This is a genomic window from Zoogloea ramigera, from assembly GCF_006539865.1.
Classification (GTDB): Bacteria; Pseudomonadota; Gammaproteobacteria; order Burkholderiales; family Rhodocyclaceae; genus Zoogloea; species Zoogloea ramigera.
In genome coordinates, this window is record NZ_BJNV01000025.1 from 1 (window position 1) to 56,807 (window position 56,807).

The 56,807-nt window shown below is 69.0% G+C and carries 47 protein-coding genes (1 of these 47 running past the window's edge); 27 read left to right on the forward strand and 20 right to left on the reverse strand.

The features are described 5' to 3' along the window. From ZRA01_RS08820 to ZRA01_RS08835, 4 genes are all read right to left on the reverse strand, one after another. Positions 1-838: spherulation-specific family 4 protein (locus ZRA01_RS08820; protein WP_141351350.1), on the reverse strand; the 838-nt coding region annotated here is incomplete at its 3' end. A gap of 107 nt (positions 839-945) precedes the next feature. Further along, the gene (locus tag ZRA01_RS08825) at positions 946-2,061 is read right to left on the reverse strand and encodes an alpha-hydroxy acid oxidase (protein ID WP_141351351.1); all 1,116 of its coding nucleotides are present in this window, start codon (positions 2,059-2,061) and stop codon (positions 946-948) included. Next, on the reverse strand, positions 2,058-2,741 hold the full coding sequence (locus tag ZRA01_RS08830; RefSeq protein ID WP_141351353.1) for a Fe2+-dependent dioxygenase: 684 nt from the start codon (positions 2,739-2,741) through the stop codon (positions 2,058-2,060). The genes ZRA01_RS08825 and ZRA01_RS08830 overlap by 4 nt, the downstream gene beginning before the upstream one ends. 128 nt (positions 2,742-2,869) lie before the next feature. Next, entirely contained in the window at positions 2,870-5,128 is a 2,259-nt protein-coding gene (locus ZRA01_RS08835; protein ID WP_218028687.1) for a TonB-dependent receptor, read from the reverse strand. A gap of 414 nt (positions 5,129-5,542) precedes the next feature. On the opposite strand from ZRA01_RS08835, the gene ZRA01_RS08840 reads away from it, so the two are divergent. The 7 genes from ZRA01_RS08840 (at position 5,543) to ZRA01_RS08875 (ending at position 14,383) form a co-directional block, all read left to right on the forward strand. Beyond that, positions 5,543-6,163 carry a hypothetical protein gene (locus ZRA01_RS08840; RefSeq protein ID WP_141351355.1) on the forward strand — a complete coding sequence of 207 codons (621 nt, stop codon included), beginning with the start codon at positions 5,543-5,545 and terminating at the stop codon, positions 6,161-6,163. Continuing rightward, positions 6,160-8,787 (forward strand): beta propeller repeat protein, encoded by a 2,628-nt coding sequence (locus tag ZRA01_RS08845; RefSeq protein ID WP_141351356.1) that lies wholly within the window; start codon positions 6,160-6,162, stop codon positions 8,785-8,787. Before ZRA01_RS08840 ends, ZRA01_RS08845 begins: the two co-directional genes overlap by 4 nt. 209 nt (positions 8,788-8,996) lie before the next feature. Continuing rightward, complete coding sequence (locus tag ZRA01_RS20525) at positions 8,997-11,012, forward strand: ABC transporter substrate-binding protein (protein WP_170182929.1); 2,016 nt, start codon at positions 8,997-8,999, stop codon at positions 11,010-11,012. Between the two features lie 178 nt (positions 11,013-11,190). Next, positions 11,191-11,709, forward strand: a complete 519-nt coding sequence (locus ZRA01_RS08860) for a hypothetical protein (RefSeq protein ID WP_141351358.1) — start codon at positions 11,191-11,193, stop codon at positions 11,707-11,709. Between the two features lie 274 nt (positions 11,710-11,983). Then, positions 11,984-13,144 carry an NnrS family protein gene (locus ZRA01_RS08865; RefSeq protein WP_141351360.1) on the forward strand — a complete coding sequence of 387 codons (1,161 nt, stop codon included), beginning with the start codon at positions 11,984-11,986 and terminating at the stop codon, positions 13,142-13,144. A 77-nt stretch (positions 13,145-13,221) separates the two neighbouring features. Then, positions 13,222-13,833: a hypothetical protein gene (locus tag ZRA01_RS08870; RefSeq protein ID WP_141351362.1), complete on the forward strand. Its 612-nt coding sequence runs from the start codon at positions 13,222-13,224 to the stop codon at positions 13,831-13,833. A 16-nt stretch (positions 13,834-13,849) separates the two neighbouring features. Beyond that, a complete protein-coding gene (locus tag ZRA01_RS08875; protein WP_141351364.1) occupies positions 13,850-14,383 on the forward strand; it encodes a DUF6306 domain-containing protein in 534 nt (177 codons plus the stop codon). A 258-nt stretch (positions 14,384-14,641) separates the two neighbouring features. Here ZRA01_RS08875 and ZRA01_RS08880 read toward each other — a convergent pair whose 3' ends face one another. Genes ZRA01_RS08880 through ZRA01_RS08895 form a run of 4 tightly spaced genes read right to left on the reverse strand, consistent with a single transcriptional unit; the run spans position 14,642 to position 18,663 of the window. Beyond that, positions 14,642-16,000 (reverse strand): MATE family efflux transporter, encoded by a 1,359-nt coding sequence (locus tag ZRA01_RS08880; RefSeq protein ID WP_281279864.1) that lies wholly within the window; start codon positions 15,998-16,000, stop codon positions 14,642-14,644. Positions 16,001-16,013: 13 nt separating this feature from the next. After that, positions 16,014-16,457 carry a universal stress protein gene (locus ZRA01_RS08885; protein WP_141351366.1) on the reverse strand — a complete coding sequence of 148 codons (444 nt, stop codon included), beginning with the start codon at positions 16,455-16,457 and terminating at the stop codon, positions 16,014-16,016. Between the two features lie 19 nt (positions 16,458-16,476). Then, on the reverse strand, positions 16,477-17,715 hold the full coding sequence (locus tag ZRA01_RS08890; protein WP_141351368.1) for a benzoate/H(+) symporter BenE family transporter: 1,239 nt from the start codon (positions 17,713-17,715) through the stop codon (positions 16,477-16,479). 24 nt (positions 17,716-17,739) lie between these two features. Next, entirely contained in the window at positions 17,740-18,663 is a 924-nt protein-coding gene (locus ZRA01_RS08895) for a DMT family transporter (protein WP_141351370.1), read from the reverse strand. A gap of 305 nt (positions 18,664-18,968) precedes the next feature. On the opposite strand from ZRA01_RS08895, the gene ZRA01_RS08900 reads away from it, so the two are divergent. Next, positions 18,969-19,448, forward strand: a complete 480-nt coding sequence (locus ZRA01_RS08900) for a hypothetical protein (RefSeq protein WP_141351372.1) — start codon at positions 18,969-18,971, stop codon at positions 19,446-19,448. A gap of 157 nt (positions 19,449-19,605) precedes the next feature. Next, positions 19,606-20,196 (forward strand): class I SAM-dependent methyltransferase, encoded by a 591-nt coding sequence (locus ZRA01_RS08905; RefSeq protein WP_218028688.1) that lies wholly within the window; start codon positions 19,606-19,608, stop codon positions 20,194-20,196. On the opposite strand, the gene ZRA01_RS08910 is transcribed toward ZRA01_RS08905, so the two are convergent. The 3 genes from ZRA01_RS08910 to ZRA01_RS08920 all read right to left on the reverse strand — a co-directional run bounded on the left by ZRA01_RS08910 (position 20,118) and on the right by ZRA01_RS08920 (position 25,717). Then, positions 20,118-22,931, reverse strand: coding sequence for an EAL domain-containing protein (locus ZRA01_RS08910; protein ID WP_246093484.1), 2,814 nt, complete (start codon positions 22,929-22,931; stop codon positions 20,118-20,120). The genes ZRA01_RS08905 and ZRA01_RS08910 overlap by 79 nt on opposite strands. 26 nt (positions 22,932-22,957) lie before the next feature. Further along, positions 22,958-24,655 carry a FecR domain-containing protein gene (locus tag ZRA01_RS08915; protein WP_141351376.1) on the reverse strand — a complete coding sequence of 566 codons (1,698 nt, stop codon included), beginning with the start codon at positions 24,653-24,655 and terminating at the stop codon, positions 22,958-22,960. A gap of 138 nt (positions 24,656-24,793) precedes the next feature. Further along, positions 24,794-25,717: a LysR family transcriptional regulator gene (locus ZRA01_RS08920; RefSeq protein WP_141351378.1), complete on the reverse strand. Its 924-nt coding sequence runs from the start codon at positions 25,715-25,717 to the stop codon at positions 24,794-24,796. A gap of 146 nt (positions 25,718-25,863) precedes the next feature. On the opposite strand from ZRA01_RS08920, the gene ZRA01_RS08925 reads away from it, so the two are divergent. The 6 genes from ZRA01_RS08925 (at position 25,864) to rbp (ending at position 30,123) form a co-directional block, all read left to right on the forward strand. Then, a complete protein-coding gene (locus ZRA01_RS08925; protein ID WP_141351380.1) occupies positions 25,864-26,109 on the forward strand; it encodes a hypothetical protein in 246 nt (81 codons plus the stop codon). A gap of 83 nt (positions 26,110-26,192) precedes the next feature. Continuing rightward, a complete protein-coding gene (locus ZRA01_RS08930) occupies positions 26,193-27,629 on the forward strand; it encodes an NAD-dependent succinate-semialdehyde dehydrogenase (RefSeq protein ID WP_141351382.1) in 1,437 nt (478 codons plus the stop codon). 303 nt (positions 27,630-27,932) lie between these two features. Next, complete coding sequence (locus ZRA01_RS08935) at positions 27,933-28,520, forward strand: antibiotic biosynthesis monooxygenase (protein ID WP_141351384.1); 588 nt, start codon at positions 27,933-27,935, stop codon at positions 28,518-28,520. Positions 28,521-28,675: 155 nt separating this feature from the next. Next, the gene (locus ZRA01_RS08940) at positions 28,676-29,293 is read left to right on the forward strand and encodes a cytochrome c oxidase subunit 3 family protein (protein ID WP_246093493.1); all 618 of its coding nucleotides are present in this window, start codon (positions 28,676-28,678) and stop codon (positions 29,291-29,293) included. Between the two features lie 12 nt (positions 29,294-29,305). Beyond that, positions 29,306-29,578 (forward strand): cytochrome C oxidase subunit IV family protein, encoded by a 273-nt coding sequence (locus tag ZRA01_RS08945; protein WP_141351385.1) that lies wholly within the window; start codon positions 29,306-29,308, stop codon positions 29,576-29,578. Positions 29,579-29,724: 146 nt separating this feature from the next. Next, complete coding sequence (rbp, locus tag ZRA01_RS08950; protein ID WP_141351387.1) at positions 29,725-30,123, forward strand: RNA-binding regulator; 399 nt, start codon at positions 29,725-29,727, stop codon at positions 30,121-30,123. A gap of 138 nt (positions 30,124-30,261) precedes the next feature. Here the strand turns inward: rbp and recJ are convergent, their stop codons facing one another. The 3 genes from recJ to ZRA01_RS08965 form a co-directional block, all read right to left on the reverse strand. Further along, entirely contained in the window at positions 30,262-31,953 is a 1,692-nt protein-coding gene (gene recJ, locus ZRA01_RS08955) for a single-stranded-DNA-specific exonuclease RecJ (protein WP_141351389.1), read from the reverse strand. Beyond that, positions 31,950-32,975 (reverse strand): hypothetical protein, encoded by a 1,026-nt coding sequence (locus ZRA01_RS08960; RefSeq protein WP_141351391.1) that lies wholly within the window; start codon positions 32,973-32,975, stop codon positions 31,950-31,952. Before ZRA01_RS08960 ends, recJ begins: the two co-directional genes overlap by 4 nt. A 177-nt stretch (positions 32,976-33,152) precedes the next feature. After that, positions 33,153-34,697: an SH3 domain-containing protein gene (locus tag ZRA01_RS08965; protein WP_170182930.1), complete on the reverse strand. Its 1,545-nt coding sequence runs from the start codon at positions 34,695-34,697 to the stop codon at positions 33,153-33,155. Positions 34,698-34,927: 230 nt separating this feature from the next. Here ZRA01_RS08965 and ZRA01_RS08970 point away from each other — a divergent pair, with 230 nt between their 5' ends. From ZRA01_RS08970 to ZRA01_RS08980, 3 genes are all read left to right on the forward strand, one after another. Continuing rightward, positions 34,928-36,181, forward strand: a complete 1,254-nt coding sequence (locus ZRA01_RS08970) for a lipoprotein-releasing ABC transporter permease subunit (RefSeq protein ID WP_141351395.1) — start codon at positions 34,928-34,930, stop codon at positions 36,179-36,181. Next, on the forward strand, positions 36,174-36,866 hold the full coding sequence (lolD, locus tag ZRA01_RS08975; protein ID WP_141351397.1) for a lipoprotein-releasing ABC transporter ATP-binding protein LolD: 693 nt from the start codon (positions 36,174-36,176) through the stop codon (positions 36,864-36,866). Before ZRA01_RS08970 ends, lolD begins: the two co-directional genes overlap by 8 nt. Before the next feature lie 136 nt (positions 36,867-37,002). Further along, positions 37,003-39,024, forward strand: coding sequence for a methyl-accepting chemotaxis protein (locus ZRA01_RS08980; RefSeq protein WP_141351399.1), 2,022 nt, complete (start codon positions 37,003-37,005; stop codon positions 39,022-39,024). A 38-nt stretch (positions 39,025-39,062) separates the two neighbouring features. Here ZRA01_RS08980 and ZRA01_RS08985 read toward each other — a convergent pair whose 3' ends face one another. Both ZRA01_RS08985 and ZRA01_RS08990 read right to left on the reverse strand, forming a co-directional pair. Next, positions 39,063-40,160: a potassium channel family protein gene (locus tag ZRA01_RS08985; RefSeq protein WP_246093497.1), complete on the reverse strand. Its 1,098-nt coding sequence runs from the start codon at positions 40,158-40,160 to the stop codon at positions 39,063-39,065. Beyond that, entirely contained in the window at positions 40,157-40,705 is a 549-nt protein-coding gene (locus tag ZRA01_RS08990; protein WP_141351401.1) for a DUF2062 domain-containing protein, read from the reverse strand. The genes ZRA01_RS08985 and ZRA01_RS08990 overlap by 4 nt, the downstream gene beginning before the upstream one ends. 248 nt (positions 40,706-40,953) lie before the next feature. Here ZRA01_RS08990 and ZRA01_RS08995 point away from each other — a divergent pair, with 248 nt between their 5' ends. The 3 genes from ZRA01_RS08995 to ZRA01_RS09005 all read left to right on the forward strand — a co-directional run bounded on the left by ZRA01_RS08995 (position 40,954) and on the right by ZRA01_RS09005 (position 44,965). Further along, the gene (locus ZRA01_RS08995; protein WP_141351403.1) at positions 40,954-43,308 is read left to right on the forward strand and encodes a DNA internalization-related competence protein ComEC/Rec2; all 2,355 of its coding nucleotides are present in this window, start codon (positions 40,954-40,956) and stop codon (positions 43,306-43,308) included. Between the two features lie 62 nt (positions 43,309-43,370). After that, positions 43,371-44,282 (forward strand): alpha/beta fold hydrolase, encoded by a 912-nt coding sequence (locus tag ZRA01_RS09000; RefSeq protein ID WP_246093502.1) that lies wholly within the window; start codon positions 43,371-43,373, stop codon positions 44,280-44,282. After that, positions 44,279-44,965: a DUF599 domain-containing protein gene (locus tag ZRA01_RS09005; protein ID WP_141351404.1), complete on the forward strand. Its 687-nt coding sequence runs from the start codon at positions 44,279-44,281 to the stop codon at positions 44,963-44,965. Before ZRA01_RS09000 ends, ZRA01_RS09005 begins: the two co-directional genes overlap by 4 nt. A 16-nt stretch (positions 44,966-44,981) precedes the next feature. Here ZRA01_RS09005 and msrB read toward each other — a convergent pair whose 3' ends face one another. From msrB to ppsR, 3 genes are all read right to left on the reverse strand, one after another. Continuing rightward, a complete protein-coding gene (msrB, locus tag ZRA01_RS09010; protein WP_141351406.1) occupies positions 44,982-45,380 on the reverse strand; it encodes a peptide-methionine (R)-S-oxide reductase MsrB in 399 nt (132 codons plus the stop codon). A gap of 60 nt (positions 45,381-45,440) precedes the next feature. Beyond that, positions 45,441-46,610 (reverse strand): DUF2863 family protein, encoded by a 1,170-nt coding sequence (locus ZRA01_RS09015; RefSeq protein WP_141351408.1) that lies wholly within the window; start codon positions 46,608-46,610, stop codon positions 45,441-45,443. Between the two features lie 69 nt (positions 46,611-46,679). After that, positions 46,680-47,504: a posphoenolpyruvate synthetase regulatory kinase/phosphorylase PpsR gene (gene ppsR, locus ZRA01_RS09020; protein WP_141351410.1), complete on the reverse strand. Its 825-nt coding sequence runs from the start codon at positions 47,502-47,504 to the stop codon at positions 46,680-46,682. Between the two features lie 227 nt (positions 47,505-47,731). Here ppsR and ppsA point away from each other — a divergent pair, with 227 nt between their 5' ends. From ppsA to ZRA01_RS09045, 5 genes are all read left to right on the forward strand, one after another. Further along, positions 47,732-50,101 carry a phosphoenolpyruvate synthase gene (gene ppsA, locus ZRA01_RS09025; protein WP_141351412.1) on the forward strand — a complete coding sequence of 790 codons (2,370 nt, stop codon included), beginning with the start codon at positions 47,732-47,734 and terminating at the stop codon, positions 50,099-50,101. Positions 50,102-50,324: 223 nt separating this feature from the next. Continuing rightward, positions 50,325-50,774 carry an NfeD family protein gene (locus ZRA01_RS09030; protein WP_141351414.1) on the forward strand — a complete coding sequence of 150 codons (450 nt, stop codon included), beginning with the start codon at positions 50,325-50,327 and terminating at the stop codon, positions 50,772-50,774. A 10-nt stretch (positions 50,775-50,784) separates the two neighbouring features. Continuing rightward, positions 50,785-51,645: an SPFH domain-containing protein gene (locus ZRA01_RS09035; protein WP_141351416.1), complete on the forward strand. Its 861-nt coding sequence runs from the start codon at positions 50,785-50,787 to the stop codon at positions 51,643-51,645. Between the two features lie 48 nt (positions 51,646-51,693). After that, complete coding sequence (locus ZRA01_RS09040) at positions 51,694-52,671, forward strand: ABC transporter permease (protein ID WP_141351418.1); 978 nt, start codon at positions 51,694-51,696, stop codon at positions 52,669-52,671. Then, entirely contained in the window at positions 52,671-54,086 is a 1,416-nt protein-coding gene (locus ZRA01_RS09045; protein WP_141351436.1) for an ABC transporter permease, read from the forward strand. Before ZRA01_RS09040 ends, ZRA01_RS09045 begins: the two co-directional genes overlap by 1 nt. A gap of 3 nt (positions 54,087-54,089) precedes the next feature. Here the strand turns inward: ZRA01_RS09045 and ZRA01_RS09050 are convergent, their stop codons facing one another. Beyond that, complete coding sequence (locus ZRA01_RS09050; RefSeq protein ID WP_141351420.1) at positions 54,090-55,547, reverse strand: wax ester/triacylglycerol synthase domain-containing protein; 1,458 nt, start codon at positions 55,545-55,547, stop codon at positions 54,090-54,092. A gap of 174 nt (positions 55,548-55,721) precedes the next feature. Here ZRA01_RS09050 and ZRA01_RS09055 point away from each other — a divergent pair, with 174 nt between their 5' ends. Beyond that, on the forward strand, positions 55,722-56,807 hold the 5' end (the start) of the coding sequence (locus tag ZRA01_RS09055; RefSeq protein WP_141351422.1) for a GGDEF/EAL domain-containing response regulator. The gene runs 1,167 nt beyond the window's last position; 1,086 of the gene's 2,253 nt are visible here — the first part of the coding sequence; the start codon lies at positions 55,722-55,724; its stop codon lies beyond the right edge, outside the window.

Sequence of the window (56,807 nt, forward strand, 5' to 3'; positions counted from 1 at the left end):
CCCTGCGGCGGGGCCGCCGGCCGGCGAGCCAGGCGAGGGCGCCTGCGCCGCTGAGGGCCAGCGCGCCGGGGGCCGGCACGGCGGCGGCGCGCTCCACCTCCTGCTGCCAGTAGCTCGGCAGCACGTCGTAGGGGTTGGGCATGGTGTCGTCGGTGACGTAGATCATGGCGAGGCCGAGGGGGGCAGCGTCGGCGACGAAGCTGTCCATCTGGGCGGCGCTGGCGCCGTGGACGATGCTCGCCAGGCGGCCGGCGAAGGCCGGGTCGAAGTAGCCCGCGGGGAGCTGGGCGTAGTCGGCGGCGTAGCCTTCGAAGCTGATCAACACGTCGGCGGCGGGGCTGCTGAGGTAGGCCGGGTCGGTGGGCGTGCCGGGGTTGCCGAGCACCATCAGCCCGGCGCCCTTGCTCTTGATGTAGGTGTAGAGGCTGGTGTAGTGGGCGAGATTGGCGGTGTCGCTGGCCATCTCGTCGATGAAGAAGCCGTCGAGGGGGTAGCGGGCCAGGTAGGCGTCCACGTCGGCCTGTTCGACGGCGCTGTCACGCCCGCCCCAGGATGTGTGCACATAGCCCAGCACCCGCCCGCCGGCGGCGCGCAGGGATTCGACCACCGCCAGGTAGTTGGGGTCGAGGGTGTCGCCGGGGCCGCTGTTCACGTTGACGATGGCGGTGACACCGACCCGGGCGGCAGCGTCGTCGAGGGCCTGCCAGCTGTCGCTGCCGCTGCCGGCCGGGTAGAAGTAGGCAGGTACCAGCAGCTCCAGCTTCGGGGCGGCGTGGGCGGTGCCGCCGGTGAGGCCGACCAGGACGGAGGCGGCGAGAGACGAGAGGATTTTTTTCATGGCGTCAGGCGGGCTCCGGGACGGGCGTGAATGAGGAATTTGTCACGAATATACCCGTTTCGCCTGTTGCCCGGGCTACCACCCCACGACGACTGCCGACGCCAGTTTCAGGCCGGGCGAGGGATGAGGCGCGGGGTGATGTCGGCGAGCGTGCGGCAGCCGCACAGGGCCATGGCGATCTCCAGCTCGTCCCGCAGCAGGCGGATGACGTGGGCGACGCCCAGTGCGCCGGCATTGGCGAGCCCGAAGATGTAGGGCCGGCCGACGAGCACCGCGCTGGCGCCGAGGGCGAGGGCCTTGAGCACGTCGGTGCCGCGGCGGATGCCGCCATCGACGAGCAGCGGCAGGCTGCCGCCCACGGCGTCGGCGATGGCCGGCAGCGCCGCGGCGGTGGGCAGCGCGGTGTCGAGGGTGCGCCCGCCGTGGTTGGAGACGATGATTCCGCCCACCCGCAGGCGCGCGGCCTCGCGGGCGTCGTCGGGGTGGAGGATGCCCTTCAGGAGCACCGGCAGGCGGGTGTTGGCCTGCAGCCAGGCGATGTCGTCCCAGGTGGGGGCGCCGCCCAGCAGCGCGTCGAAGAGGGCGCTTTGCCCAGGGCCGAGCTGCGCGTCGGGGCGGGGCGGCAGGCCGGCCAGGTTGACCGCCGAAATGCCCGGCGGCAGGCGGAAGCCGGCGCGCCGCTCGCGGTCGCGGGCACCGTGGCAGGGGGCGTCGACGGTGAGGACGAGGGCTTCGTAGCCGGCGGCTTCGGCGCGGCGGATGAGCTCGAGGTTGAAGCCGCGGTCGTGCTGCAGGTAGAGCTGGAACCAGAGGGGGCCGCGGTCGGCGTCGTCGCGCACGGCCTGGGCGACGAGCTCGAGCGGCAGGCTGGCCTGGGTGCTGAGCACCAGGCCGGCGCCCTGGGCGGAGGCGGCCAGCGCGGTGGCGAGTTCGCCGTCGGGGTGGGCCATGCGCTGGTAGGCCACCGGGGCGAGCAGGATGGGGTGGGCGAGCGGGCGGCCGAGGAGTTCGAGCCGGGTGTGGCCGCCGGCGAGCGGGCGCAGCACCCGGGGCTGGAGCGGCAGCTCGCGCCAGGCGCCCTGGTTGTGCTGGAGGGTGGTCTCGTCGGCGGCGCCGCCGGCGAAGTAGGCCCAGGCGTTGGCGTCGAGGACGCCGGCGGCGTGGGCTTCGTGGTCGGCGAGGCTGATGACGCCCGGCGGGAGCGTGTCGGGTTGCGGGCTCACGTGTCGGCCCACATGCGCAGGAGGTTGTGATAGGTGCCGGTGAGGGCGACGGCTTCGGCGGTTTCGCCGTGTTTCTCGCGCAGCTTCATGATGGCCATATCCAGATCGAACAGCAGGCGGCGCTGCTCGTCGCTGCGCACCATGCTCTCGACCCAGAAGAAGCAGGCGAGGCGGTGGCCGCGGGTGACGGGGGTGACCTCGTGGATGCTGGTGCCGGGGTAGAGCACGGCGTGGCCGGCGGGCAGCTTGACGCCGCGGGCGCCGTAGGTGTCCTGGACGAGCAGCTCGCCGCCATCGTAGTCGGCCGGGTCGGCGAGGAAGACGGTGCACGACACGTCGGTGCGCACCCGCTCGCCGGTGTCGGCGCGGAAGCGGATGGCGTTGTCCACGTGGGCGCCGTAGCAGGGCGTGTCGCCACCGTAGCGGTTGATGCGCGGGGTGAAGATCTTCTTGGGCAGCGCGGCGGTGAGGAACAGCGGATGCCGGTCGAGGGCTCGCAGCACGAGCTGGCGGATGAAGGTGGCCGGGGCGCAGTCGTGGGGCAGTTGCTCGTTGTTCTTGACGGTGGCGGCCTGGGGGCCGGCGCTGTCGCGGCCGTCGGCCCAGGGGGCGCCCACGAGGGCCTGGCGGGCCTGGCGGACTTCGTCGGGGGTGAGGAGGTCGGGGATCTGGAGGAGCATGGCTGAAGGGACTGTGGGTGGAGGTGAGGAGGCGCAAAGGATTTGTTGAGAATGAGAGTCATTAAATAATTTTCCGCCTCGGGCGATCTTGCGCTTGATCAAGCGCCGGCCACCCCACCCCGCGTGGCTCAGAACTTCAGGGAGCCGGTGATGTAAACCGTCCGGCCGACACCGGGCACGTAATGCCCGTTGGCGTACATGGAGTCGGCGTAGAACTTGTTGGTCAGGTTGATGAGGTTGGCCTTGAGGGTCAGCTTGTCCTGGATGGCTTCGTACTCGGCCATGGCGTCATAGGTGACGTAGCCGTCGGAGTAGAGGTTCACCGGGTTGCGGTTGGGGGTCATCTTGGTGCGGGCGTTGGCGCCGATGCCGACGCGCATCTTTTCATCCACCTGGTAGGTGCTCCACAGGGAGCCCTGGTGCTTCGGGATCAGCGACGGGCGACGGCCCTCGCCTTCGGTGCCTTCGGCGCCCTTGTCGATCTCGGCGTCCCAGATCCAGGTGTAGGAGCCGTAGACCTCCCAGCGCGGGGTGATCTTGCCGATCACGTCGGTCTCGAAGCCGGTGGCGTGGCGCTTGCCCGACAGCACCGCGATGTTGAGCAGCGGGTCGGTGTTGCGCTCGTTGAGCTTGACCCCGCGGAACAGGGCGAAGCGGCTGCTCATGCGGCGGTCGGCGGAGTCGATCTTGGCGCCGAGCTCGACGTTCATGCTCTTCTCGGGCGGGGTGTTCACCGTGGCGGTGCTGTACGAATAGGTGTCGCCCGAGGTGTTGAACGAGGTGCCGTAGGAGAGGTGGAAGGAGTGGCGGTCGGAGGGCTGGAAGAGCAAGCCGAAGCGGTTGCTCATCTTGTAGATCGACTGCTGGTAATTGGTGACGGCGTTGGTGGCCAGGTTGAAGGCGTCGTACTGGGCTGACATGCCGTCGTAACGCAGGCCGGCGAGGAGCTTCCAGTGCGGGGCGACGTGGATCAAGTCCTGGGCGTACACGCCGCCGGACAGGCTCTCGAACTCGCTGGTCTTGCCGATCACGCGGGCGTCTTCGTCGACCCAGCCGGTGCCGCCGGCGCCGATGGTGGTGGTTGGCTTGGCCGGGATGGTGACGCCGCCCTGGGCCGCGCTGCGGGCGCCGCGGACGATCTTCTTCTCCCAGGCGAAGTCGACGCCGGTGAGCACCTCATGCTTGAGGCCGAGGGCTTCGAACTTGGTGGACAGGTCGCTCTGGGCGAACAGGTTCTCCATGCTCTGGATCTTGTTCTGAACGCCGCGGGTGAGCACGGTGGCGTTGCTGAAGTTCTCGCGGGTGGCGAGCACGCCGCCGGGCTGCAGCGCCGCGCCGGCGATGCGCACGGTGCTGGCACGCTGATCGCGTTCGAAGTCGCCCTTGCGGATCTTGGTGACGAGTTCGGTGTCGGCCGAGAAACGGTGGGTGTGGGCAAATGTGGCGTAGGCGGCTGAGCCGTGGTTGTAGTCGCTCTGGGTGCCGTAGTAGCTGGACGGATCGACCGGGATGGTGGTCAGCGCGGCATTGGTGGCGCTCTTGCGGATGTAGGGCAGGCCGTAGTTGATGCCGTTGTTGTTGTTCAGGTAGAAGAAGTTCACCTCGAACTCGTCGCGGCTGCCGATGCCCCAGCGGTAGTCGGCGGCGAAGCCGTATTTGTCGAGGCTGGTGCCGGCGCCATTGTTGTCGGCCAGCGTACGCATGGCGTTGAGGCGCAGCGCCGAGTCGTCGCCGGTCTTCACGTTAACGTCGGCCACCACGCGGCGATACTGGTAGCTGCCGAGGGTCAGGTCGACCTGGCTTTCATCGAGCAGCTTGGCCTGCTTGTTCACCTGGTTGACCGCGCCGCCGGTGGAGCCGCGGCCGAAGAGCATCGACGCCGAGCCGCGCATCACCTCGATGCGGTCCATGTTGAAGGTGTCGCGGTCGTAGAAGGCCGGGTCGCGCATGCCGTCGATGAACAGGTCACCGGTGGTGTTGAGGGGGAAGCCGCGCAGGCGGATGTCCTCCTCGCCGCCTTCGGCCGCCAGGAAGGTGACGCCGGAGGTCATCTTGAGGGCCTCCTTGACGGTGTCCACCTTGCGGTCGTCGAGCAGCTTCTCGGTGACCACGGTGACCGACTGGGGGATGTCGCGCAGTTGCTGCTTGCCCTTGCCAATGCGGGTGGTGGTGGTGCGCAGGCTGTCCTTGCCGCTGGGTTCGGCTTCGGCGGTGGCTTTCACCACCACCGGCTTGAGGGTCTTGGTGTCGTCGTCGGCGGTCTGCGCCCAGCTGCTCATCGAGGCGGCGAACATCAGTGCGCCGAGGGGCAGGATGGCCCGCTCGCCGGTGGCTGCGGGGTTTGCTTGTTTGGGGATGTGCCGGTGACGGCTTTTCTTGTGTGCCATGTGCCTGTATGCCCTGGGGGCCTCCGGAAATGAGGGCGCCCGGGGGCGGGCGCCGAGGATTTTCGTGACCTGTGGCTGGCTGGCTGCGTGGCGATGGGCGCGTTGGGGCTGGCTTGCTCGAAGGATCTGCTTGCAATATTAATGCAAGTGAGAATGATTCGCAATGGTATTTCGGTGTATGGGCGGCTTGCCCGGTCTTCCATCCCGTGACACCTGCGCCACAGGAGGCGGGCCGTCGCCTAACGCCAGGGCAGGGCGGAAGCGGCCAGGGGGCCGGCGAAAGACGCTTGCATGTGGGTTGGGCTGATCTATGGTGAAAAGATGCCCGGCGCCTCATGCCTGGTGAATGCCGGAGGCGTCGGGCGCCGCGCAAGGTGGCGCTTGTGCACCAGGGAGTCCGGGAGGAGGAAAGCCATGAGCCGTTCGATGCGAGACGCGCTGCTGCGGGCCGGGGCAATGCTCGCCCTGTCGCCGCTGGCCTGGGGGCAGGCGGTGGTGGATTGGGGCAGCTGCCGCTCGTTCTGTAGCCAGACGGAGATCGGCAACGCGCTGATCGAAATCCACATGCCCCACGGTGAAGCCTCGGCCCGCGGCAACGGTGCCGTGCCGAAAACGCTGTCCGGCCCGCCGTCGGCGCTGGACATCACGACCTACGTGGATGGCTTTGGGCGGGGCCGGGCGATCACCCTGCCGCTGGTGGGCGCGAGCCCCACGGCGCGGCGGGGCGAGGGCAGCTTCGCCACCTCGCGCGCGCCGATGCCGCGGCGGGGCGACGCCCCGGCCCCCGGCCTCGAGAGCATCGCGGTGCGCAGCGTGGCGGCGGGGGCGGCGCTGTCGCCTCTGAGCCTGCCCCGGGGCGCGGTCGAAAACCCTGAGTCGCCGGATTCGGTGGTCACCCTCGACCAGGCCGAGCCCGGCCGCACCTATTTCATCCGGCCCGCCGCCTCCGAGGTGGACGCCCTGGCCTGCCAGGCGGCGATCTGCCCGATGGACATGGCGAGCCCCGCCAAGCCCACGGCCCGGAGGCCAAGATGAAGCGCTCCATGCTCCACACGCCGGCCGTCCGCTGGGCGCTGGCAGCGCTGGGCGCCTTTGCCTGTATGCCGGCGTCGGCCCAGATCGCCATCGACGAGATCAACCCCATCCGCTCCTCGCTGCATGCCACCAATGCCAACGGCGGCTCCGGCGGCCGCATTCAGTCGGTGGCGGCCGACCCGCAGGACGGCAACGTGTACTACGCCGCCTCCGAGTGGGGCGGGCTTTACAAGACCGCTGACCGGGGGCGCACCTGGGACCGCCTCGACAACTTCCTGGCCACCGCCGCCTGGCGGGTGGCGGTGCAGCCGGGCAACTCGCAGGTGCTGGTGGCGACGGCCTTGTTCGACGGGCGCACCGACTCCCGCGCCGGCATCCTGCGCAGTGGCGACGGCGGCCTCAGCTGGATGCGCCCGGCCTCGGCCACCCCGCCGGCCGGCGCCTGCGCGGACAACCGCGCGGTGCAGGAACTCAGCGGCTTCGGCGTGGCCTTCGACCCGGCCCACCCGGAGCGGGTCTATGCGGCCACCAATTGCGGGCTCGCCGTCAGCACCGATGGGGGGCAGAACTGGCGTTACCTCAACCCGATGGGTGCCGGCGGCGCCCGGCGTCTGGTGGATGTGATCGTCCACGGCGGCGGTATCGACGTCTGCGGCGACATCGGCCACCGCCGCTCCACCGACGGTGGCACCACCTGGAGCGGCCCCGCCGCCGCTGGCAACCCGCTGCCCGGCGGTGTGTGCTCCCTGGCCGTGTCGCCCCACGAGAGCGGCGTGCTGTTTGCCACCAGCGGCACCGCCATCTTCGAGTCCGACGACGGTGGCGGCAACTGGGGTGGCTCCTACGTCAACCCGGCCCGCCAGGGGCGCATCCCCTTCGTGATGACTAACCGCACGGGCACAGACAGCTTCGATCTGTGGTTTGGCGACGTGAGCCTGTTTCGCGCCGCCTGCGCGCGCCCGGCAAACGGCACCGGCAACCGTTGCCCGGCCTCGGGTAGCTGGGTGAATGTGAGCACCGGCGCCCACGCCGACGCCGGCCGGGTCGCCTTCGACCCGCGGCCACCCGAGACGCGGGTCGTCTCGCCGGCCTGCAACGCCCGCTGCCAGGCCGACCGCCGGGAATGCGCCGCCGAGGGCCTCACCCGGCCGGCCACCTGCACCAGCCGCCTGCGCGCCTGCCTGGCCCGTTGCCCGGCGACGATGGTCGCCACCAGCGCCTGCCCGGTGCTGTTCAGCAACGACGGCGGCGTTTACCGCAACACCCGCGCTACCCACCCGGCCTGCCAGACCCCGGCCTGGGACCAGCCCGAGCGCACGCCGCGCTCCCTGTGGCTGTGGAACCTGAGCGGCGCAGCCCTCAGCGGCGCCGGCCAGGAGGAGGCCTACATGCTGGCCCAGGACAACGGCGCCATCGGCACCCGCACGGCGGCCAGCACGCCGCCCACCTGGAACCACAGCGAATGCTGCGACGGTTTCGGCAGCGGCGCCCAGCCCAATCAGGTGGTGTATTCGCTGGGGGTGTACAGCCCGCCACCGGCGGTGCGGCTGTTCCGCCGCGGCGGCGGGATGAGCGGCGGCCTGCTGCTGCCGGTGGCCAGCCAGCCGCCCGGGGGCATCGTGTCGTTCAACTTCGGCAAGTCGATCGCCTGGATCGAGGGCAATGTTTACGTGGTGCTGACCGGCACCGGCCTGCAGCGCACGGCCGACATCACCGCCGGCACGGTGGCGTGGACGCGGCTCGGCACCTTGCCGGCGGCCGGCTGTTCGGTGAGCGTCAGCCGCAGCGGCGGGCAGCTGTCGTTCTTCGTGCAGTCGGGCACCTGCGACGGCAGCGGCAGCGACCGGGTCTTCCGCTACGACGGCCAGGCCACCGGCGGCACATGGGTCGAGCTCACGCCGCCGGTGATCTCTGCCGGCCAGGCGTCGCGCTTCGCGCTGTTTGCCGTCGACCCCCACAACCGCCAGAGCTTCATCGCCGCGGTGGTGGCCGGGCCCAGCCTGCAGATGATGCGCAGCGCCAACGGCGGCACCACCTGGACGCGCATCCCCGGGCTCGAGACGCGGCTCACCGCCAACGGGGCCTTCCTGATGCGCAGCGCCCTCGGCCCGACCGGCTTCAGCCCAAACCTCTCGGGCTACGCCCAGCCGACGCTGCTGGCGTTCTCGCCCCTCGACGGGAGGACCATCGTGGTCGGCGGCTACGACTCGGGCCTGCAGCTCAGCCTCGACCGCGGCGCCACCTGGACGACCCTCACCGACAACTCCGGCGGGGCCGCCAACCCGGTGATCCCGCGCCCGCGTACCGCCCATTTCGAGGCGGATGGCGCAAACGGCCGCTTGTACATCGGAACCCAGGGCCGCGGCGCGTGGCGGGTTGCCTACCCGCTGCCCAGCCCGCCCGAGGCACCCACCCCCTGCGCCGACGATTGCTCCGCCGACCGCGACAGCTGCCTCGCCGACGCCGGCACGCCAGGGCAACCCACCGCCGCCCAATGCGCGCAAAGCTTCGCGCGCTGCGTGCGGGCCTGCGGCACCCGTGGCTGCCGGACCGGCCAGAAGTGCTGCGAGCCCGGCGGGGAGAGCTGCCGGATCTGCGTGCCGCGCGCGGCCCAGTGCCCCTGATCGCCGGGCTGAGCTGCCGGCCCGCGGGGCGAGGGGCGCGTCCTTTACCCGGCGGCGGTGATCGTTTAGAGCAGCCCGCCGCCGCTGCCGGTGGGCAATTGCCGGACATGGGATTTTTCGATGACAAAGGGGTCAATTTGCAGGTGTCGCGGCCGTTAAAAACCGTGTCTTTGATCTCCAGCCCTGCGATGCCGGTTTTTCAGCGCTTCATGACATCCATACTGCCGGGCCCGGCGCTGCGTGCGCTCGGGGCCGTGTTGCTGCTTGCCCTCGGCTTTCCCGTGCTGGCGGCGACGCCGGTGACGCTGCAGCTCAAGTGGACCCATAACTTTCAGTTTGCCGGCTACTACGCGGCGCTGGAGAAGGGCTACTACCGGGATGCCGGGCTCGAGGTGCGCATCGAAGAGGCCCGGCCCGGGCTGGATGTGGTCGGGCAGGTCGTCTCGGGGCGGGCGGATTTTGGTGTTGGCAACAGCGCCCTGTTGCTCGACCGGCACGCCGGCCGGCCAGTGGTGGTGCTGGCCACGATCTTCCAGCACTCGCCGGCGGTGTACATCGCCCGGCGCCAGTCGGCCGCCCAGTCGGTGCATGATCTCGCCGGCCAGCGGGTGATGGTCGAGCCCGCGATGGCCGAGCTCACCGCCTACTTGCGCCGGGAAGGCATCGCCGACGACCGGCTGACTGTTGTCGAGCACAGTTTCAACACCCGGGATCTCATCGACGGCAAGGTCGATGCAATGTCGGCGTATCTGTCGTATGAGCCGTATTTTCTCGACCAAGCCGGCGTCGACTATCAGATCTTCACGCCCCGCTCGGTGGGTATCGATTTCTATGGCGACAACCTGTTCACCTCCGAGTCGCTGCTGAAGGCCAGGCCCGACCTGGCCAGGGCCTTCCGCCGGGCCAGCCTGCGGGGCTGGGAGTACGCCATGGCCCACCCCGGCGAGATCGCCACGCTGATCCACGAGCGCTATGCCCCCGCCGTCTCGCGGGATTTCCAGCTCTTCGCCGCCCGCCAGATGCAGTCGCTGATCCGTGCCGACATGGTCGAGATCGGCTACATGAACAAGGGGCGCTGGCAACACATCGCCGAAACCTACGAGGGCATCGGCATGTTGCCGGCGAATTTCGACTTTGCCGGCTTTCTGTATGCTCCCGACGGCAGCGCCGACTTGGAAGGCCTGCGTGCCTACCTGGGCCTGACCCTCGCGCTCACCGCCCTGGTGAGCGCCGGGGCGCTGTACGTTTACCGCATGAACCGCCGCCTCAAGCGCAGCGTGGCCGAGGCTGGGCGGGCGGCGGCCGAGCTGCAGGCCGGCGAAGAGAAATACCGTCTGCTCACCGAAACCATGCTCGACGTGGTGTGGACTGCCGACGCCGAAACCCTGCGCTTCTGTTACGTCAGCCCTTCGGTCGAGCGCCTGCTCGGCTACACCCCGGCCGAGCTGATCGGCACGCCCCTGCTGGGTGCCCTCGACCCCGCCATCGCCGACGAGGTGAAGACGGTCATCCGCAAAGGGGTCGACACCTTCCTGTCCCTCTCGCCGGGGACGCCGGTGTTCCGCACCGACGAGTTCCGCCTGCCGAGCAAGCATGGCGACGGGGTGTGGGTGGAAGTCCTCAGCACCTGCTGCCGCAACCCCGCCAGCGGTGTGCTCGAGCTGCACGGGGTGGCCCGCGACATCTCCGAGCGCCGGGCCAGCCAGGCGCGAATCGCCCACATGGCCCAGCACGACATGCTTACCGAGCTGCCCAACCGCGCAGTGGTGAGCGATCGGCTCAGTCAGGCGCTGGCTGCGGCGCGGCGCAACGGGCACCGGGTCGGCCTGCTCTACATCGATCTCGACCGTTTCAAGCCCGTGAATGATGCCTACGGCCATGCGGTGGGCGACCAGCTGCTGCGTCAGGCGGCGATCCGCATGCGCGGCTGCGTGCGCGAATCGGACACCGTGGCGCGCTTCGGTGGCGACGAGTTCGTCGTGCTGCTGCCCCTCATCGACACCCTTGCCGATGCGGCCACCGTCGCCGAGAAGATCCGCGCGGCCCTCGCCGCTCCCTTCCACCTGGCCAGCCTGCGGGTCGAGGTGTCGTCCAGCATCGGAGTCGCGCTATACCCCGACCACGGCGCCGACGAGGCCGCGCTGACGCTCCACGCCGATGCGGCCATGTACGCCGCCAAGCACTGCGGCCGCGACCGGGTGACGGTCTTCTCTCTGGCCGCCTGAGGTGCCGCCGGGGTGTCTCCCGGGCGGCTCTTGCAGCATGCGCTTACAGTCGCTTACAGCCCGTCTCGCATCGCCCCGCTAGAGTTGGCCCAACCCGAGCGTGTCGCCCGTCGCAGCGGGCCGCGCCCGGGTACGGCACGATGGCAGGGCGTCACCGGTTCAACCTGGAGATTTCGAGATGAAGCGAATTTTATGTGCTGTGGCGCTGGCGAGCCTCGCCCAGGGCGCCCTGGCGGCCGATGTGGGCGTGTCGATCAGCATCGGCGACCCGCGCTTCTACGGCCGCCTGGACATCGGCGGTTTTCCCCAGCCGATGGTGATGTACCCGCAGCCCATGGTGATCCGCCCAGCGCCCGTCCATGTGGTGCGGGAGCCCCTTTACCTGCGCGTGCCCCCCGGCCATGCCCGCAAGTGGAACCGCTACTGCGGGCGTTACAACGCCTGCGGCTACCCGGTTTACTTCGTGCAGGACGGCTGGTATCGCGACGTTTACGCGCCCCGCTACCGCGAGCACCACGGCTACCAGCGCGTCGATGCGCCGCCGCAGCGGGCCTATGGCTACGACTACGGCCGGCCTGACTATTCCGACCACCGCCGCGACGAGCGCCGGGAGCGCTTCAACGACGAGCGTGGGCGGGGCGGGAGGGGTGACCGTGGCGAGCGCGGCCACGGGCATGGACACGGCCACGGCCATTGAGCGCCCCCATGGCCGGGCCTCACCCCGCCCGCCGTGAGGATTGAGCAGACTTTGGGTGGCCCTGCGTTTCGTCGAGAGCCTTCCGAGGCCCTGCCTGCCTCGGCGTGGGCGGAGACGCATGGGTGCGTTAAAGGTTGCCGACATCAATCACATGCCTCTCCAGCGCTGCGGCCACCGGACGGGACGGGCGGCCTGTTCCGGGTCAAGGCTCGGGCAATCCTGAGGGCGTAGGCTTTCGCCATCGCTGGCCTTGCGCCACCTCATCCGATTGCCCATGAAACTGTCTGCCCATCCCCTCTGGCTCGTCGGCTTCCGCCCCTTTTTCCTGCTCGCCTGCCTGGCCGGGCTGGCCTTTCCGTTGCTGTGGGCGCTGATGTTCACCGGCAAGCTGCCGGCCCCGGCGAGCCCGGTGAGCGCGCTCCAGTGGCACGCCCACGAGATGTTCTTCGGCTTCGGCTGGGCCGTGCTCGGCGGCTTCCTGCTCACCGCAACCAAAAACTGGGTGCAGGTGCGTGGCTGGCACGGGCCCGCGCTGGTCGGGCTGGCGGCGGCGTGGGTTATCGAGCGCGTCGGCATGGCCTTCGGTGCCGGCTGGCCGCCGCTGCTGTTCTGGCTGTCCAATCTGCTGTTTCTGGCGGCCATCGTCGCGATGCTGCTGTGGACGCTGCTGCGCCACCGCGGGCAGGACAGCTTCGCCGACAATCCCTTTTTCTACGTCGTGCTGCCGGCCTTTCTGGCCGCCAAGCTGCTGGTGCTCGACCAGCCCCATTTCCATGCCGGCGTGACGATGGCCATCGGCCTGTACCGGATGGCCTTCCTGCTGATGCTCGAGCGCACCCTGACCCAGTTCATGAAGGGGTTGTTTCAGGTGGAGGTTCTGCGCAAGCCCTGGCTCGACGGCGCGATCAAGCTGCTCGGGCTCGCGCTGGTGTTCCAGGCCTGGCTGCCGGTGCTGCCGGCGGCGCTGCTCCTCGGCCTGCTGGCGGCGCTGCTGGCCGCCCGTTTCGTGGGCTGGCGGCCGGATCTCGGCTTCACGCGCATCGATCTGGCGGTGATGTTCCTCGGCTATCTGGCCATCGTCGCCCAGTTGCTGGTCGAGGCCGCTGGCCTGCTCGGCGCTGGGGTTTGGGTGGGCAGCGTGTCGGTGCATCTGTTCACCGTCGGCGTGATGGGGCTGATCATCCCGGCGATGTTCGTGCGCATCTCCAAGGGCCACACCGGCCGCAAGGTGGTGTTCGACGCCGGCGACAAGCTCGTGCTGTGGATCATGCTGACGGCGCTGGTGCTGCGCGTCGTGCTGCCCCAGCTCGTGCCGGCGGCCTACGGGCGCTGGGTGCACCTGTCGGCGGGGGCATGGTTCCTGGGCTTCGGCATCCTCGGCCTGCGCCTGCTGCCGCGCCTCATCGCCCCGCGCATCGACGGCAAGGAGCATTGACCCGGGCGCCTGACCCGGATCAAGGCGGCCGCCGCGCGCCGCCGCCAAGCTGCCGTTTTCCGACCCGAGGAGGCCCGATGCACTACCCAGAATTCTTCGATGCCGTGCCGCGCATCCGCCTGCGCGACCCGTTGGCGGAGTTCCTCGGCGCCTTCGAGGGTGGCGTCATCGAATACGCCTACCTCGACGCGGTGCGCCTCGCCGGCCATTCCTGCCCCACCGTCGCCAGCGCCTACTGGCTCACCCGCCAGGCGCTGCGGGCGCTCTACGGAGACGCGCTGCCGGAGCGGGGCGGCGTGCGGGTGGCCTTTTGCGAGCCCGCCACGGCCGGCGTCACCGGCGTCATCGCCAACGTGGTGAGCCTCCTCACCGGCGTCACCACCGACACCGGCTTCAAGGGCCTCGCCGGGCGCTTCGACCGCCGCAATCTGCTGGCCTTCGACGCCCACCAGCCCCTCGACCTGCGCTTCACCCGCGTCGACACCGGCGCCGCCGTCGACGCCGTGGCCCACCTGCGCCAGGTGCCGGCCGACCCGCAGATGGCGCCCTTGATGCAGGCCTGCATCAAAGGTGAGGCCAGCGCGGATGAAGCCCGCCACTTTGGCCAGCTGTGGCAGGACCGGGTGCGCCGGGTGCTGCTCGAGCACGGCGACGATCCGCAGATCTTCGTCATCCGCCCCGCCGCCTGAGCGCCAGGAGGATATCGTGACCCACCCCTCAGCTCACCCCTCAGACGACCCGAACCCGCCCGGCGACAAGCCGTGCAGCTCGCCGCCCTGTTACGCGGCCGAGTTCCCCGGCTACTTTGGCGACGGGCCCGCGCAACAGGTTGTCGACGGGCTCAACGCGCTGCTCGAAGCCGAGCGCGCCGGGGCCCGTGTGCTGGCGATCCTGCGCGACAGCGTCGATGCCCGCTCGCCCCTCCACGACCTGCTCGGCGCGCTTCAGAAGGACGAGGGCGCCAACGCCGTGCAGCTCTATCAGACCCTCCGCCGCCTCGGCGGCGCGGCCTCCCACGAGACCGGCGCCTTCGTCGGCAAGACCCTGGCCATCGAAGGCCTGGTGCCGCGCCTGCGTTTTGTGAACAAGGGCCAGGCCTGGGTGGTGCGCAAGATCGACGAGTTGCTGCCGGCCATCACCGACGCCTACGCGCGGACGATGCTCGAGGAGATGCGCCGCTCCCACTTGGCCAACATCGACGCCTGCGAGGCCGCCCTCGACGGGCTGCCGGCAGGCTGAGACGGTTGCGCTTGTGGGGCGAGGTCTGCTGCGCTGGGTGGCTCGGCCTGGCACGTCGCCCTGAGCACCCCCACGGCCTGGCGTTTCGCTCAGCCCACCCCCCGGGGGTAAGGAAACATGGGGCGGCCCTGCGATTTCTTGAGAGACGCCGGAGGCGGGTGGTGTGGCTGATTGCGTGAGTCCACGCTCAGCGCGCGTCGAACCCCTCCCCGGCCCTCCCCTTGTCAGGGGAGGGAGGCTTCTCGAGCGTGCTTACCTTTACAGCCGCTCCTTCGCCACCCGCCGCAGCAGGGCGCCGAACAGCAGGGTGGCGGCCAGCGTGGCCAGCACACAGCCCTCCCAGAAGCCCGCCACCGACGGCGCTCCAGCTCGCCAGGGGGCGTGGAAGCTCAGCCAGTAGCCGCCCGACAGCCCTATCCCCCAGAAGCAGAAGGTGTGCAGCAGCATCGGCAGCAGGGTCACCTTGTAGCCGCGCAGGGCGTGGGCGGCCACCGTCTGCAGGCCGTCGAAGCCCTGGTAGAAGCACAGGTAGAGCACCAGCCCCAGCGCCACCGCCTGCACCGCCGGGTCGGTGGTGGATAGCGTCACCAGCGGCTCCCGCAGCAGCCACAGCAGGATGCCGAGGAGCACCGCCAGCCCGCCGGCGAGGCCCATCCCGAGCCGGGCGGTGAGGCGTGCCCGCGCCGGGTCGTTGGCGCCGACGGCCTGCCCGACCAGCACCATCGTGGCGATCGACAGGGCCAGCGGCAGCATGTAGATCACGCCGGTGAAGTTGGAGATCACCCGGTGGCCGGCCACGGTTTCAACGCCCAGCCGTGCCACCAGGATCGCGATGAGGGTGAACGAGCTGATGTCGATGAAGGTGGATAGCCCCATCGGGCCCCCCAGCCGCAGCAGCTTGCCCAGCTCACCCGGGTGGGGCGCCTGCCAGCCACTGAAGATGCGGTATTGCCGGTAGGCCGGGTTGCGCGCCAGGTAGGCCAGCCCGCAGCCGAGGGCCAGCCAGTTGATGATCGCCGTCGACACCCCGCAGCCGGCGCCGCCCAGCTCCGGCAGGCCCGCCGCGCCGTTGGTGAGCGCCCAGGCCAGCGGTAGGTGGATGCTGGTGACGATGGCGCTGATCGCCATCAGCGCCCGCGGCCGGCCCACCGCGTTGTTGAAGGCGTAGAACGCGCGGTAGAACAGCAGCGCCGGCAGGCCCGCGGCGGTGGCCGCCAGGTAATCGCCAGCCAGCGCCGCCACGTCGGCGGGCACCTGGGCCAGGGCCAGCAGCGGGGCGGGCGCCAGCAGCATCGCCACCCCCGGCAGCGCCAGCATCGCGGCCAGCCAGAAGCCCTGCTGCAGGGCCGGGCCGATCTCTGCGTGGCGGCCGGCGCCCACGTGGTGGGCCACGGTGGGCGCCACCGCCTGCAGGATGCCGCCCAGCAGCATCACCACCGAAATGTAGAAGCTGCTGCCGATGGCCACCCCGGCCAGGTCGAGGGTGCCGTAGCGCCCGGCGATCAGGGTGTCGGCGATCATCATCGCCATCGACAGCAGCTGGGCGATGAGGATGGGCCAGGCGTGGTGGAACAGCTGGCGCACGATGGCGCCAGCGGAGGCGGGGTGAGCGGTCAAGGGGCGGGCCGGGTCAGCGGTGCACCAGCACCGGGATCTTGGAATGGGTGAGTACCTTCTGGGTCTCGCTGCCCAGCAGCAGCGCGCCGATGCCGCGGCGGCCGTGGGAGGCCATGAAGATCAGGTCGCAGCCATGGTGGGTGGCGGCGGCGATGATGCCGTCGTGCACCGTCGCGCAGGGCGTGGCGACGGCCTCGGCCGTGACGCCCGCCGCCGCGGCCTCGGCCACCAGCGGGTCGACGATGGCCCGGCCCTGCTGCTCGGCGGTGGCGATCAGGCGCTCGCGGGTGCCCGCGTCGGTGAGGCCGTAGCCCTCGTGGAAGGACACCGGGTGCTGCGGCAGCGCGGCGAAGAAGGTGATGCGGGCGCCGGTCTCGCGGGCGAAGGTGATCGCGTGGGTGGCGGTGCGCCGGGAGAGGTCGGAGCCGTCGGTGGGAACGAGCAGATGCCTGAACATGGGGGTCTCCTTGGTGTGCTCAGTTGGCGTTGGCGAGGGCCTGGAAATCGCGCTTTTCCATCAACCACGATACGCCGAAGCCGGCCACCAGGCCCCAGAAAGCGGCGCCGATGTTGAGGATGCCCAGGTCGGCCACCGTGACGCACAGGCTGATCAAGGCCCCCAGCGTGAACTTGCCGCCGCCGAACGACGCCACGAAGGCGCCCTGCAGCACCCGCAGCATCGCGAGGCCGCCCAGCACCATGATGTACTCCTTCGGCGCGGCCAGCATCAGCCCGGTGAAGGTGGGCGCCATCAGCCCGAACAGCACGCCGAAGATGCCGAAGGTGAGGGCCGCGGTGTATTGGCGGTGATGCTCGCCCGACGAGGTGAGGAGCGCGTTGGTGGGGCCGGTGAGGCAGCTGCTCACGGCACCGACCATGGCGCTGAGCGCCGCGCCGATGCCCGACACGAAGGCGATGGTGTTGACCGGCGGCTGGTGCTTGACGGCCGACAGCACCGCCACGCCCTGGCCGTTCTGCACCACCAGCACGGTGATCGCCAGCGGCACGACCAGCTCGACCAGCGCGCCGATGCTCCACACCGGCGCCTGCACCACCGGCGCGGCGAAGGCGAAGCTATGCACCACCGAGGCATCCACCCGGCCGAGCAGGCCGATGGCGATCGCCCCCACCACCAGCGCGCCGATCACCGGCGGAATCCGCTTGCCCCACACGGTGCTGGCCGACAGCAGCAGGAAGGCCACCACCATCGGGCCGGCGATGCCGACGTCGCTGTGCAGCGCCCGCACCAGGTCGAGCCCGAAGCGCAGGAACACCCCGGCCACCATGCCCATCACGATGGGCATCGGCAGCGACGACATCAGCCGCTTGACCCAGCCGCTGGCCCCCAGCACCAGTATCAGCGCGCTGGTGGCGTAGAAGGCGCCGATCACCTCGGCAAAGCTCAGGTGCTGCAGCGCCGGCCCCACCAGCACCGTGCCGGGGATGGTCCACGCGAAGCCCAGCGGCGACTTGTAGCGCCAGCTCATGGCGATGGTGATGAGCCCGTTGATGAAGAACACCCCGAACACCCACGAGGCCAGCTCGGCCTGGCTGAGCCCGCCGCGGGTGCCCACCGACAGGATGATGGCCACCGGCCCGGTGGCCGAGAAGATGAAGCCGATCAGGCCGTTGGCAAAATAGGTCAGGCCGAAGTCGGCGAAGATCTGGCGCAGGCCGGGGGTGCGGGCGGTTGGGCGTTCGAGGTGGGCGAGCATGGCGCTTCCTTTTGTTTTATGAATTCAGCGCATCACGGCCGGGGAGACGGCCATGGCGGGCGTGGGCTTGCGGGTGGTGAGCAGGATGCCGCCGAACACCAGCGCCATCCCCGCGTAGTGATACCAGGCGGGCGTTTCGCCCAGCACCAGCGCCGACAGGATCGACGCGAACACCGGCATCAGGTGGATGAACAACGAGCCCACCGCCGGCCCCACCTGGGCCACGCCGGCGTTGAAGCACACGAAGCCCAGAAAGGCCGCCACCACGCCCGCATACAAGATGCCGGCCAGCGAGCCGGCGTGGAGATTGATCGCCGCGCCGGTGGACAGCTCCCAGGCGTACATCGGCGCCATCACCGCGAGGCCCACCACGATGAAGGCCGCCAGCAGCAGCATCGGGTGCACCCCCTGGGGGCGCCACTGCAGGAAGGCCGTGTAGAGGCTCCACGAGAACACCGCTAGCAGCATCCACAGGTCGCCGGTGTTGAGCTCGAGGCCGAGCAGTGTGGCGATGCTGCCGCGGCTGATCAGCAGCACCACCCCCACCAGCGAGATCAGCCCGCCGATCACCTCGGGCCGCGCCAGGCGCCGCCCGAAGAAGGCCAGCGCCAGCACGCTGGTGACCACCGGGATGAAGGAGTTGAGCAGGGTCGCGCTGGTGGCGGTGGTGTATTGCACCGCCACGTACGAGAAGGTGTTGTAGCAGCCCACCCCGAACACCCCCAGGAAGACCACCTTCTTCCACGCCGCCCGGAGCAGCGGCCACTGGCTGCGCAGGTGGGGCAGCGCCAGCGGCAGCACGCAGCAGAAGGCCGTGACCCAACGCCAGAAGGCCAGCGCCACCGGCGGCAGGTCGGCCCGCAGGCCACGGCTCATCACCATGTTGCCTGCCCAGAACAGCGAGGTGAGGGCGAGCAGCAGGTAGGGGTTGAAGTGGGGGCGGCGCATGGGTTCAGGGCTCGTTGATCAGTGTGTCCGGCGGCACGGCGGCAAGGGGGCAGCGTGCCTTCGGGGGCAAGGCTGCGCATTCTGGTTGTTTCTGGAGGGGGAATAAAGGTGTGAGGAGTGAAAACACTGTTCGATTCAATCGAACAATCCGGCTGGTCGAGAGCGCCGTCGTACCACTCGTGGGCTGCCCGGACAGCACTCCTGAATACAACATTGGTATTTTGCGGGGTGCTCCGGCTACAATCGACGGCGCGCCATCCGGCGCCCACATAAACCTGTCGTCATCACCCCGGAGCCCACCCGCCATGCGCCAGAACATCGCCTCCCTCGTCATCGACGCCGAAACCCTGAAGGCCATCGATGGCACCCTCGCCACCCTCGAGAAGCAACTCGAGGATTTCATCGAGCTGTCCGCCGAGCAGCGCCGCGAGCTCCTCAAGCTGGGGCCCAAGAGCGAGGTCTTCTGCCGCGAGACTCTCTCGGTGATGGAGCGCAGCCCCGGCGCGCTGCCCGGCGACTTCGACATGGACGCCGTCCGCGAAGACCGCGAGGCCCTCGACCAGGTGCGCCCCATCCTGTCCCGCCTGCGCATGCTCACCTCGCGTGCCAACGACACCGAGATGGCCCTCGGCAGCGACCTCTACAAGGCTGCCCTCGAAGGCTACCGCTTCGCCCGCGCCAGCGGCGCCGGGGCGCTGCTGGACGAACTGAAGGCCCAGGCCAACCCGCGCTTCAAGAGCAACCGGAAACGCAAGGGTTCCGACGACGACAACACCCCCACCTGAGCCCCACCGCCGGAGGGCGTCTGGCCAGCCCCCGGCCCGACATCCCCGGCACATCGACCTTGATGCAAAAACACTCGACATCGACCCTTGGAGGGTCGATGTTCATCTTCGGAGGGTCGATATCGAGGCTCGGAAGGTCGATGTTCATCCTCGGAAGGTGGATGTCGAGGCTCGGAAGGTCGATATCGAGGCTCCGAAGGTCAATGTCCATCTTCCGAGGGTCGATCTCGAGGCTCGGAGGGTCGATGTCGAGGTTCGGAAGGTCGATGTCGATCCCCTGAACCTCGCCCCCCCCGGCGCGGTGGGCGAGGTGCTTCCCGGGCCGCAGCCCGACACCGCCTCCCATCGTTTTTCGCGCCGCTCTTCCGTGCGGTCGTCGGCCTCGACTCCAGCATCGACCAGATCGCAAACACCACCCCCTGGCGAGCGCGTCACCTGTGGGTGCGCACCGGCCGAACAACTCCACCTCGCCGATGGCAGCGCCAGCCTGATCACCGTCGCCCAGGCCGCCCATTGGTTCGACCTGCCCGCCTTCTACCGCGAGGTTCGTCGGGTGGGCGCGCCGGGCGGCGTAGTGGCCCTCATCAGCTACGGCGTGCTCAATCTGGAGCCAGCCCGCGATGAGCGCTTCCGACCTGAATCGGGCCCGCCCGCCGGCGACGTCGCGGGCTACGCTTGCCCGGACGCGCCTTCCGCCTCCAGCCACCCCCGCACTTCCGCCGCCGGCAGCGGGCGGGCAAACAGGTAGCCCTGCGCGGTGTCGCAGCCGAGCTGGGTGAGGAAGCGCAGCTGCTCGTCGGTCTCGACGCCTTCGGCGACGACGGTCTTGCCGAGGCCGTGGGCGAGGGCGATGGTGCCCTGGACGATGGCGGCGTCGTCGCCGCCGTGGGTGATGCCGGCCACGAAGCTGCGGTCGATCTTGAGCTCGGACACCGGGAAGCGCTTGAGGTAGGACAGCGACGAGTAGCCGGTGCCGAAATCGTCCACCGAGATGCCCACCCCCAGCTCGGCCACCCGCAGCAGCAGCTCGGCGACGAAGTCGGGCTTGTGCATGGCGGTGGATTCGGTGAGCTCGATCTTGAGCAGCTGCGGGTCGAGCCGGCTGTGGGCGAGGGCGTCGCGGATGGTGTCGACGATGGCCATGTCGGCGCACTGCCGCGACGAGACGTTGATGGCCACCGGCACCAGCGTGAAGCCCTCGGCGGACCAGCGGGCCAGCTGGGCGCAGGCTTCGCGGATGACCCACTCGCCAATGCTGCGGATGTAGCCGCTCTCCTCGGCGGCGGGGATGAACTGGTCGGGCGGGACCAGCCCGAAGCCGGGGCGGCGCCAGCGGATGAGCGACTCGAGGCCCACCAGGCGCCGCCCGCTGAGGGACACCTGGGGCTGGTAGAAGAGCTCGAACTCGCCATTGGAGAGGGCCCCGCGCAGGGCGCTCTCGGTGCTCAGCCGGTCCCGCGACCAGACGTTCATTTCGGCCGAATAGAAGGTGAAATTGCGGCCGCCGTCCGTCTTGCCCTGGTACATGGCCTTGTCGGCCATCGACAGCAGGGTGTCGGCGTCCTGGCTGTCGTCGGGGCCGATGCTGATGCCGATGCTGCAGGCGAGGAGCAGGCCGCGCACGTCGACGCTGTCGATCTCCTGGTCGAGCAGGGCGATGAGCTTGCCGGCGATGTCGGCCACCGAGCGGCGGTCGGCAATGCCGTCGAGGAGCACGATGAACTCGTCGCCGCCCCAGCGCGACACGGTGTCCTCGGCGCGCACCGCGGCCAGCAGGCGCCGGGCGACAGCTTGCAGCACGAGGTCGCCGCAGTGGTGGCCGAGGCTGTCGTTGATGCGCTTGAAGCGGTCGAGGTCGATGAACAGCACCGCCACCACGCTGCCCGAGCGGGCGCTGCGGGCGATCGCCCGGTGCAGGCGGTCGAGCAGCAGGCTGCGATTGGGCAGGCCGGTGAGGGGGTCGTGGGTGGCCTCGTGGATCAGGCGAGTGGTGGAGGCGACGCTCTCGGTGACGTCGTGGAAGGCCAGCACGGCGCCACCCTCGTCGCTGTCGATGGGGGCGAGGGTGACGGTGAGCATGTGGCGGGCGCCGCCGGCGCCGGCCCAGGCCAGCGGGCCGGCGAGCTGGAACTGGCGGCCGCTGGCGATGCAGCGCTGGATGAGCGCCTCGAGCTGCCCGGCGTCGGCGGTGAAGCGCACCAGTAGGGGCGCGAGGGGCTGCCCGCCGAGCTCTGCGAGGCCGGCCCCGAGCAGCGCCTCGGCCACCGGGTTGATGAACAGGATGTTGCCGCCGCGATCCACCGAGACCACCCCGTCGGCGATCGAGCGCAGGGTGGCGTCGGCCTGGTGGCGGGCCCGGCGCAGGCTGCGGCGGGCGTCGATGTGGCGCAGCACCAGGGACAGCAGATGCCCGCCCAGGATGCCCCCCGCGGCGGCGGCGGGCGGCAGCCAGAGCTGCGCCTCGCGCAGCAGCAGGCCGCTTGCCGCAAACGGCAGCAGCAGCCCGCCGGCGGCGAGGGGGATCTGGATAGCCCGGCGCTCGGTGCGCAGGAGCATCGCCGCCAGCAGCAGTAGCAGGGTGGCGGCGAGGGTGAGGGCCGGCGTGGCGGTGCTGTAGACGCGCCCGGCCAGCAGGGCCTGGTAGGCGCGGGCGTGGAACTCGACGGCGGGCATCGGGTGCCCGTTGGCGGCGTCGGGGGTGGCGAGCCCGGCGTCGAGGCCGGCCGCCATCGCGCCCACGAAGACCGCCTTGCCGGCCAGCGCGCCGGCCAGGGACGGCGCGCGCAGGACGTCGATGTAGGAGTAAACCGGCGGGGCGTCGCGTTGCTGCGGGTAAGGCAGCAGCATTTCACCGTCGCGCACCCATTGGGTGGGCGAGGCGATGATGAGGCCCACGGCCTGGGGCGTGGGCGGGGGGCTCGCGCTGGCCGGCCGGGTGGCCTCGGCGACAGCCACCGACAGGGCCGGCCAGTGGGCGCTGCCGAGGCCGGCGTGGCGGAAGGTGCGGCGGACGAGGGCGTCGGCGTCGAGCTCGACATCGACATGGCCGAGGGCGGCCGCCCCGGCGGCCAGCGCCGGCAGCGGCAGGAGGGCCTGCACGCCGCGGCCGACGGGGGCTTCGGCCGGCGCCACCGGCAGGCTCACGCGGCCCGAGCGGGCGAGGGCGGCGGCGAGCTGGGAGTCGCCCGCGCCGGGCTCGGCGAACAGGATGGACACGCCGACCGCCGCAGCGCCGGCTTCGCCGAGCCGGTCGAGCAGGCGGCCGTGCACGTCGCGGTCCCACGGCCAGCGGCCGAGGGCGGCGAGGCTGGGCTCGTCGATGGCGACGATGACCGCCGGCGGCTCGGCCGCGGGGGCAGGGGCCACCAGGGGCTCGAGGCTGTCATACAGCAGCAGGTCGAGGCGCTCCAGCGGGCTCGGGTTGGCGAGCGCCGCCAGCGCGGTCGGGACGATTACGAGAAGCCAGCCCGTGCGCGCCTGCAACCACCGGCGGATGGGGGACCTCGGGCTCACAGCACGAAGAGGAGTGCGGGCAGCACGAGCAGCATGGTTTTCCAGTAATCCCGCGGGATCTCGATCTGTTGCGGCTTGCCCCACGGCCCGGGCGGGCTGCCGGGCTCGAGGCTGCGGATGCGCACATGGTGGACGCCGGGGGCGGGCGCTTCCATCGACAGGGCCGGGGCGTCGGTCTGGAGGTCGTGCTCGGGGGCGGCGAAGGCCGGGTCGGTGCTCAGCTGGACCTGGTAGCGGTGGTCGGCGCCGCTGGCCCGCCAGCGGAGCTCGAGGCTGCCGATGCCGAGCCGGGGCGGTTCGGCCTGGGGGCCGGGGGGCGGCCGCCGGAAGGCTTGCGGGTCGGAGAAGGGGCCGCGGCCCTCGGCGGCGGTGGTGACGGCGACGCGCCAGAAGTAGGCGCCGGGGGCGAGGCCGTCGGGCAGCGTGAACTGGGCTTCGGCCAGGCCGTCCCGCTCGGCGACGCGCTGCTGGAAGCCGGCGTCGGTGGCGAGCTGGAAGTGGTACTGGGTGGCGTCGGCGACCTTCGCCCAGCTGAAGGCGGGGGTGTCGTCGGTGACGACGCTGCCCCCCGCCGGCTGGCTGGGGAAGGGCGGTTCGGGGCGGGCGTCGATGACGATGGTCCGCTCGGCGTCGAAGCCCTCGAGGCCGTTGTCGGCGATGGCCCGCACGCGGATGCGGTGCACGCCGTCGGGGAGCTCGGCCGGGGCGCGGGCCTGGGGGCGGCTGGCGAGCTGGTCGGATTCGATCACCGAGAAGCCGGCCTCGGGGGCGAACTGGCTTCGGTAGCGGACGGCGCCGGGGACGGCGGGGAGCTCGAGGCTGGCCGGCAGGCGGTCGATGCGCTCTGGCAGGGCGTCGAGGCGCGGCGCGGGCAGCAGGGCCTGGGCGGCGCCCGGGGCCTGGCCCGCCGGGGCGCTGACGCCGGTGCCGGCCTTCATGATGCTGCGGCCGGCGCGGTTGCGCAGCTCGACCTCGCCTTCGAGGGTTTCGGTGCGCAGCACGCGGCCGGCTTCGGTGACCCGGAAGCGGGTGCCGCGCACCGCGGTGACGCCGGACGGGGTGTCGATGATGAAGCGCCCGCCGCTCTTGCGTTTGTCGGTGATCTTGTTCTCGACGTAGCCGCGGAGGAGCTCCATCTTGATCTGCCCGCCCGAGGAGGCTTCGATCTGGCGGGCGGTGCTGAGGCGCAGCTCGGTGTCGGGGCCGACGAGGCTGCGGCTGCCGTCGGGCAGCAGCAGGGTGAGGCTGCCGTTGGCGCCGGTGCGCAGCAGGCTGCCCTCGACGATGGTCATGCCGCGCTCAAGTAGCTGCGCGGCGCCGCGGTTGAGCACCTCGACCTGGCCCTGGAGGTCGGTGATCCGCACCGGGCGCGCGCGGCTGCGCAGCCAGCCGGCCGGAATGCGCAGCTGGGTGCCGGGCGGGATGGTGTCGGGGCTGATGATGCGGTTGTACTGCTGGAGCTGCGGCCAGTGGTCGATGGACTTGAGGTAGCGGGTGGTGATGTTCCAGGGGCTGTCGCCGGCGCGCACCACGTAGATGTAGTCGTCCGCAGCGCTGGCCGGCCCGGCGGCGCTAAGGAAGAGGGCCAGGGCGGCGAGCGGGCGGCAGAGCGCCCCGCGCCGGAAAACCGTGGTGGGGGCAGGCTGAGCCGCGCCAGTGGAGGGTGCTGCGCTGAGGGGGTCGTGAAACTGCACGCTGTGTCTTCTCTACGTGTTGATCGTCGGGAAAGGCGGAGGGCCTGTGGCGGCCAGGGCTGCATTATTGATGAAGTCATCATCATATGTGGAATTTTGTTTCATGACCCGCTTCGGGTATTGCCGGGCGCGTGCCGTTCAGCCCGGCACGAGGCGCACCACGAGATCCCGCAGCCAGCTGACGGCCGGGTCGGCGTGGTTGCGCGGGTGCCAGGCCATGCCGAGGCGGAAACCCTTGTCGTCGTAGGGCAGCTCGAACATGTCGAGGGCCCCGGCGAAGCGCGTCATCAGCGTGGCGGGGAGGGTGCAGACGTAGTCGGAATTGCGCAGGATTTCGGGCACAAGCATGAATTTTTCGACTGAAAGCACCACGTTGCGGCGGCGCCCTAGCTTGTCGAGGGCCTCGTCCACATAGCCGCTCAAGCGCCCGCCGATCTCGGCGACGAGCACATGCTGCAGCGTGCAGTAGGCGTCGAGGTCGAGGGGGCCGGTGCCGCGCGGGTGGCCCTTGCGCTGGGCCATCACGAAGCGACCGTCGATGAGCGGGCGGGTCTTCATGTTGTCGGGCACCAGGCGTTCGGTGGCGATCAGCAGGTCGACCTCGCCGCGCTCCATCTGGTTGGCGATCAGCGCCACCTCGGGGGTGCGGAAGGCGATGCGCACGCCGGGGCCAGCGTGGGCGGCGAGCGTCTCGATGAGCGGCAGGCCGATCACGGTCATCGCGTTGTCGTTGGCGGCGATCTGGAAGGTGCGCACGTCGGTGAAGGGGTCGAAGCTCGGCTGGTGGCAGACCACCGCCTCCAGGTCCTTCAGCGCCGAGCGCAGTGGCGCGCCCAGGGCCAGCGCGCGGGCGGTGGGCGTCATGCCGCGGCCGGTCTCGGCGGGCAGCAGCAGGGGGTCGCCGAAGATATGACGCAGCTTGCCGAGCTGGGCCGACAGGGCCGGCTGGCTAAGGTGGAGGCGCTCGGCGGCGCGGGTGACGTTGCATTCGGCCAGCAGCGCGTCCAGCGAGACGAGCAGGTTGAGGTCGATCCGGCGCAGGTCGGTGGGGTGGATGTCCATGAGTGATCTGCTGTGGTTATGGGTCAAATACGGATTATAAATTTCAAATATGGGTAGGGGCGCCCTAGAATGCAATCCATATCAGAGGCCGCCGCCATCCTCCCGAACCCGGGAGCGCGGCGAGCCCGGCAAGAGAGGACCGCAAAATGGACATCGTCGAAACCCTTCGTGTGAACCCCGAGCACATTGCGCTGCGCGATCAGGCGGCGGACGAGATCGAGCGCCTGCGCGTCGAGAACGAGCTGTTCCGCCGCGCGCTCAAGTCGGCCGATCAGGCGATCGCCGCGGCCCCGATCTGGCACGTCCAGCACCGGGTGCTGAGCGAGGTGATCGGTGGGCTCAAGAAATCCCTCGGCCAGCTGCGCCAGGGCCGCAGCGGCTGCCCGGCCTGAACCACCGCAACGCACTGGACCGGCCGGCGCGTGTTGCCCGACAATCGCCCGCTGCTGACACCCCAACCGAAAAGGATCGCCGAATGAGCTACCCCGACACCCAGTTGCTGATCGATGGTCAATGGCAGGACGCCGCCGATGGCCGCACGCTGCCCGTCTTCAACCCGGCCACCGGCGCCGAGATCGGCCGCGTTGCCCACGCCGGCATCGCCGACCTCGACCGGGCGCTGGCGGCCGCGCAGAAGGGCTTCGAGGCCTGGCGCGACGTGCCGGCCATCGAACGCGGCCGCATCATGCGGCGGGCGGCGGGGCTGATGCGCGAGCGGGCCGACGGCATCGCAGCGGCTCTCACCCAGGAAAACGGCAAGCCGCTGGCCGAGGCGAAGATCGAGACGATGGCCGCCGCCGACATCATCGAGTGGTTCGCCGACGAGGGCATGCGCGTTTATGGCCGCATCGTGCCGACCCGCAACCCGGCCGTGCGCCAGCTGGTGGTGAAGGACCCGGTGGGCCCGGTGGCGGCCTTCACGCCGTGGAACTTCCCGATCAACCAGGCGGTGCGCAAGGTGTCGGCGGCGCTTACCACCGGCTGCTCGATCATCGTCAAGGCCGCCGAGGAGACTCCGGCGGCGCCCGCCGCGCTGCTGCGCGCCTTTGCCGATGCAGGCGTGCCGGCCGGCGTGATCGGCCTGGTGTATGGCAACCCGGCCGAGATTTCCGGCCACCTGATCCCCCACCCGGTGATCCGCAAGATCAGCTTCACCGGCTCGACGGTGGTGGGCAAGCAGCTCGCCGCGCTGGCCGGCCAGCACATGAAGCGCGTCACGATGGAGCTGGGCGGCCACGCCCCGGTGATCGTCGCCGAGGACGCTGACCTCGAGCTGGCGGTGAAGAGCTCCGGCGCGGCCAAGTTCCGCAACGCCGGCCAGGTGTGCATCTCGCCGACCCGCTTTCTGGTGCACGAGAGCATCCGCAACGACTTCGCCGCCGCGCTGGCCCGCCACGCCCAGTCGCTGAAGGTGGGCGACGGCCTCGCCGAAGGCACCCAGATGGGCCCGCTGGCCAACCCGCGCCGCATCGTCGCGATGGCCGGCATGCTCGAAGACGCGGTCCAGCGCGGCGCGACGGTGGCCACCGGCGGCGCGCGCATCGGTGAGGCGGGCAACTTCTTCGCGCCCACGGTGCTCACCGACGTGCCGCTGGATGCCCGCGTCTTCAACGACGAGCCCTTCGGCCCGGTGGCGGCGATCCGCGCCTTCAATACGCTCGAAGAGGCCATCGCCGAGGCCAACCGCCTGCCCTACGGCCTCGCCGCCTACGCCTTCACCCGCTCGCTGAAGAACGCCCACCTGCTCAGCCAGCGGGTCGAGGCGGGCATGTTGTGGATCAATCAGCCCGCGCTGCCGCTGCCCGAGATGCCCTTTGGCGGCGTCAAGGACTCCGGCTACGGCTCGGAGGGCGGCCCGGAGGCCCTCGAGGCCTACCTCAACAGCCGCGCGGTGTCGATCGCCAACGTCTGAGTGTCCTGCCGGCCCGCCACTGCGGGGGGCCGGCCCCAGCCTTGTTTCAACCTAGAAGCGGCAGTTGACCGCTTTCTGTAGCCTCGAAAACCGCATGACCACTTGCGATAGTGCCTTCGCCGACGCCCACCCGGAGGGTGAGCGCGCTACACGCCCGCTGGTACGCCTGGGCGGGCGCCTGGCTTTGTCGCTCCGCCTTGCAGGCACGAGCCTGCAGCGTTGTCGCTTCGCGCCAGACACCCGCCCAGACGCACCAGCAGGCGCGTCCAACTACCGTTTCTAGGTTCAACAGGAAAGCCCAAAATGGAAGCCACCACCAACATCCCCGCCAGCGCTCCGGCCGTGCCCGGCCACGTCACCCGCATCGCCCGCCGCCGTGCCCGGCCAGGCCAGGAGGCGGCCTACGAGGCGCTGGTCCGCGAGATGTTCGGCCAGATGCGCGCCAGCAAGGGCTTTCTGGCGGCTGACCTGCTGCCGCCGGAGGCGCCGGGGGGCGACTACCAGGTGGTGATCAACTTTGCCTCCGAGGCCGATCTGGCGGCCTGGGATGCCTGCCCGGCCCGCGCCGCCATCCATGCGCGGATGCGCGAGGTGGCCGAGGCCGAGCCCGAATACCGCAGCCTGTCGGGCCTGGAGGCCTGGTTCGCGCCGGCGGTGGTGCCGGCCTCGATGCACCCGCCCCGGGTTCGCATGGCGGTGGTGACCTGGCTGGGGATCTTCCCCACGGTGTCTTTCTTCCTGTACTTCGTGCTGCCCTACCTGCAGGGGCTGCCCTTCCTGCCCCGCACGGCGCTCCTCACCGGGCTGATCGTGATGACCATGACCTGGGTGGTGATGCCGCGCCTGACCCGCTGGATGAGGGGTTTCCTCAACCCCCACGCAAAAAAATAGGCGGTGTTCCAGCCGCCGCCGGGGTGCGCGGAGGCGATCCTTGATGACTGTCAATCGTCGGAATAATTTGCAGCGCAGCGTGCCTCGATAAGCCTGTAGGGTTCGGGATGGGCGTGCTGTCGTCTTGACGGGCGCCATCTACGGGAGCATGCACGATGGAGCTGGCGATGAAGTCGATGGGCGTAATGGGTTCGATGGTGCCGCCATCGACCGAGCTCAAGGGCAGCGTGCCGGGCAACCGGGGCATCTGGGTGGGCATCCTGTGCGAACTCGCCGAGTTTGCGCTGATGTTCCTTGCCTACGCCTGGTTCAAATACACCCATCCGGAAGACTTCCACCGCGGGCCGGCGATGCTCTACACCGCCTGCGGCGTGGCCAACACCGTGACGATGCTGACGAGCGGCTACTTCGCGGTGCGCGCGCTGCTGGCGATCCAGCGCAACGACCGGCGCAGCGCCCGCAACTGGCTGATCGGCACCTTGCTTGGCGGGCTCGCGTTTCTCGGCATCAAGGCCTGGGAGTTCAGCTGGAACATCGACCACGGCGTTGTGGGCACCGGCAACAGCTTCGTGGCCATGTACTACTACCTCACCTTCAATCACCTGGTGCACGTGGTGTGGGGCTGCCTGGGCCTGATCTGGGTGATCCTGCGCAACGAGTTCGGCGCCTACAGCGCGGAAGACCACGAAGGCCTGGAGGCGGCCACCCTTTACTGGCACGCCACCGACCTGGCCTGGATCGTGATCTTCCCGTTGCTTTACGTGCTGCGCTGAGGAGGGCCGAGCATGGACACGCAAGAGAAACGCGTCACCCTGGTGTGGCTGGCGCTGGTGGCATTGACCCTCGGCAGCGCCTGGCTGGGCGAGGAGGGCTTGCCGGTGGTGGCCACCGCGCTGGTGGTGGCGCTGATCGTGGCGGCGAAGGGCCTGCTGGTGATCCGCCACTACATGGGACTCGAGGAGGAGGGGTCGCGCCTGCGGAGCGTGATGCGCCTTTATTTTGTGGTGGTGCCGGCACTCATTCTGGTGGCCGGCGGCACGAGCTGGCTGGCAGCCTGAGGTGTGCTGCCGGGCGTGCGCGTACCGGGTGCTTCCAGCTGCCCTTGTCAAAAGGGATAAAAACATTCGACGCGCGTGAAATGCCTTGCTATTGTTTGAATCAGCGGACCTCTTCCTGGCCGCCTTTCACAAATGGAGCGCGTCAATTGGGCACTAAGCTTTATGTGGGCAACCTTGCCTACAGTGTGGACAAGGGTCATCTTGAAGAGATGTTCGCCGACTTCGGGGCCGTGGTTTCGGCCCAGGTGATCATGGATCGCGAAACCAACCGCTCCAAGGGGTTCGGTTTCGTCGAAATGAGTTCCGATCAGGAGGCGCAGGCGGCCATCGCCGCCCTCAACGGCAAGAACGTCGACGGTCGCAACCTCACGGTCAATGAAGCGCGCCCGCAGGAGCCGCGGAGTGGCGGCTTTGGCGGCGGCGGCGGTCGTCGTGGCCCCGGCGGTGGAGGTGGTGGCGGTGGTGGCTTTGGCGGTGGTGGCGGCCGTCGCGGGCCCGGCGGCGGTGCCGGCGGTGGTGGTTATGGCGGCGGCGGTCGTTACTGATCGTTCCACGCCCTTGCGGATGCCCTGATCGCGGGGTGCGCCGGTTTCGCCCGGTGCCCTCTTTGCGTCATCTGGTGGTGTCTGCTCATAAAAAACCCGCGTGAGCGGGTTTTTTTGCGCCCGTGCTCCGGCGGAGGTTCAGGCGGCCTCGAAATGCTCCAGCATCAGCTGGATGCCGGCGACCCCGTTGTACTCATTCACCGCCAGCCGGAAGGCCGCGTGGATGTTGGGGGCCGCTGGGTCGGCATGGTTGAACTGGATCGCGTCGATGCGGGTGTTGCCCTTTTTCAGCTGCAGCTTGAGGTGCTTGTCCTTCAGGATGCGCTGGTTCTCGACCCGGAAGGTGTCGTCGAAGACCGGTGGGGCGAAGCCCTGGCCCCAGATCTCGCGCTCCAGCAGGCGGGCGGTTTCGAGGTTGTAGAGGCTGTCCTCGAGGGCACCGTCGGTTTCGAGGCGGCGGGTGAGGTCGGCCGGGTCGATGAGGCCCTGTACCACGCTCTCGAAGATCGCCTCGAAGCGGGGCAGGTCGGTCTCGCGGATCGTCAGGCCGGCGGCCATTGCGTGGCCACCGAACCTGAGGATGAGATCCGGTGCTTGCTTGGTGACGAGATCCAGTGCGTCGCGCAGGTGCAGGCCGGGGATGGAGCGCCCGGAGCCCTTGATCTCGCCGTCGTTGCCCCGCGCAAAGGCGATGGTGGGGCGGTGGAATTTTTCCTTGATCCGCCCGGCCAGGATGCCGATCACGCCCTGGTGCCACTCGGGCTGGAAGAGCGTCAGGCTGGCGTGGCTGCCGGGGTCGATGCTGTCGAGGCCGGCCATCGCCTCCTGCTGCATGTCGGCCTCGATGGCGCGGCGCTCGCGGTTCAGCTTGTCGAGCTCCTGGGCGATGTTGAGGGCGCGGCCCATGTCGTCGGTGATCAGGCACTCGATGCCCAGCGACATGTCGGCGAGGCGGCCGGCGGCGTTGAGGCGCGGGCCGAGGGCGAAGCCCATGTCGAAGCTGGTGGCGCGGGTGGCGTCGCGGCCTGCCGCCGCGAACAGCGCGCGGATGCCCGGCTGCATGCGGTCGGCGCGCATCCGCTGGAGGCCCTGGGCCACCAGGATGCGGTTGTTGTGGTCGAGCTTGACCACGTCGGCGACGGTGCCCAGCGCGACGAGGTCGAGGAGCTCGGCCAGGTTGGGTTCGGCCTTGCCGGCGAAGGCGCCGCGCTCGCGCAGCTCGGCGCGCAGGGCGAGCATGGTGTAGAACATCACGCCGACGCCAGCCAGCGCCTTGCTGGGGAAATCGCAGCCGGGCTGGTTGGGGTTCACGATCACGTCGGCCTCGGGCAGCTCGTCGCCGGGCAGGTGGTGGTCGGTGATGACGGTGGCGATGCCGTGGTCGCGGGCGGCGGCGACGCCCTCGACGCTGGCGATGCCGTTGTCGACGGTGATCAGCACCTCGGGCTCGAGGCCGGTGGCGAGCTCGACGATGGCCGGGGTGAGGCCGTAGCCGTACTCGAAGCGGTTGGGCACGAGGTAGCCCACGTCGGCGCCGAAGGCCCTGAGCGCGCGGATGCCCACCGCGCAGGCGGTGGCGCCGTCGCAGTCGTAGTCGGCGACGATGACCATCCGCGCGCCGGCCTCGATGGCGTCGGCGAGCAGGCGGGCGGCGTCATCGACGCCCTTCAGGCGGGCCGGCGGCAGCAGCGACTTGAGGCTGTAGTCGAGCTCGTCGCGGCTCTGGATGCCGCGGGCGGCGTAGATGCGGGCGAGCAGCGGATGGGTGCCGGCTTCGATGAGGCGGGTCACGGCGCGGGCGGGCGCCGGGCGGGGCAGGATGCGGGTCATGGATTCTGTGCTTGTACTTGCGGGGCGGTGGCGAGCAGCTCGGCGAGGGGCCGCGGCTTGCGCCAGAACTTCCACAGGCCGCTGGCTTCGACTTCTATCTGCAGGCTGTGCTTGTCGCCGGGGGCGCTGATGACGAGCCGGCGGATCTGCTTGGCCTTGAGGGCGGCGAGGAGCGGCGCGAACCAGTCGCGCTCGAGGGCCTCGAGTCCGGCCAGCCAGGCGGTGGTGTCGTGGCGCAGGGCCGGCAGATGCAGGCTGTCTACGTGGGCGAAGCCGCCCTCGGCGTGGGGCCGGAAACGGTCGGCCGGGGCGACGGCTGCGCCAGCCGTGCGGGCCAGACCGCGGGTGAAGGGCGCGTCGGCCTGCACCTGGCGCGCGGGGGACCGCAGCGGCATGTCCCGGGGGCCGGCGCCCCACAGCCACACGCCGTTGAGGGTGCGCTGGCCGGCGGCCTCGCGGGCGGCATTCACCGGGTGGTTGTAGAGCCACACCTCGATCTCGTTGGTGAGGCGGGCCCAGCGGGCGATGTCGTTGCCCTCGGGCATGAACAGCTGCACCGGGCGGCCATTGACGTCGGCGAGGGGGTGGAAGAAGGGCTGGGGCTCGTCGGGCAGGGCCAGGTACCAGCGCTCGGGGGTCGGAGCCTCGAAGCGGCCGATGTCGGCGAAGGTGTCGTTGAGGCCTTTGATGAGCGCGTCGGCTTCGTCGCGGCGGATGGCCAGCATGCTGGCGTCGGCCAGGAGCAGGTGCTCGCGGGCGAAATGCAGATGCACCGGGTCGACGCACAGCCAGTGGGCGTCTGCGCCGGGCGGCGTGGCTTCGCCGGCGCGGCGCAGGCCGGCGTAGGGCAGGCGGCTGGTCTCGAGCCCGAAACGGGCGGCGAGCCAGGTTTCGGGGGCGCTTGCGGGCAGCCAGCTGTGGCGGGCGTGGCCCAGCAGCGCGGCGAGAGCCGGCAGCGCGGGCAGGGCCGCAGATGGGCCGATGGCCCAGCCGAGACCGGGCAGAACGAGGTGAAACTGCATGGGCAGTGGGCCGTGAAGATCAGGTAAGTGCCGGATAGGAAAACGAAAATCCGGGGCGCGAGTCTAGCAGCCCGGCGGGCTTAAAGGAAATCGACGAAACCCTCTGCTGTCCAGTCGGATCTTCACCCCGACGCCCCATGCGCGACAGGCTGCGCGGAGGGGGCCAGAGGGCCTCGGTCAGCGCCCGTCCCGGACGTCGACGATGGCCGAACCGAAGGCGGTGGAGCAGCGGCGGGCCTGTTCCATGCCCATGTTACGGGTTTCGCTGCGGGTGCAGGCGGGGCTGTTGTCGCCTTCGATCACCTCAAGCGGCAGGTCGCGCAGGGTGCGCCCGTCGGCCGGGGCGGTGGCGAAGGCGCCGTTGCCGCCGAAACCCGCCCGCAGAAAGTTGCGCGGCGCTTCGCTGACGAGGGCCAGGATGCGTTGCCGGCCGGGCGGCAGTGCGACGGTGGCCTGGCCGCCGAAGCGTTCGAGCGAGGCTGCCGCAACCGGGTGGACCAGTGTGAAGCCGCTATCGTCGGCTCCCAGCACATAAAGATAGCCGCCCGCCGGGCCGCTGACGGTGAGCTGGCGGGCGCCGCCGGTCGGGGTGGCGACCACCCGGCGGTCTTCGCTGCGCTGGGCGTGGAGCGCCTGCAGCAAGTCGGCCGGGCGGACCGGGCCGGCGCCGCTCCCGGGGGCTCGTGTAGGTGCGGGGGCCAGGGCCGGGTTGCCGGCGAGGCTGAGCTGCTGGTGCTTGCCAGGGCGGGCGTCGAGCTGTTTCTGGGCGCAGCGGCGCCAGTCTTCGCCGCCGGGGAGGCCGCTGCCGCTTTCCAGCGGGGCGCTGCCGTCGAGGCAGGCGAGCAGGGCTTGGGTGGCGAGGCCGCCGCGGCTGTCTGCGAAGGCGTTGCCGCCGGGGCGGTTGGCGCGGATCACCAGCATGTTGTGGCCGGCCGGCATCGCCCGTGGGGCGTCGCCGCGGCAGGGGGCCGCCACGAAGCGCCCGGTGAGGCCGGCGGCGGGAGGCAGGCCCTCGCCGCGGCCGGTGTCGGTGAGCACGACCAGCCGGCCGGCCTTCTGGGCGAGGGTGGTGGCGTAGCGGGCCAGCTCGTCGAGGCCGAAGGCCTGGCCGGAGGGGGTGAGCACGCTCTCGACGCACTGCCCGCCCTGGCTGGTCTGGCTGCCGAGGCCGGAGATGTAGAGCAGGGCGCGGTCGCCGTGGCCGATGCGGCCGTCGAAATGAGCCAGAGCCTCGCGCAGGCCGTCGGGGGTGGCGAGGGCGTCGGCGGTGGGCTGCTGGATGTTGGCGTCGGGCACGCCCATCACGCGGGCGATGGCGGTGGCACTGGCGGCGTCGGGGCCGCTCGCACCGCCGAGGGGCAGGATCAGGGCGTGATTGGTGGCACGGGGGAGGCTGCGGGGCTGAGCGTTGGGCAGCGCTGGCGCCGCGGGCATGGCGGCGGTCGCCTGCAGGGCGGTGAAGGCTTCGCTGGCGCTGAGGTCGAGGTCGCGTTCGGCGATCCAGCCGCTGCGCATGCCGTCGGCCTCGACCTTGATCCAGTCGCGCCGGGTTTCGAGCACGCGCACGCTGGCCCGGCGGCGCATCTCGATGATGCTGCGGGCGCCCGCATCGGGCTGCTCGCGCAGCGCGGTGGCGTGGGTGACGGTGGCGGTCTGGGCGCTGGCGAGGGGGCTCGAAACCAGCAGGGTCAGGGCGAGGGCGAAACGGAGCCTGTGGATCATGGGGACTTCCGGCACAGAAGTGGGGGGGCCGGCCGCGGGTGCCGGAGTGTTTTGCGGCAGCATGACAATGATTTGCATCCTTGTCACGCCGAGTTACGGCGCTGTCGTGAAGAGGCTGACACCTGCGGCGATCAGGTGACGGCGGGTGGCGGTGGGTGAGATATCCAGCGCCGCCTAACTCCGGCACAATGCGGCCTCGCCCTTCCCCGGGCGTTTCCGGTTTCTTGCTGATGTCCTACGAATTCCTCGTCGGGCTGCGCTACACCCGCTCCAGGCGGAGGGCGCAGGGCCGCAATCGATTCATATCCTTCATTTCGCTGGTCTCGATGCTGGGCATCGCGCTGGGCGTGGCGGCGCTGATCGTCGTGCTGTCGGTGATGAACGGCTTTCAGACCGAGCTGCGCACGCGCATCCTCGGGGTGGCCTCCCACGTGCAGATCTCCGGCTTCGACGGCGAGCTGGGCAACTGGCAGCGGGTGGCCGACGATGCCGCCAAGCACCCGCAGGTGCGCGCCGCGGCGCCCTTCGTGCAGGCCCAGGGCATGCTGTCCTTCGACCAGACGGTGCGCGGCACGCTGATCCGCGGCGTGCTGCCGGACGCCGAGGACAAGGTGGCGGATTTTGCCAGGCACATGCGCTTCGGTCGCTTCGAGGATCTGCAGCCGGGTGCCTTCGGCATCGTGCTGGGGGCCGACCTGGCGCGGGCGCTGCGGGTGGGGCCGGGTGAGAAAGTGACCCTGATCGCGCCCCAGGGCCTCGTCACGCCGGCGGCGATCCTGCCGCGGCTCAAGCAGTTCACGGTGGTCGGGATCTTCGAGGTGGGGATGTTCGAGTACGACTCCAGCCTGGCCCTGGTTCATCTGCAGGACGCCCAGACGCTGTACCGCATGGAAGACCGTGTCTCCGGCGTGCGCCTCAAGATCGACGACCTCTTTGCCGCGCCTCGGGTGGCCCGCGAGCTGATGCAGTACGTGGATGCCGACACGCTGATCTCCGACTGGACCAAGAGCCACGCCAACTTCTTCCGGGCGGTGCAGATCGAGAAGAACGTGATGTTCATCATCCTGCTGCTGATCGTCGCGGTGGCGGCCTTCAACATCGTGTCGACGCTGGTGATGGCGGTGCAGGACAAGCAGGCCGACATCGCGATCCTGCGCACCCTGGGCGCCAGCCCGGGCTCGATCATGGCGATCTTCGTGATCCAGGGCGCGCTGATCGGGCTGATCGGCCTGGCGATCGGGGTGCTCGGCGGGGTCACGCTGGCGCTCAACATCGACGTGGTGGTGCCGGCCATCGAGCGGGCCTTCGGCGTCCAGTTTCTGGCCAAAGACGTCTATTACATCTCCGACCTGCCCTCCGAGCTGCAGTGGGCCGACGTGATCACGATCTCCAGTGTCTCCTTCGTGCTGACCCTGGTGGCGACCCTTTATCCGAGCTGGCGCGCGTCGCGGCTCAATCCGGCGGAGGCCCTGCGCTATGAGTGATGTGCCGATGGATCAGCCGGTGATCGAATGCCGCGGTCTCTCCAAGTCGTTCCGCGAGGGCGCCGACGCGGTCGAGGTGCTGCGCGGGGTGAGCCTGTCGGTGGCGCGGGGCGAGCGGGTCGCGGTGATCGGCTCGTCGGGCTCGGGCAAGAGCACGCTGCTGCACCTGCTGGGCGGGCTCGATGTGCCTTCGGCGGGCGAGGTGAAGCTGCTCGGGCGCAATTTTTCGGCCATCTCGGACGCTGAGCGGGGCCGCTTGCGCAATGAATCGCTGGGCTTCATCTACCAGTTCCACCACCTGCTGGGCGAGTTCTCGGCCCTCGAGAACGTGGCGATGCCGCTCTTCGTGCGGCGCCTGCCCCGTGATGAAGCCCTCGCGCGGGCCGCCGAGACGCTGAATGCGGTGGGGCTGGGGCATCGCCTCGAGCACACGCCGGGCGAGCTTTCCGGCGGCGAGCGCCAGCGGGCGGCCATCGCCCGGGCGCTGGTGACCCGGCCAGCCTGTGTGCTGGCCGACGAGCCCACCGGCAACCTTGACCGCCAGACCGCCGAGAAGGTGTTTGCGCTGATGCTCGAGCTGGCCGAGGAGCAGGGCACCGCGTTCGTCATCGTCACCCACGACCCGCAGCTGGCCGGCCGCGCCAACCGGGTGCTGCAGCTGTGTGACGGCGTGCTGGCGGGGTAGGCGAGGGCGCGTCTGTCCCGGCTTGGCCGAGGGCTACGGGTTTACCACGGCGGGGAGCCCTCAAGTTCACCGGCAGGGCGGTCGATAAACGAAGACGTTTGTCAAATTCGATCTCGGTTTCCTTGTCGGAGACCCCATGAAAGCCCTATTCGCCCCCGCGATCCTGCTGCTCAATCGGCTGCGTTTCCCGGTCAAGTTTGCCTTGCTCGGGCTGATCGCCCTGCTGGTGGTCGGCGCGCTTCTGTTCCAGCTGGCGATGTCCTTGCGGGAGAGCATCGTGTATGCCGAAAAGGAACTCGAGGCCAGCGAGCGCCTGCCCCGCGTGCTCAAGGTGATCCAGCTGCTCCAGGAGCATCGCGGCCTGTCGTCTGGCGTGCTGAGCGGCAACGAAGCCATGCGCCCGCTCCTTCAGAAGAAGACGGAGGAGGTCGTCGAGGCCATGAAGCAGGGTGAGGCCGGTCTGTCGGGCGGCGTGGCGCAATCCGCCTCGCAGCGCTGGAAGCAGGTCGCCCAGGACTGGGAGGTCCTGCGCACCGGCGGCCTGCAGCTGACCCAGCGCGAGAGCGTGGTGGCCCATACACGACTGGTCGCCAAGGCCATGGAGGCACTGCACGATCTGGGCGACGACGGTGGCCTGAGCCTCGACCCGTCGGCCGACAGTTTTTACCTTATCGGCGGCGTGCTCCACAGCCTCCCCGATGTGGGCGAGCGCCTCGGCCGCCTGCGGGCCCTGGGCACCGGGGTGCTGTCGTCCAAGGCCCTCGGCGATCAGCAACGCTACGACATCAGCGTGCAGCTGGGCGAGTTGCAGCTTGCCCTGCATGCGGTCAATGAGAACCTGCACCGGGCGGCGGTGGCCAACCCGGGCCTCAAGTCTTCCCTCGAGCGGCTGGAGAAGGAGTTCAACGCGCAGACGAACAAGGTCGTCGAGCATCTGCGGGAGAAGATCCTGAAGGGTGACTTCGAGATGGCGCCCCAGGCTTATTTCGACACGGTGACGGTGGCGATCGACATGAGCTTCGCCAAGAGCTACGACGAGCTGATCCCGGCCGTGCAGACGCTGCTCAAGTCCCGTCTCGACGGGCGCCGCCAGACCTTCGCCCTGCATGCCGCGTTTGCCGGCGTGGCGGTGCTGGTTCTGGTCTATCTGGCAACGGCCTTCTGTTTCGCGATGATGCAGTCGGTGAGTGAGCTGCGGGCTGGCGCCCAGGCGCTGGCCGCCGGTGACCTGCGGGCCCGCATCGCCCTGACAGCTGACGACGAGCTGCGCCTGGTGGCCGGGCAGTTCAACGAGATGGCGGCGGCCTTCTCGGCGGTGATCGGCAAGGTCCAGTCCGGTGCCAACGATGTGGCCAGGGCGGCCGTGGAGTTGGCGGGTTCGGCGTCGCGCGTTTCCGACGGCTCCGAACAGCAGAGCACGTCGGCCACCGGCATGGCCGCGGCCATCGAGGAGATGACCGTGGGGATCTCCGAGATCGCCAGCAGCGCGGCTTCGGCCGAGGGCATCTCGTCGGCGTCGGGGCGCATCTCGTCGGAGGGCGGCGCGGTGGTGGCCAAGACGGTGGGCGAGATGGAGCTCATCGCCAGCTCGGTGCGTGAGTCGGCTGCGGTGATCCAGGACCTGGGCCAGCAGTCGGCGCAGATCTCCACCATCGTCAGCTCCATCAAGGAAATTGCCGATCAGACCAACCTGCTGGCCCTCAACGCCGCCATCGAGGCGGCCCGGGCCGGCGAAACCGGCCGCGGCTTCGCGGTGGTGGCTGACGAGGTGCGCAAGCTGGCCGAGCGCACCGCCAAGGCCACCGATGAGATCACCGGCATGGTGGCCGCAATCCAGAAGGGGACGCGGCTGGCGGTGGAGACGATGAACGAAGGTGTCACGCGGGTCGAGGGCGGCGTCGAGCTGGCCGGGCAGGCCGGTGCCTCGATGGAGCAGATCCGCGCCGGCGCCACCCAGGTGGTGGATGCGGTCGCCGACATTTCGGCGGCGCTGCGCGAGCAGGGCGCGGCGAGCAACGAGATCGCCCGCAGCGTCGAACACATCGCCCAGATGGCCGAACAGAACTCGGCGGCGGTGCGCGACACCGCCAACACCGCCCAGCGCCTTGAGGGCCTGGCCCAGCATCTGCGGGACGAGGTCGCCCACTTCCACATCTGACCATCCCGCCGCCCCGCGGTGGGGCGGCGGCGCGGAGCTCAATCCGGCAGCAGCGCGCCTTCTAGCTCCTGGCGGCCCTGGGGCGAGGCCATCACGATCACGTGCTGGCCGGGCTCCAGCATGAATTCGTCGGACGGGTTGAACACCAGGTTTCCGCCGTGCCTCACCGCCAGCAGCACGTAGTTCGGGCTGCGCAGGCGAAGGGTGTCGAGGGCCCGGGGTTCGAAGCGTTCCGGCACCAGCACCTCCTCGAGCCGCAGCTTGTGCTCCGAGCGCAGCATCTCGTCGAGGAAGGACACCACGTGGGGGCGGATCATGCTCGAGGCGATCCGCATTCCGCCGGTGAAGTCGGGCGAGATCACGCTGTCGGCGCCCGCCTTGCGCAGCTTTTCGGCGTTGCGCACCTCGTGGCAGCGGGCCACGATGCGCACCTTAGGGTTGAGCTGCTTGGCGGTGAACACGATCATCAGGTTGCGGCTGTCGTCCCCGGTGACGGCGAACAGCCCGTGGGCGTCCATGATGCCCGCCGACAGCAACAGCTCGTCGTCGCTGGCGTCGCCGCCCAGGTAAACCAGGCCGGGCGTGCGCTCCCGCTGGGTTTCAAGCGCCGCCTCGTCCGAATCGATGGCCACGAAGTGCCGGTGGGTGGTGGTGAGCTCGTTGGCCACATTGCGGCCGACCCGCCCGAAGCCGCATATGATGAAGTGGCTGTGCAGCTTGCGAACCTGCTTTTCCATGCGTCGTCTCCGCAGCGTGTAGTCGAGATCGGTTTCAAGAAAAAACACCGTGAGGCTGGTGAACAGAAAGGTGACCGCCCCGAAGCCGGCCAGCGCGATCAGGCCGGCAAACAGCCGTTCGCCGAAACTGTGGATCGGCACGACTTCGCCGTAGCCCACCGTGGTGACGGTGATCAGCGTCATGTAGAAGGCGTCGGAGAGGTTGGCCCGCTCCTTGCCGATGAGGTAGAAACCCGCGGTGCCGACCGCCACCAGCGCAAGCAGCACGCCGGCGGCGAGGTAGATGCGCAGCAGGATGCGCGGCAGCTGGCTGTGCCGCCTGGGCAGGTGGGCCGCCTTGCGCCTGTTGAGGTGCAGGAGGCGGCGCAGCAGGGCCAGCACGTAGGCGATCTTTGTCACGGTCGGGACTTCTTGCGCCGCTGCCAGGCGCGCACCAGGTACTGGCGCCAGACCACCCGAACCAGCAGGTAGGCCGTGGCCGACAGCACCGAGGCCAGCGTGATGAGGCCCAGCGCCAGCGGCCGGCCCAGGCCGAGCATCCACTGGGCGAGGGTCTCCAGCCATTCCAGCAGGCCCGCGCCACTCCAGCTGCCCGCCCATTCGGGGGGCGCGGTGAAGTGCCCGCCGCCACCGAGTATCCATTCGCCGATCGTGAACGCCGCGAGGTAGAGCGGAACGATCGTGAAGGGGTTGGTGTAGAGCGTGGTGAACAAGGCCAGCGGCAGGTTGACCCGGAACAGCACGCAGCACAGCGCCGCACCCAGCATCTGGAAGGGGCCCGGGATCAGGCCGCAGAACATCCCCACCGCCACCGCGCCCGCGGCCGAATGGCGGTTGAGGTGCCACAGCCGGGGGTGGAGTAGCGTGTCCCCGAAGGGCGCCAGCCAGCGGTTGGTGGCCAGGGCCTGGTGATCCGGCAGGTGGCGCTTGAGCAGTCGTCGCATCGTCGTGTGGGTGTTCGAATGGCTTCCGGTCTTCCGACACCCGGTCTCCCGCAATGGTCCTGATAGCTGTCGTTGACAGCCCCCGGCGGGCTCAAGATCCGTATGGCGGTGCTCATGGGGGGCACCGAACTTCCGCCCTTGCGTATCGTCTGGCGGGTCGGATTGCCATTTTCACGACGATTCTAACCGAGAGCCCGATTGTGGGCTGCATGTGCACCCCTGGCCGGTTTTAGGATAGATTCCGGCCTATGGGGGTTACTTCTCTGGCATTCGCGATTGGCATTCTGGCGTGGCAGCTCGGCGCCACGGCGCCGCCGCATAACGGGGGGTGGGTGGCGTGCCTGGCGGCGGCCGGGCTGCTTGCCGCCGTGCTTTTGCGTGGCCGCTCCGGCCTGATCGGGCGTGCTGCGGCCGTGCTGGTGCTGGCGGCCGCGATCAGCACCGGCTGGGCCTACGCGGCCTGGCGGGCCGAGCTGCGCCTCTCCGAGGCCCTGCCCGGCGAGTGGGAGGGGCGGGACGTGGTCGTGACGGGTGTGGTCGCCAGCCTGCCCCAGGATTTCGAGCGGGGTCTGCGCTTCGTCTTCGAGGTTGAAGAGAGCGCCGCGCCGCTGCCGCCGAAGATCTCGCTGGCCTGGTACAAGGGCTTCCGCGACGAGGAGATGCACATGCTGCCGCCCCTCCACGCGGGCGAGCGCTGGCGCCTGACGGTCCGCCTCAAGCGGCCCCACGGCAATGTTAACCCCCACGGTTTCGACTATGAGCGCTGGCTGCTGGAGCAGGGTATCCGGGCCACCGGTTACGTGCGGCCGGCGCCCGACAACCAGCGGCTCGACGCCTTCGTGCCGGGCTTCATGTATGGGGTCGAGCGCCTGCGCGAGGGCGTGCGGGAGCGCTTTCGCCGGGCCTTGCCGGAGGGCGCCTACGCCGGCGTGCTGGTGGCGCTGGCGGTGGGCGACCAGCGCTCGATTCCGCCGGAGCTGTGGCGAGTGTTTGCACGGACGGGCATCTCCCACCTGGTGGCGATCAGCGGGATGCACGTGACGATGATCGCCGCCCTGTTCGCCGGCGCCGTTGGCGGCCTGTGGCGGCGCAGCCCGGCGCTGGCGCTGCGCTGGCCGGCCCAGCAGGCCGGGGTGGTGGCGGGTTTCGTCGTCGCGTTTCTGTATTGCCTGCTGGCGGGCTGGGGCGTGCCGGCCCAGCGCACCCTCTACATGCTGGGCTGCGTGGCCTTTGCGCTGGTGCTGCGGCGGGAGACCGCGCCCGGCCGGGTGCTGGCGCTGGCCCTGGCGGTGGTGCTGGTGCTCGACCCGTGGGCGGTGATGGCGGCCGGCTTCTGGCTTTCGTTCGGGGCGGTGGCGCTGCTCTTTCTCGTCAGTAGCGGCCGCCTGGTGCCGGAGGGGCGGCTGCGGGGTGCGCTGCGGGCCCAGTGGGCGGTGACCCTCGGGCTGGTGCCGGCGCTGCTCGTGCTGTTTCAGCAGTTCTCGCTGGTCTCGCCGCTGGCCAACGCCATCGCGATTCCGCTGGTCAGTTTCGTCGTCACGCCGCTGGCCATCGGTTTCGCGATTCTGCCCTTGCAGATGCTGGCCGACCTGGCCCACGCGGCCTTCACGCTGACGATGCTGCCCATCGACTGGCTCGCCGAGCTGCCGTGGGCCAGCTGGCAGCAGGCCGCGCCGCCGCCCTGGCTGGCGGTGCTGGCTTCCCTGGGCTGCGTCTGGGCGCTGCTGCCGCGGGGCACGCCGGCGCGTTGGGTCGGCCTGGCGATGCTGCTGCCGCTGCTGCTGTGGGCGCCGGCCCGGCCCACGCCGGGGGAGGCCCGGGTGACGGTACTCGACGTGGGGCAGGGGCTGGCGGTGCACGTGCAGACCGCCGGCCACGACCTGCTCTACGACACCGGCCCGGCCTTCTCGGCCGATGCCAACAGCGGTGAGCGCATCCTGCTGCCCTACCTGCGGGCGGAGGGCGTGCGGCGGCTCGACAGCCTGGTGGTCACCCACCAGGACAACGACCATTCGGGTGGCGCCGAGGCCGTGTTGACCGGCATCCCGGTGGCTGAAGTGCGCTCGTCGCTGTCGCAGAACCACCCGGCCCGCCTCATCGCCGGCGCCCGCCACCAGCCCTGCGTGGCCGGCCAGACGTGGGATTGGGACGGGGTGCGCTTCACCATGCTCCACCCCGGCCGCGCCGCGGACGACAGCCCGGGCAGCAAGACCAATGACGTGGCCTGTGTGCTGCGGGTCGAGGCTGGTGGCCTGAGCGCCTTGCTGACATCGGACATCGAGGCCGTCTCGGAGGCCGAGTTGTTGCAAGGGCAGGCCGGGCAGCTGGCCAGCGACGTGCTGGTGGTGCCCCACCATGGCAGCCGCAGCTCATCGACGGCCGCCTTCATTGCGGCTACGCGGCCGCGCTGGGTGATTTTTCCGGTGGGCTATCTCAACCGTTTCCGCCATCCCAACGCCCAGGTCTGGGCGCGCTGGGCCGCCACCGGGGCCGGCATGTGGCGCACCGATGCGGCGGGCGCGGTGAGCGTGCATCTGGCCCCCGGCGGGCCCCGCTTCGAAACGGCCCGCGCGGCAGCGCCACGCTACTGGCACGGCCGCTGAGGCGCGGTGCCGGCGCCGCCGATGCTATCCTTGGCCATCGTCATTCATGCCCCAGACCCGCCATGAGCCAGAACCCCGACTTCAGCCTGCCTTCCCCCACCGACACGGCGTCTGGCCCGCGCCGGCGCAGCGTCCAGTGCGTCGGCCCCCATGGGCTGCACCGCATGTCCTACCTGGAGTGGGGCGACGCCCGCAATCCCGAAGTACTGGTGTGCGTGCATGGGCTGACCCGCAACGGGCGCGATTTCGACGATCTGGCCCGGGCGCTGGCGCCGCGTTACCGGGTGATCTGCCCGGACGTGGTCGGGCGTGGCCTGAGCAGCTGGCTGCCGGTGAAGGACGACTATCAGCTGCCCACCTATGTGGCCGACATGATCACGCTGATCGCCCGGCTAGACGTGGACACCGTGCATTGGGTCGGCACCTCGATGGGCGGGCTGATCGGCATGATCATCGCCAGCATGCCCGACAACCCGATCCGCCGGCTGGTGCTCAACGATGTGGGGCCGGTGATCACCGCGGCGTCGCTGGCGCGCATCGGACAGTATGTGGGGACGGCGCCGGTCTTCCCCGGCTTTGAGGCGGCCGAGGCCTACATCCGGGCGGTGAGTGCGCCCTTCGGGCATCTGTCCGATGCCCAGTGGCGGCATCTCACCGAGAGCTCGGTCAGGGAGGTCGAGGGCGGCTGGGCGATGCGCTACGACCCGGGCATCGGCGACCCCTTCCGCAAGACGCCGACCCTCGAAGACGTGAGCCTGTGGCCGATCTACGACGCCATCGGCTGCCCCACGCTGCTGATGCGCGGGGCCGAGTCCGACCTGCTGACCCGTGAGACGGCCGACGAGATGGGGCAGCGTGGCCCCCGTGCCCGGCTCGTCGAGATCCCGGGCGTCGGCCACGCGCCCACGCTGATGGATGCCGCCCAGATTGCGCCGATCCGTGACTTCCTGCTGGGCGGTGAGGCGGTGCGATGAGCGGCGCCTGGCTGGCGGCCTTCAGCCTGCCCGACTGGATCGCGATGGGGTGGTTCCTGACGTGCTGGGTGGGCTATGGCTGGGTGGTCGAGCACGGCCCGCTGGGCAGCACCCGCGGGCTGCTCGGGGCGAGCCATGGGTTCCGCCTCGAATGGGGCCGGCAGATGCTGCGCCGGGACAACCGCATGGCGGATGTGGCGTTGATCGGCAACCTGATGCAGAACGTGTCGTTCTACGCCAACACCACCATCTACGTGATCGCCGGCCTCTTGGCGCTGCTCGGGACGATGGACCGCTTGATCGACGTGGCCTCCGACCTGCCCTTTGCGCGGCATGTGTCGCGCGAGGTGTGGGAAGTGAAGCTGCTTCTGCTGCTGATGGTGTTCATCGTCGCGTACTTCAAGTTCACCTGGTCGCTGCGCCAGTTCAACATGCTGTCGCTGGTGGTGGGCGCCGCGCCACCCCCGGGCGAGGGTAGCGAGGTGGACGCGCGGCGCTTTGCGCGGATCAACGCCCTGTCGGGGGACGAGTTCAACCGGGGCATTCGCGCGTACTACTTTGGGCTGGCGGCGGTGTTCTGGTTCATCCAGCCGTGGATCTTCGTGGCGGTCACCACGCTGATCATCGGCGTGCTGTACCGCCGCGACTTCCGCTCCCAGACCCTCGCGGCGATGCAGAGCTGAGGCGGGCCGGGTTGCCTTATTCGTCCTGCTCGAGCTTCACCGCCACCGAGTTGATGCAGTAGCGCAGCCCGGTGGGGGCGGGGCCGTCCTCGAAGACATGGCCCAGGTGGGCGCCGCAGTTCTTGCACAGGACTTCGGTGCGCAGCATGAAGTGGCTGCGGTCTTCGGCTTCTTCGACGTTGTCGGGCGCGGCGGCGGCGTAGAAGCTGGGCCAGCCGCAGCCGGAGTCGAACTTGTGCTCGGATGAGAACAGGTCGGCGCCGCAGCAGGTGCAGCGGTACTGGCCGGGCTCGTGGCAGTCCCAGTAGCGGCCGGTGAAGGCGCGCTCGGTGCCTTTCTGGCGGGTCACGTGGTATTCGTCGGGGCTGAGCTGGGCGCGCCATTCGGCGTCGGTCTTCTCGATCTTGCGGGTCATCGCGGTCTCCGGGGCAAAAAAAGGGCGGGAAGCAAGCTCCCACCCATCACTGACCGTGGATCAGTGCAGATGTTTCGGCATCTGCTCGGCCTGTTCTTCGGGCAGCTCGGCATGCACGGCCTCGCCCTCGGGCGAGGGGTACATGGGGGCGCCGCAGTCGTCGCAGTATTCCATGGGGAACTCGTTGTCGAGCACCAGCAGGTCGGTGATGCCACAGGCGCGCAGGGTGGCTTCGATTTCGGCGAGGGTCTCGCTGCTTTCGTCTTCCGCGCCCAACAGCGGCCACACCACGCCGTGCACGACCTCGCTCTGGGCGCGCAGCGTGAAGCCGATGCGGTATTCCTCGACCTGGCGCTCGAAGAAGGGCGCCACCACGGCACGCAGGCCGGTGGCCGGGGTGTCGAGGGTGGTGGACAGGAAGGCCACCGAGGCCTGGATGGAGTAGGGCCGCGAGGCCTTGTCGGCTTCGCGGCTGGCGGCGAAGTAGGCGTTGGGCAGCACCACCTCGAAGGCGCAGCCGGTGAGCAGCGGCGCAAAGCAGGCGCCGCCCTGGGCGCGCCATTGTTCCTGGGCCTGCTCGCGGGTGCAGTCTTCTTCCTGCCAGCGGAAGATGGGCGCGCCCTTGGGCACCATCACCGCGCCCAGCAGGTAGCGGGTGTCGGACAAGAACTGGGCGGTTTCGGGCAGGTTGTCAGTCTTGATGTGCAGGTCGGTGTCGGTGCCGGCGGCCTTGCCCAGGTGGGTGGCGAAATCGGCCGTGGCGCAGTAGCCCTGGGGCAGCTGGTCGGGGCTGAACAGGAAGTCGGCGAGGGCCAGCCGGACGTCCTTGGCGAGCACGTGGGCCTTGAGCTGGACGCGCAGGTTGGACATGGCGGCTGCGGCGATCGGCGCGGCCGGGATGCGGTAGCGCGACCAAGCCATCACCGGGGCGGCGATCAGCAGCACGTCGTGCTGTTCGTCGGACTTGAGTGCGCCTTCGGCCCGCGACTCGATCATGTCGGCCAGCTCGTCGTAGGCGTGGGCGCTGGCCGTGGAGAGGTGGTCGAGGGCGGTGTTGAGGGCGTCTTCGTCTTCGGAGCGCAGCAGGGTGTCGACGGCGTCGGCGAGGCGCTGGTCCCAGAAGTGGTCTTCGGCCCGGCTGCTCGAATCGGCCAGACCATTGGCGAGCCACAGAAGCTGTTCGGCGTCCCGCGGCAGGCCGCCGCGGCGCCCGAGTCGGTTGCGTTTCATCGGGGCTCTCCTTTTAATGTTGATGAGGTTTTGACAGGTGGCACAGGCCGATGATCGGCCGGCCGGCGTTTAGTAGGAGGGCGGGTCGAGGCGGACTTCCTGGAGGATGATGGTGGAGATCTCCTCGATGGACTTGGCGGTGGAGTCCAGCCACTTGATGCCCTCACGCTTCATCATGCGCTGGGCGGCCTCGATCTCGTGGAGACAGTTCTCGATGGAGGCGTAGCGGCTGTTGGGGCGGCGCTCCTGGCGGATCTGCGACAGGCGGTCGGGCCCGATGGTGAGGCCGAACAGCTTGCCGCGGTAGCGGGTGAGCTCGACGGGCAGCTTGTTGCGCTCGAAGTCTTCGGGGATCAGCGGGTAGTTGGCGGCCTTGATGCCGAACTGCATCGCCAGGTAGAGGCTGGTGGGCGTCTTGCCCGAGCGGCTCACGCCGACCAGGATCACGTCGGCCTCGGCCAGGTCGGCGTGGGAGACGCCGTCGTCGTGGGCCAGGGTGAAGTTGATCGCTTCGATGCGGCGCTTGTAGTCCTGGCTTTCGGCAATGCCGTGGAAGCGCCCGGCGGCATGGGTGGAGCGCTGCCCGAGCTCGTTCTCGAGGGGCTCGATGAACTTCTCGAAGAGATCGAGGAAGAGGGCGTCGGCTTCGCGCAGGCCAGCCACCGCGTCGGGGTCGACCAGCGTGTTGAAGACGATCGGGCGCTGGCCGCTCTCGACGGCGGCGTCGCGGATTTTCATGGCGCAGTCGCGGGCCTTGTCGGGGGAGTCGACAAAGGGCATGCGGTGGGGGCGGAAGCGGGTATCCGGGAACTGGGCCAGAAGACTGTGACCGAGGGTCTCGGCCGTGATGCCGGTGCCGTCTGAAACGAAGAAAACGGGGCGGGTCTGGGTCATGGAGGTGCCAACAGGGAAAGGACGATGATGCTTGGCCCGGCGCCGCCGGGCGATGCTGCATCTTATCCCATTCCGGCCCCGAGGGCAGGCCACAGAGGGCTTCCGGCGGGCGTGGAGGGTTCCACGCATTAGGATAAACCCTGGATGCGGCATAGCAACATTGGTCTTAGAATACGGTCCGAATAAATATCAAACGCCGTTTTCTTTTTCTCCCAGGAAGATCCCCCATGGCCCGCAATGTCATTCCGTTCCAAGAACTTCGCATGAGCGACGTCGAGCAGGTTGGCGGCAAGAACGCCTCCCTCGGCGAGATGATCAGCCAGCTGCCCGCCAGCGTGCGCGTTCCCGGCGGCTTCGCCACCACCGCCGACGCTTACCGCAAGTTCCTGTCCCATCAAGGCCTGGCCGAGCGCATCCGCGCCGCCCTCGAGAGCCTCGACGTGGATGACGTGGTGTCCCTGGCCCGCTGCGGCGCCCAGATCCGCCAGTGGATCGTCGACACCCCCTTCCCGGCCGAGCTCGAAGCCGAGATCAAGGCGGCCTACGACCAGCTCACCGCCGAAGGCGACGGCAGCTTCGCGGTGCGTTCCTCCGCCACCGCCGAAGACCTGCCGGATGCGTCCTTTGCCGGCCAGCAGGAATCCTTCCTGAACATCCACGGCTACCAGAACATCCTGCACGCCATCAAGGAAGTCTTCGCGTCGCTCTACAACGACCGCGCCATCGCTTACCGCGTGCACAAGGGCTTCACCCACGCTGAAGTCGCCCTGTCGGCCGGCGTGCAGCGCATGGTCCGCTCCGACATCGGCGCCTCCGGCGTGATGTTCACCATGGACACCGAATCCGGCTTCGACGGCGTGGTCTTCATCACCGCCTCCTACGGCCTCGGCGAAACCGTCGTGCAGGGCGCCGTGAACCCGGACGAGTTCTACGTGCACAAGGCCACCCTGGCCCAGGGCAAGCCGGCCGTGATCCGCCGCAACCTCGGCTCCAAGCTGATCAAGATGGTCTTCGCCGACAAGAAGGAAGCCGGCAAGTCCACCCGCACCGTCGACGTCTCCGAAGCCGAGCGCAATGTTTACTCGCTGACCGACGCCGACGTGCTGGAGCTCGGCCGCTACGCCATGATCATCGAGCAGCACTACGGCCGCCCGATGGACATCGAGTGGGGCAAGAGCGGCGACGATGGCAAGCTGTACATCCTGCAGGCCCGCCCGGAAACCGTGAAGAGCCAGCAGGCTGGCCACGTGCTCGAGAAGTACCGCCTCAAGCAGTACGGCAAGTCCCTCACCCACGGCCGCGCCATCGGCCAGAAGATCGGCGCCGGCCAGGTCCGCGTCGTCAAGGACGCCTCCGAGATGGACCGCGTCAAGGCCGGCGACGTGCTCGTCACCGACATGACCGACCCGAACTGGGAGCCGGTGATGAAGCGCGCTGCCGCCATCGTCACCAACCGCGGCGGCCGCACCTGCCACGCGGCGATCATCGCCCGTGAGCTGGGCATCCCCGCCATCGTCGGCTGCGGCAACGCCACCGAAGTGCTGAGCGAGAACGAGGACGTCACCGTCTCGTGTGCCGAAGGCGACACCGGCTACGTTTACCGCGGCAAGCTCGACTTCGAGGTCGTCACCACCGACACCGGCAACCTGCCCGAGATCCCCGTCAAGATCATGATGAACGTGGGCAACCCGGAGCTGGCCTTCGAATTCGCCCAGATCCCGAACGAAGGCGTCGGCCTGGCCCGCCTCGAGTTCGTCATCAACAACATGATCGGCATCCACCCGAAGGCGATCCTCGAGATCAACCAGGTGCCGGCCAGCCTGCGTGCCGAGATCCTGCGCCGCTCCCGCGGCTACGCCACGCCGAAGCAGTTCTTCATCGAGAAGCTGGTCGAGGGCGTCGCCACCATCGCCGCGGCCTTCTACCCGAAGCCCGTCATCGTCCGCCTGTCCGACTTCAAGTCCAACGAGTACCGCAAGCTGCTCGGCGGCGAGATCTACGAGCCGGAAGAAGAAAACCCCATGCTGGGCTTTCGCGGCGCCTCCCGTTACATCGCCCACAGCTTCCGCGACTGTTTCGAGATGGAATGCGCCGCGATGAAGAAGGTGCGCAACGAACTCGGCCTTACCAATGTGCAGCTGATGGTGCCCTTCGTGCGTAACGTCGAAGAAGCCCAGGGCGTGGTCGAGCTGCTGGCCGAGCACGGCCTGAAGCGCGGCGAGAACGAGCTCAAGCTCATCATGATGTGCGAGATCCCGTCCAACGCGCTGCTCACCGAAGAGTTCCTGAAGCACTTCGACGGCTACTCCATCGGCTCCAACGACCTGACCCAGCTGACCCTGGGCCTCGACCGCGACTCCGGCCTGGTGGCCCACGCCTTCGACGAGCGCGATCCGGCGGTCAAGATCCTGCTGTCGATGGCCATCAAGGGCGCCAACAAGCTGGGCAAGTATGTCGGCATCTGCGGCCAGGGCCCCTCGGATCACCCCGATCTGGCCGAGTGGCTGATGGACGAAGGCATCCAGACCATCTCCCTCAACCCGGACACCGTGGTTGATACCTGGCTGAAGCTGTCGGCCCACAGCAAGGGCGAGTGATCGCGCGCCTGCGCTGACAAGTAGCAAATGAAGCCGGCCCGTCGAAAGACGGGCCGGTTTTGTTTTGGGAGGCGGCGTCGATGAACGCAGACCCTCCGTCGCCTCAAAATGAGGCGATCGAGGCTTGCCGTCACCCTCCGGTTTCAGAGCAGATGCCAAACTGGCCCTGGCGGCGCAAAATGGGCGCGACAGGGAAGCGCGGCGGCGCGGGCAAGGAGGTGGCATGGATTTCGAATGGTGGCACTGGATCGTGCTGGGCATTGCGTTGGTGATCGCCGAGCTGGCGGTGCCGGCCTTTTTCGTGATCTGGTTCGGGCTGGGGGCCCTGCTGGTGGGGCTGTTGCTGCTCGTGGCGCCGCTGGGGGCGACGGCGCAGATCGGCCTGTGGATCGTCGCGTCGGTGGCGATGGTGGGGCTGTGGTTCCGGGTGTTCAAGAGCGGTGAGTATCTGCGCTCGCGTACGCAGGTCGGCCAGTCGGATGGGGACACGCTAGGCGAGATCGGGCTCATGACGAAGCCGACGGAAGCTTTCGCCCGGGGCAAGGTGCGCTTTCAGAAGCCGGTGCTGGGGGCAGAGGAGTGGGAGTGCGTGGCCGATGCGCCCATTGCCATGGGAGAGCGGGTGCGGGTGGTGGCGATCGAGGGCAGTTTCCTGAAGGTTGTGAAAGCGTGAGGAGCAGGCCATGAGTGATGCAATGTTTGTCGTGCTGGCGATCCTGGTGTTTGTGGCGGTGACGATCGCCAAGGGGGTGCGCATCGTGCCCCAGGGCGAGGAGTGGATCGTGGAGCGGCTGGGCAAGTATTACGGGACGCTGAAGCCGGGCCTCAACATCATCATCCCCTACCTGGACAAGGTGGCCTACAAGCTGGTGACCAAGGACATCATCCTGGATGTGCAGGAACAGGAGGTGATCACCCGCGATAACGCGGTCATCCTTACCAACGCGATCGCCTTTTTGAAGGTGACCGACCCGGTGAAGGCGGTTTATGGCGTGACCGATTTTTCCGAGGCGATCCGCAACATGATCATGACCACGCTGCGCTCGATCATCGGCGAGATGGAACTGGACGAGGCCCTGTCGAGCCGCGACAAGATCAAGGCGCGCCTGCGCGAGATGATCGCCGACGAGGCGGTGGATTGGGGTCTGACCGTGAAGTCGGTGGAGATCCAGGACATCAAGCCTTCCGAGTCGATGCAGAAGGCGATGGAGCAGCAGGCCTCGGCCGAGCGGGAACGCAAGGCCGTGGTGACCCGCGCCGAGGGCGCCAAGCAGGCGGCGATCCTGGAGGCGGAGGCGCGGCTGGAGTCGTCAAAGCGCGACGCCAACGCTCAGGTGATGCTGGCTGAGGCGTCGGCCGAGTCGATCCGTCGGGTGGCCGCGGCGGTGGGCACCGAGACTGCGCCGATGCTGTTTTTGCTGGGCGAGAAGTACATCGCGTCGCTGGAGCGGATGGGCTCGGCCGACAACGCCAAGGTGGTGGTGTTGCCGGCTGATCTGCAGGAGGCGGTGCGTGGCCTGGTGGGCGGGGCGCTGAAGCGTTAGCCGCCGGGGCTTCGTCATCGGCGCCGGGCCATGTAGGATAGGCGGCCTATGTTTGCCTACATCGTCCGCCGCCTGCTGTATGCGCCGCTGATCCTCATCGGCGTCAATCTGCTCACCTTTGCGCTGTTCTTCGTCGTGAACACCCCCGACGACATGGCGCGCATGCAGTTGGGCGCCAAGCGCGTGACACCCGAGGCGATTGAGCGCTGGAAGGTGGAGCGGGGCTACGACAAGCCACTGCTCTTCGATGGTGCGGCGGAGGGGGCGCAGAAGCTCACCAACACCATCTTCTTCGAGAAATCCCTGCGCATGTTCGTGTTCGACTTTGGCCGCGCCGACGATGGGCGCGACATCGCCAACGAGCTGACGACACGCATGGGGCCGTCCCTGGCGATCGCATTGCCGACCTTCGTGCTGGGGCTGTTTGTGACGGTGTGCTTTGCATTGCTGCTGGTTTTCTTTCGGGCGTCCTACCTGGATTTCTGGGGCGTGGTGCTGTGTGTGGCGATGATGTCGATCTCCGGGCTGTTCTACATCATCGGTGGCCAGTGGCTGGTGTCCAAGGTGTGGCATCTGGTCCCGATCTCGGGCTACGGCGCCGGGCTGGATGCGGGGCGCTTTCTGGTGCTGCCGGTGGTGATCGGGGTGATCGCCGGCATCGGCGGGAGCGCGCGCTGGTATCGCACGATCTTCCTCGAGGAGGCAGGCAAGGACTATGTGCGCACGGCCCGGGCCAAGGGGCTGTCCGAGCTGCAGGCGCTGTTCCGCCATGTGCTGAAGAACGCGATGATCCCGATCCTGACCGGCGTGGTGGTGGTGATCCCGTCGCTTTTCATGGGCAGCCTGATCTATGAATCGTTCTTCGGCATCCCGGGCCTCGGCAGCTACACGATAGACGCGATCAATTCGCAGGATTTTCCGGTGGTGCGGGCGATGGTCTTCATCGGGTCGCTGCTGTACATCGTCGGGCTGATCCTTACCGATCTGTCTTACACCTTGGTCGACCCGCGGGTGAGGCTGGAATGATGGGCTTTCAACCGGTGGTCCTGTGGACCGATCTGCTTCTTTTTGGCCTGCTTGGCTGCATACTGCTTGCAGCCTGGAGTGCCCGCCGCAGCGAACCCATGCGTGCCGCCTGGGGGCGGGTGGGGGCGAGCGGGGTCGGGATGACGTCCCTCACGCTGCTGCTGATCTTCGTGCTGGTGGGGCTCGTCGACAGCCTGCATTACCGGGAGCGCCTGGCGCCCGCCGGCGTTGCGGCCGCCGAGACGAAGCCGCAGCTATCCACTGACGTCCGCAGCGCGCTCGACGCGCTTGCCGAGCCTCTGCGCACGCGGGTCGAGAAAACCTACTCGGCACCGCTGGCCTGGCAGCTTTTTGCCCGCCAGACCGTGGAGGGCAAGGATGGCAGCCAGCATCGCGAGTTCCCGCGCCTTAAGTACGGCGGCGCGGGGCTGCAGTATCCGGAACAAGACCTGGCCGGTGACGTGGCGGGCCGCATCGCCACTGGGCTTGCGGCGGCAGCGGGCGTCTGGCTGGTGTTGGCGGGGGCGGTCGTGGGGCTGGTGGCGCGTTCGCGGCGGGTGCCCTTTGGCGCGGGCTGGCGGGCTGTGTGGCGTGGCAAGGGCGGGCTGGCCTGGCGGGCGATGCTGCTCACACTGGCCGGTGTGCTGTTGCTGGTGGGGCCGGTCACGGCGCTGGCCACCGAATACCACGTGTTCGGCACCGACAAGGTGGGTCAGGATGTACTCTTCCTCACCCTCAAGAGCATCCGCACGGCGTTGGTGATCGGAACCCTGACGACCCTCGTCACGCTGCCCCTGGCCGTGGCGTTGGGGATCGTAGCGGGCTACCTTGGCGGCTGGGTCGATGACGTGATCCAGTACGTTTACACGGTGCTCAACTCGATCCCCGGTGTATTGCTGATCGCCGCCGCGGTGCTGATGATGCAGGTGGTGATCGACACTCACCCCCAGTGGTTCGAGACTGCTGCCGAGCGGGCCGACGCGCGCCTGCTGGCCTTGTGCCTGATCCTCGGGATGACCAGCTGGACGGGTCTGTGCCGCCTGCTGCGCGGCGAAACCCTCAAGCTGCGGGAGCTTGAATACGTGCAGGCGGCGCGGGCCTTTGGGGTGTCGACCACCCGCATCCTGGCTCGCCACGTGCTGCCCAACCTGATGCACCTGGTGCTGATCGCGCTGGTGATGGATTTTTCGGGCCTGGTGCTGGCCGAGGCGGTGCTCTCTTACGTGGGCATCGGTGTCGATCCGAACACCATCAGCTTTGGCACGATGATCAACGCCGCCCGCATGGAACTCGCCCGTGAGCCCATGGTGTGGTGGAGCCTGGTGGCGGCCTTCATCTTCATGTTCGTGCTGGTGCTGGCCGCCAACCTGTTTGCCGACGTGGTGCGAGACGCCTTCGACCCGCGGGCGAGCTGAGCTTCAGGTGGGTTTTGAGGCGGGCTTCCTGGGGGCAACCTTCCGCCGGGGCTTGCTTGCTGCCTTGGGCTTGGGTGCTTCGGGGGCCATGTTTGCATCCGGGGCAAGGGCGGTGAACTGGGCGGGGATCCGGCTGGTGATTGTCGACGGCTCGGCCACCATCGCGGCGTCTGACAGCAGTCCGACCTGGTAGTGGCCGTTGTAGTAAACGATGCTGATCGCCAGGCCGAGGTCGCCGGGGGCCGGACTCCAGAACATTTCCTCGACGATCTTTGCCCCTGCCAGGTAGCGCGCCTGGCGGGAGCCCTGCACGTGGCAAAGCAGGGCGCTGGTCTTGGCCGCCAGCAGGCGGAGCGTCTGCTGCTGCACGGCCTTGGGGGTCTGGCCGATGAGGCTGAAGATGCCGAGGGCGCGCTGGGTGTCGTAGGCTTTTGCGAACACATCCACGCGGCGGTGCGTTTCGGCCAGCCGTTCGCGCGGGTCGGCGATGCCCACGGGCAGCTCGATGAGCATCAGTCCGCTGCGGTTGCCGAGCGGGTCGTCGGCCTCGGCGTTACGCAGGTTGACCGGCATCAGCGTGCGCAACTCCACGCCGGCGGTCGCTGCGCCTTGGTTCCGGAGGTGGTCGTGCAGCGCGCCACTGAGGCAGGCGAGCAGTACGGCATCGGTCGTCGTGCCGGTGTTGTCGGCGAGCTCCTGCACGGCATCTTCGGGCAGCGGCGTACTCCAGCTGACCCGCTTGACGCCTTGGGGCTGCCCCTTCAGGAAGGTCAGGCTGTCGTCCTGCAAGCCGGTGAGCTTGCCGATCTCGAGGGCCAGGGCTGCGCTCGCCCGGGCGTAATCGAACACCTGCTGGGGGTTGAGCATCAGGCTCAGGTACTTCGCCCAGAAGGCTCCCGATATCTTGATGCTTTCAATCATGCCGCGGGTGAGCGGGGCGCAGAGTTGCTCGAAGAAGTTGTCTGGATGATCACCGGTGGGGGTTTCCGGAGGCGTTTCGTCGTCGGGCCCGGCATCGGTGAGGGAGCGGAGTACGCTGAAAAGGGCGATGCCGTCGGCGATGCAGTGATGGATGCGGACGATGAGCGCGCTGCCCTGCTGATAATGCCTCACCAGATGAAGCTGCCAGAGCGGACGTGTCGGGTCGAGGGGGCGGGCGGCCAGTTCGCCCACGGTGGCTTCGAGGGCCGCCCGTTCATCGCCGGCCGGCAAGGTGAGCTCGACGATGTGGGCGTTCAGGTCTACCTGCCCGCTCTCCCAGACGGCCCCGGCGCTATCGCGCAGTACGTGCTGGCCGAAGCGTTCAAGGCGCAGCAGGCGGGTCTGCAGCCGTTCTTCGAGGCGTTGCCGGTCGAGTGGAGTTTCGAGCAACAGCACGCCAACGACATGCATGAGGTTGGTGTCCCGTTCGATCTGAAGCCAGGTCAGATCCAGGCTGCCGAGTCGTTCAAGTTTGCTCATGGACGGGTTTCTCCGGAAGGACAGGCGGGCGTCGCGTCGCAGATTTTGCGCTCATTCTTCGGGCGCCGGAAGGTATCCACGCCGTCCCGGCCCAGTTAAAGAAGCGCCCCCTGCCTGCCGTAAAGAATAATCAATGGCGGGAAATTTGCCTGCAGCTGGCTTCGGATCCAAAAAATGACAACGCTCGCCGTCACTCCCCCTGAAGAGTTCATCGAGTTTCTAGAAGACGATGAACCGGCCCACGCTGCACCTGCCGAGCGCCCATGGAAGGTGCTCATCGTCGACGACGATGCCGAGGTGCACCAGGCCACACTGTTCGCACTTCGTGGGGTCACCATCAGCAACAGGAAGCTGGAGTTGCTGAACGCCTATTCATCCGCGGAGGCCCGGGAGGTACTCGAGGCCAATCGGGATGTGGCGGTGATCCTGCTCGATGTGGTCATGGAGAGTCATGACGCCGGGCTCACCCTGGTTCAGGTCATCCGCGAAGAGCTCGGACGGCGGGATACGCGAATCATCCTGCGTACGGGCCAGCCGGGTTACGCACCCGAGCTAAGCGTGATCCGCGATTACGACATCAACGACTATCGGACCAAGTCCGAGCTCACCCACACCCGGCTGATCACAACCCTGACTGCCGCGATCCGCTCCTACGAACAGATCTGCGCGCTCGACGAGCATCGCCGGGGCCTTGAGCGCATCATCGAGACCGGCAATCAGCTGTTCGTCCCGAGGGACATGCGTGCCTTTGCCGAAGTCGCCTTGAAGCACTTGGCGGACTTCGTCGGTGGTTCGCTCAATGCGGTGTTCTGCGGCCCCCCGACAGGCGGCTGGGAAGGGGAGGACCGTGAAGATTTGCGCGTCCTTGCCAGCTGCGGCCGCTACCATGGTCTGACTGAAACGGCCCTCGCCGAAATCGGCAGCGAGATCTTGCGGAGCTCCCTGATGAGATGCCTCGCTGCGCGACGCCATGTGTTCGATGCGGGTGCGGCTTGTCTGTATCTCGGGCGAGTTCACGGAAAGGAGGCGCTGATTCATGTCGATCTCCCCCGCCCGGCCACTGAGTTGACCCGCAGGATGGTCGAGGTGCTTTGCATCAACCTCGGTGTGGGGTTCGAAAATGTCGTGCTGTTTGAGCGTCTGCGGCTATTTGCCTACTATGACCCGCTCACACGCCTGCCCAATCGCAAGCGCTTCCTTGATCTGATCGACGAGGATATGTCAGTTCTTGCGGGTGGCGGCTGGACCCTCGGGATCATC

What these genes read in the sequence shown, in the direction of transcription:
- ZRA01_RS08945 (WP_141351385.1), top strand. Translation starts at nt 29,306, where the DNA reads ATGGACACGCAAGAGAAACGCGTCACCCTGGTGTGGCTGGCGCTGGTG.
- lolD (WP_141351397.1), top strand. Translation starts at nt 36,174, where the DNA reads ATGAGTGATGTGCCGATGGATCAGCCGGTGATCGAATGCCGCGGTCTC.
- ZRA01_RS08980 (WP_141351399.1), top strand. Translation starts at nt 37,003, where the DNA reads ATGAAAGCCCTATTCGCCCCCGCGATCCTGCTGCTCAATCGGCTGCGT.
- ZRA01_RS09015 (WP_141351408.1), bottom strand. Translation starts at nt 46,610, where the DNA reads ATGAAACGCAACCGACTCGGGCGCCGCGGCGGCCTGCCGCGGGACGCC.
- recJ (WP_141351389.1), bottom strand. Translation starts at nt 31,953, where the DNA reads ATGACCCGCATCCTGCCCCGCCCGGCGCCCGCCCGCGCCGTGACCCGC.
- ZRA01_RS08960 (WP_141351391.1), bottom strand. Translation starts at nt 32,975, where the DNA reads ATGCAGTTTCACCTCGTTCTGCCCGGTCTCGGCTGGGCCATCGGCCCA.
- ZRA01_RS08865 (WP_141351360.1), top strand. Translation starts at nt 11,984, where the DNA reads ATGAAACTGTCTGCCCATCCCCTCTGGCTCGTCGGCTTCCGCCCCTTT.
- ZRA01_RS08920 (WP_141351378.1), bottom strand. Translation starts at nt 25,717, where the DNA reads ATGGACATCCACCCCACCGACCTGCGCCGGATCGACCTCAACCTGCTC.
- ZRA01_RS09000 (WP_246093502.1), top strand. Translation starts at nt 43,371, where the DNA reads ATGAGCCAGAACCCCGACTTCAGCCTGCCTTCCCCCACCGACACGGCG.
- ZRA01_RS08870 (WP_141351362.1), top strand. Translation starts at nt 13,222, where the DNA reads ATGCACTACCCAGAATTCTTCGATGCCGTGCCGCGCATCCGCCTGCGC.
- ZRA01_RS08885 (WP_141351366.1), bottom strand. Translation starts at nt 16,457, where the DNA reads ATGTTCAGGCATCTGCTCGTTCCCACCGACGGCTCCGACCTCTCCCGG.
- ZRA01_RS08890 (WP_141351368.1), bottom strand. Translation starts at nt 17,715, where the DNA reads ATGCTCGCCCACCTCGAACGCCCAACCGCCCGCACCCCCGGCCTGCGC.
- ZRA01_RS08900 (WP_141351372.1), top strand. Translation starts at nt 18,969, where the DNA reads ATGCGCCAGAACATCGCCTCCCTCGTCATCGACGCCGAAACCCTGAAG.
- ppsR (WP_141351410.1), bottom strand. Translation starts at nt 47,504, where the DNA reads ATGACCCAGACCCGCCCCGTTTTCTTCGTTTCAGACGGCACCGGCATC.
- ZRA01_RS20525 (WP_170182929.1), top strand. Translation starts at nt 8,997, where the DNA reads ATGACATCCATACTGCCGGGCCCGGCGCTGCGTGCGCTCGGGGCCGTG.
- ZRA01_RS09005 (WP_141351404.1), top strand. Translation starts at nt 44,279, where the DNA reads ATGAGCGGCGCCTGGCTGGCGGCCTTCAGCCTGCCCGACTGGATCGCG.
- ZRA01_RS09045 (WP_141351436.1), top strand. Translation starts at nt 52,671, where the DNA reads ATGGGCTTTCAACCGGTGGTCCTGTGGACCGATCTGCTTCTTTTTGGC.
- ZRA01_RS08830 (WP_141351353.1), bottom strand. Translation starts at nt 2,741, where the DNA reads ATGCTCCTCCAGATCCCCGACCTCCTCACCCCCGACGAAGTCCGCCAG.
- ZRA01_RS08965 (WP_170182930.1), bottom strand. Translation starts at nt 34,697, where the DNA reads ATGATCCACAGGCTCCGTTTCGCCCTCGCCCTGACCCTGCTGGTTTCG.
- ppsA (WP_141351412.1), top strand. Translation starts at nt 47,732, where the DNA reads ATGGCCCGCAATGTCATTCCGTTCCAAGAACTTCGCATGAGCGACGTC.
- ZRA01_RS09030 (WP_141351414.1), top strand. Translation starts at nt 50,325, where the DNA reads ATGGATTTCGAATGGTGGCACTGGATCGTGCTGGGCATTGCGTTGGTG.
- ZRA01_RS08970 (WP_141351395.1), top strand. Translation starts at nt 34,928, where the DNA reads ATGTCCTACGAATTCCTCGTCGGGCTGCGCTACACCCGCTCCAGGCGG.
- ZRA01_RS08990 (WP_141351401.1), bottom strand. Translation starts at nt 40,705, where the DNA reads ATGCGACGACTGCTCAAGCGCCACCTGCCGGATCACCAGGCCCTGGCC.
- ZRA01_RS08930 (WP_141351382.1), top strand. Translation starts at nt 26,193, where the DNA reads ATGAGCTACCCCGACACCCAGTTGCTGATCGATGGTCAATGGCAGGAC.
- ZRA01_RS09035 (WP_141351416.1), top strand. Translation starts at nt 50,785, where the DNA reads ATGAGTGATGCAATGTTTGTCGTGCTGGCGATCCTGGTGTTTGTGGCG.
- ZRA01_RS08835 (WP_218028687.1), bottom strand. Translation starts at nt 5,128, where the DNA reads ATGGCACACAAGAAAAGCCGTCACCGGCACATCCCCAAACAAGCAAAC.
- ZRA01_RS09040 (WP_141351418.1), top strand. Translation starts at nt 51,694, where the DNA reads ATGTTTGCCTACATCGTCCGCCGCCTGCTGTATGCGCCGCTGATCCTC.
- ZRA01_RS08860 (WP_141351358.1), top strand. Translation starts at nt 11,191, where the DNA reads ATGAAGCGAATTTTATGTGCTGTGGCGCTGGCGAGCCTCGCCCAGGGC.
- msrB (WP_141351406.1), bottom strand. Translation starts at nt 45,380, where the DNA reads ATGACCCGCAAGATCGAGAAGACCGACGCCGAATGGCGCGCCCAGCTC.
- ZRA01_RS08940 (WP_246093493.1), top strand. Translation starts at nt 28,676, where the DNA reads ATGGAGCTGGCGATGAAGTCGATGGGCGTAATGGGTTCGATGGTGCCG.
- ZRA01_RS08935 (WP_141351384.1), top strand. Translation starts at nt 27,933, where the DNA reads ATGGAAGCCACCACCAACATCCCCGCCAGCGCTCCGGCCGTGCCCGGC.
- ZRA01_RS08840 (WP_141351355.1), top strand. Translation starts at nt 5,543, where the DNA reads ATGAGCCGTTCGATGCGAGACGCGCTGCTGCGGGCCGGGGCAATGCTC.
- ZRA01_RS08895 (WP_141351370.1), bottom strand. Translation starts at nt 18,663, where the DNA reads ATGCGCCGCCCCCACTTCAACCCCTACCTGCTGCTCGCCCTCACCTCG.
- ZRA01_RS08925 (WP_141351380.1), top strand. Translation starts at nt 25,864, where the DNA reads ATGGACATCGTCGAAACCCTTCGTGTGAACCCCGAGCACATTGCGCTG.
- ZRA01_RS08995 (WP_141351403.1), top strand. Translation starts at nt 40,954, where the DNA reads ATGGGGGTTACTTCTCTGGCATTCGCGATTGGCATTCTGGCGTGGCAG.
- ZRA01_RS08845 (WP_141351356.1), top strand. Translation starts at nt 6,160, where the DNA reads ATGAAGCGCTCCATGCTCCACACGCCGGCCGTCCGCTGGGCGCTGGCA.
- ZRA01_RS09050 (WP_141351420.1), bottom strand. Translation starts at nt 55,547, where the DNA reads ATGAGCAAACTTGAACGACTCGGCAGCCTGGATCTGACCTGGCTTCAG.